Source organism: Nonomuraea sp. NPDC050790, assembly GCF_044456745.1.
Classification (GTDB): Bacteria; Actinomycetota; Actinomycetes; order Streptosporangiales; family Streptosporangiaceae; genus Nonomuraea.
This window is the reverse complement of sequence record NZ_JBITGF010000004.1, coordinates 620405-670940: the sequence shown is the minus strand read 5'-3', so window position 1 is coordinate 670940 and position 50536 is coordinate 620405. Positions and strand designations below refer to the sequence as shown.

The following is a 50536-nucleotide window of genomic DNA, read 5'->3' as shown; positions in this document are numbered from 1 at the left end:
CAACCTCCGCTCGACCGGCGTCACCTCCAACAGCGTCTCGCTCGCCTGGAACGCCTCGACCGACAACGTCGGCGTCACCGGCTACGAGGTCTACCGCGGCACCACGCTGGTCGCCACCGTGACCGGCACGTCGCACACCGACAGCGGCCTGACCGCCAGCACCAGCTACACCTACACGGTCCGCGCGCGCGACGCCGCGGGCAACCGCTCGGCCGCCAGCGCGGCGGTCACCGCGACCACCTCGGGCGGCGGCGGCGACACGCAGGCGCCGACGGTGCCGGGCAACCTCCGCTCGACCGGCGTCACCTCCAACAGCGTCTCGCTCGCCTGGAACGCCTCGACCGACAACGTCGGCGTCACCGGCTACGAGGTCTACCGTGACGGCTCGCTGGTCACGACCGTGACCGGAACCAGCCACACCGACAGCGGCCTGAGCTCCAGCACCACCTACAACTACACGGTCCGCGCGCGCGACGCCGCGGGCAACCGCTCGGGCAACAGCAACCAGGTCTCCGCCACCACGACCACCGGGCCCGGCGGCGGCGGCAACAAGGTTCTGGGCTACTTCGTGCAGTGGGGCGTCTACGCTCGCAACTACCACGTCAAGAACATCGACACCAGCGGCTCGGCGGCGAAGCTGACCCACATCAACTACGCCTTCGCCAACACCGCCGGCGGCCGGTGCTCCATCGGCGACTCCTTCGCCGACTACGAGAAGTCCTACACCGCCGACCAGAGCGTCGACGGCGTGGCCGACACGTGGGACCAGCCGCTGCGCGGCAACTTCAACCAGCTCCGCAAGCTCAAGAAGAAGTACCCGCACATCAAGATCCTCTTCTCGATCGGCGGCTGGACCTGGTCCGGCGGCTTCACCCAGGCCGCGGCCAACCCCACCGCGTTCGCCGAGTCCTGCTACCAGATGGTCGAGGACCCGCGCTGGGCCGACGTCTTCGACGGCATCGACATCGACTGGGAGTACCCGAACGCCTGCGGCCTGACCTGTGACACCAGCGGCTTCGCGTCCTTCAAGAACGTGATGCAGGCCGTGCGCGCCAGGTTCGGCCCGAACAACCTGGTCACCGCGGCCATCACCGCCGACGGCACCTCCGGCGGCAAGATCGACGCGGCCGACTACGGCGGCGCCTCGCAGTACGTCGACTGGTACAACGTCATGACGTACGACTTCTTCGGCGCCTGGGCGGCGCAGGGTCCGACGGCCCCGCACTCGCCGCTCACCTCCTACACCGGAATCCCGATCGCGGGCTTCTACTCCGACAACGCCATCCAGAAGCTGAAGAGCAAGAACGTGCCGGCGAGCAAGCTGCTGCTCGGCATCGGCTTCTACGGACGCGGCTGGACCGGCGTCACCCAGTCCGCCCCCGGCGGCACGGCGACGGGCCCGGCACAGGGCACGTATCCGGACGCACCGGGCGTGGACGACTACAAGGTCCTCAAGACCAAGTGCCCGGCCACGGCCACGATCGCCGGCACCGCCTACGGCCTCTGCGGCAACAACTGGTGGAGCTACGACACGCCGGCCACCATCGGCGGCAAGATGACCTACTCGAAGAACCAGGGCCTCGGCGGCGCGTTCTTCTGGGAGCTCAGTGGCGACACCACCAACGGTGAGCTGATCACCGCGCTCAAGAACGGTCTCGGCTAGAAGTCCGACCGTTGAGGGCCGGCCCCGTCGCGGGGCCGGCCCTCGATGCGTTTCACCGGCTCAGCTCGTAGACGTGGCCGGGGGTGACGACGCCGGTGACGGCCCGGCCGAGGACCGTGCTGGGCTCCTGGCCGTTGTCGGAGATGTCGGTGTTGAGCAGCATGACCAGCGTGGCCTGGTACTCGGGCAGGTAGATCGTCAGTGCCTGGTAGCCGGGCAGCGAGCCGTTGTGCCCGATCCAGCCGTGCACGTTGAAGACGCCGAGGCCGTACCCGGTGCCGGAGATCTGCGTCGTCCCGGTCTTCAGGCGTTCGGCCTGCGTGCGCGGGGTCAGCAGCGTGCCGGTCGCGAGGATCCGCGCCCACTTGCGCTGGTCCTCCAGGTCCGAGATCATCGCGCCCGCCGCCCAGCCCCAGGAGGGGTTCCAGTCCGTGGTGTCCTCGACCGCGCCCGTGGCGGTCTGGTTGGTGTAGCCGTGCGGGTGCGGGCTCGGGAAGGCGGCCCCGGTCGGGAAGATCGTCCGGTTCAGCCCGGCGGGCTTGAGGATGTTCTCGCCGACGAACTCGTGCAGCGGCCGCCCGCCGAGCTTCTCCACCACCAGGCCCAGCAGGATGAGGTTGGTGTTGCAGTAGGAGAACTCGGCGCCGGGCTCGAACAGCACGGGATGCCTGAAGGAGTAGTCCAGCAGCTCCTGCGGCGTGAAGGACCGGGCCGGGTCGGTGGTCAGCGCCTTGAAGAACCCCTCGTCCTCGCTGTAGTTGAACAGCCCGCTGCGCATGCCGGCGAGCTGGCGCAGCGTGATGCGCTCACCGTTGGGGACGCCCGCCACGTACTTGCCGATGGGATCGTCCAGACCGGCCTTGCCCTGGTCGACGAGCTGGAGCACGGCGGTCACGGTGAACGTCTTGGTGACGCTGCCGATGCGCGAGTACATGCCCGGCCGCATCGGCTCCCCCGTCGCCTTGTCGGCGACGCCGAAGGCCCGCACGTACGCGCCCTTGCCGGGCGCCGACAGGCCGACGATGACACCCGGCACCCCCGCTTCACGCATGGTCTCGCGTACGACGGAGTCCAGGCGCGCGGCCACGGCCGGGGTCAACTCGGGAAACTCCCGTACCTCGGCCACCGCGCCGGCCGGCGGCTGCAGGACCAGCAGCCCCGCCAGCACCACCATCGCGCGCATCCGTGAGCACCTCATGACGAGCCTCCCCCCGAGCCCCTCCTACCAGCGTAGATAACCCTCAGGCCATGATGTGAGCCCGGTCCGGCGGTACGGCGTGCCGCAACGCCTCCCCGCGGACCAGGCGGCGCAGCTCGTCCACGACCAGTTCGCCCATGCGGGCCCGCTCGCCGCCCAGGGCCCCGGCCACGTGCGCGGTCAGGACGACGTTGGGCAGCGTGAACAGCGGCGAGTCCGGCGGCGGGGGCTCCGGCCAGGTGACGTCGAGCACGGCGGTGAGGTCGCTCCGGCGGCGCAGGACGTCCACGAGGGAGGGCTCGTCCACCAGGGCGCCGCGGGCGGTGTTGATCAGGGTGGCGCCGGTTTCCAGGAGGCCGACCAAGTCGCCGGTCACGACTCCCCGCGTCTCGGGCAGCAGCGGCGCGTGCAGGCTGACGACCGAGCAGGCGGCGAACAGCTCGGGCAGCTCCACCATCCGCACCCCCAGCCCGGCGGGGTCGGCGACCGGGTCGCAGGCCAGCACCTCGACGTCGAAGCGGCGCAGGTGGGCGGCGACCAGGCGGCCGATCGCGCCGAGGCCGAACAGGCCGACGCGGGAGCGGTATCCACCGGCCACGGGCGGGTTGACGGGATAGGTCCTGCTTGCCCGGATCTCCCGGGCGATGCGGTGGGCCTGCTTCAGCGCCAGCAGGATCTGGGCCAGCGCGAACTCGGCCACCGGGATCGCGTTGGCGGAGGCGGCGGAGACGATCGGGATCTCGCGGGCCCAGAACTCCGGGGTGGTCAGCGGCCGGACCGAGCCCGCGGCGACCAGCACCGCGCGCAGCCTGGGCGCGTGGTCCAGCAGGTCCGCGTCGAGCCGGGGCGGGCCCCAGCCGGTCAGCAGGATCTCCACGTCCGCCAGCACGCCGGGGTCCTGGGCCAGCCGCTCGGCGGTGATCGGTGGAGCGCTCCAGCTGACCAGCTCGTCCAGGGCGTCCAGAACCTCGGGCGGGTAGACGTCGCCGCGGCGCCGTTCCTCCATGACGAGCAGGGCTGCGGGCCGGGAATCAAGATCGTCCATGAGCGCTCCAGAGTCATCGGGTCGGTGGTACCGCGCGGCTTGTTACGCATCGATTTCGGCCGGGAGTCATCGGACCATTGACCGTGCCAATGAGGCAACGCTAGCTTCTCGGAAAGCGTTATCCAAGTGACTGGGAGCCGTTCACATATGCGGACACATGCCAAATACAGGGTGAGTTGTCTCCTCGCTGCCGCGTTGGCCCTCACCGGGTGCGGCTCCGGTCCGGCCGGGGGCGACGTCGAGCAGGACGCCTCGGCCCCGCTCGAACTCTGGACCAGGACGACCCCGGGCGGCCCCGGCGAGCAGGGCACGATCAAGCTGGCCGCGGCGTTCGAGAAGGCCACCGGCCACAAGGTCAAGGTGACGGCCATCTTCGACGACTTCGAGACGAAGATGCAACAGCGTGCCGCCCAGAAGGACCTGCCGGACATCGTCATGAACGACGTCGCCCAGCTGGGAACGATGCAGAGCCAGGGCCTCCTGCGCGAGATCGACCTGGCCAAGGTCGCCGGCGCCAAGGACGTCAGCGAGCGGGCCCTGGGCGCGGGCAAGGGCGTCGACGGCAAGCAGTACGGCCTGCCGTACTCGGCACAGGCCACCGCGCTGCTCATCCGGAAGGACTGGCGCGAGAAGCTGGGCCTGGAGCCGCCGAAGAGCTGGGCGGACCTGGCGGCGATGGCCAAGGCGTTCACCGAGAAGGACCCCGACGGCAACGGCAAGGCCGACACCTACGGGCTGGCGGCGCCGCTGTCGACCAAGCGCGGCTACGCGTCCTGGTACTTCTCCAACTTCCTGTGGGCCGCGGGCGGCGACTTCGTGGCCGACGCGGGCGGCGGCAAGTACAGGCCGGCCATGTCCACCCCCGAGTCCACGGCCGCGATGCAGTGGTTCCGCGACCTGGGCTGCAAGGACAAGGTGATCCAGCCGGGCGCGGTCACCATGGACACGCCGCCGGCCAACGAGACGTTCGAGGCGGGCCGGGCCGGTCTCTACGTCGTGGGCCCGTACCTGCTGCCCCGCTTCGACAAGGCCCTGGGCAAGGACAAGTACGAGGTCATCGCCATGCCCAAGGGCGCCAAGAGCGCCGAGGTGCTGGCCGAGGGCGGCGCCGTCTACCTCTGGCCGGCTCGCCCAATCGGGCCGCGCAGGACGCCTTCGCCGCCTTCGCGGTCTCCGCCGAAGGCCAGAAGATCGGCATGGAGGGCGAGGCGGCGTACATCGTGCAGTTGCCCGTCAACACCACGGTCGACATCGCCCAGGTGCGGCCCGACCCGCGCTGGAAGACCTTCGCCGAGGCCTACCAGACCTCCGGCAGGTACGCCCCGTCGCTGCCCAACTGGACCCCGGTCCGCCAGACGTCGGCCGAGACCGTCAACGCGCTCGTCGCCGACTGCGGACTCGACCTCAAGGCCGAACTGGCCAAGCTCGACACCAAGCTCGCCGCCATCCTCGCCGAACAGGGCATCGCCGCCTCATGAGCGTCGAGCAACTGAGCCCCGTCGCCGCCCCGGCGGCGGCCGGCGCCCCCGTCCCCCGCCCCAGGAGCGGGGGCCGGGGCGGCCGGTGGTGGATCCCGTGGCTGTTCCTGGCTCCGGCGATCGTCCTGTTCGCGCTGTTCAAGTTCATCCCGATGGGCAGCGCGCTGGTCATGTCCTTCCAGGACGTCCAGCCGTTCCTCGGCAACCGGTGGGTCGGCGCCTCCAACTACGCCACAATGCTCGCCTCCGAGGGCTTCCACCAGGCGGCCTGGCACACGCTCGTGCTGGCCGTGGGGCAAACGGCCGGCTCGATGGCGCTCGGGTTCGCGCTGGCGCTGCTGATGGAGGGGCAGAGCCGCAAGCTCGGGTTCATCCGGTCCGCCGCGTTCCTGCCGGTCGTGGTGCCGATGGCGGTGGTCGCGGAGCTGTGGCGAATCATGTACCACCCGACCGGCGACGGCATGATCAACTCGATCATCGGGCTGGTGGGGCTGGGGCCGTCCGGGTTCATCAACGACCCGGACGCCTCGATGGCCTCGGTGATCATGACGGGGATCTGGCGGGGCGCGCCGTACGACATGATGATCTTCATGGCGGGGCTCGCGGGCGTCAACCGCGACCTGTACGAGGCCGCCACCGTCGACGGCGCCTCCAGGTGGCGCCGGATCCTGCACGTGACGCTGCCCGGCCTGCGCTCGGTCTTCACGATCCTGTTCGTGCTGGCCGCCATCCGCGGGCTGCGGGTCTTCACCGAGGTGTTCCTGCTGACGAACGGCGGGCCGAACGGCTCCACCGAGGTGGTCATGACCCTGATCTACAAGCTCGGCCTGGAGCAGAACCGGCTGGGCGTCGGCGCGGCGGGAGCGGTGCTGCTGTTCGTCGCGACGCTCGTGCTGACCGTCTGCGTCTACCTGCTCAGAAGGAAGGAGAACCGGTGAGCGAGACGGCTCTCGGTCTCAAGGAGAGCACCACCGCCGCGGGCCGCGCGACGAAGCTGGTGATCTACTCGCTGGTGCTGGTGGTGTTCGCGGGGCCGCTGCTGGCCCTGCTGGTCAGCGCCTTCAACCGCGTCTCCGACCCGACCCAGCTCAGCCTGGTGCCCACCAGCCCCACGCTGGACAACTTCGCCGTCGCCGTGGACCAGGGCGTGCTGAAGTACCTGCTCAACTCCTTCCTCGTCGTGGGGTTCGGGCTCCTGCTCCAGGTGACGGTCTCGGTCCTGGCCTCGTACGCGCTGGCGCGCAAGCGGTTCCGGTTCATGTCGCTGGTGTTCGTGGCCATTCTCGCCACGCTCATGCTGCCCGAGGAGATCCTGGCCATCCCGCTGTCGATCATCCTCGCCGACGTGCCGGTCATCCACGTGAACCTCATCGGGACGCTGGCCGGCATGATCGTGCCGCTCGGCGCCTGGGCGTTCTCCATCCTGGTCATGACCGAGTTCATGAAGGACGTGCCGCGCGAGCTGGAAGAGGCGGCGCGCATCGACGGCGCGGGCGAGCTGCGGATCTTCGCCCAGATCATCCTGCCGATGTGCAAGCCCGCGCTCGGGGTCATCGGGGTGTTCGGCTTCACCATGATCTGGGACCAGTACCTGCTGCCGCTGCTCGTGGCGCAGGACTCCTCCTCCTACACGCTGCCGCTGGCGCTGCGCACCCTGCGCATCGACCCGATCGTGACGCCGGGCGTGGTCATGGCGGCCTCGCTGCTGGCCCTGCTGCCCTCGGTGATCGTGTTCCTGTTCTTCCAGCGTTCGTTCGTCCATGGCCTGTCCTCCGGCGCCCTCAAGGGATGATTTTTCATGACGTGGTTCACCCATGACAGATTCGGGATGTTCGTCCATTGGGGCCTGTACGCGCTCCCGGCCCGGCACGAGTGGGTCAAGACCCGCGAGAAGATGACCGACGAGCAGTACCAGGTCTACTTCGACCACTTCTCCCCCGACCGCTACGACCCGGCCGCCTGGGCGCGCACCGCCAAGGCCGCCGGGATGCGCTACGTGGTGCTGACGACCAAGCACCACGACGGGTTCTGCCTGTGGGACAGCGATCTGACCGACTACAAGGCGACCCGCACGCCGTACGGGAAGGATCTGGTCGGGCCCTTCGTCGAGGCCTGCAGGGCCGAGGGGCTGAAGGTCGGCTTCTACCACTCGCTGATCGACTGGCACCACCCGGCCTTCCCCGTCGACGGCACCCACCCGCGCCGCGACGACGTGGACGGCGTGGGCGGCGGCGACATCGCCGAGTACCGGCGCTACCTGCACGGGCAGGTCCGCGAGCTGCTCACCCGCTACGGGAAGGTCGACTACCTGTTCTTCGACTTCTCCTACGCCGGCAGGAAGGACTGGTGGGGCGGCAAGGGCGCCGAGGACTGGGGCTCGGCCGAACTGCTGGAGATGGTCCGCGAGCTGCAGCCGGGCATCCTCGTCAACGACCGCACCGGCCTGCCGGGCGACTTCGTCACGCCCGAGCAGTACCAGCCCTCCGGGCCGCTGGCCGAGGTGTGGGAGGCGTGCCAGACGCTCAACGGGAGCTGGGGCTACGACCGCGACAACCTCGACTACAAGAGCCCCGACCTGCTCATCCGCATGCTGGTCGACGGCGTCTCCAAGGGCGGCAACCTGCTGCTCAACGTCGGCCCGACCGGCCGGGGCGAGATCGACCCGAGGGCGCTGGGCATCCTGGCCGAGATCGGCGCGTGGATGGACCGCCACGAGCGCTCGATCCGCGGCTGCGGGCCCTCCGCGTTCACCCCGCCGGCCGACTGCCGCTACACCCAGAACGGCGACCGCCTCTACCTGCACCTGTTCGGCTGGCCGCTGCGCCACGTCCACCTGCCGGGACTCGCGGGCAAGGTCCGCTACGCGCAGTTGCTCGACGACGCCTCGGAGATCGGGATGGTCGTCACCGAGCCCGGCGAGGTGGCCCAGAACACGAAGATGGGCGGGCAGCCGGAGGGCACCCTGACGCTGCGGCTGCCGGTCCAGCGTCCCCAGGTCGCGGTCCCGGTGATCGAGCTCTTCCTCGCCTGAGGGTCATGACTTGCGTGACGGTTGCGCCCGCTGACGGGCTGTCAGCGGTGGCGTCATGGCCCGCGGCCGCCGCGCGAGCCGACAGTGAGGGACATGAGCCCATCTGCCATGACCGCGGACCTCCTGCGGCAGGAGATCGACCTCGACGCGCTCGTCGAAGCACTCGGCGAGCGCGCGCCCCAGCTCCGTTCCGCCATCGAGTCACGCGTGTCGGCCGCGATCAACGCGCGCACGACCTCGGAGCTGCTCACGCTGACCGTCACCGAAGGCGGTCGCACCAGGACGGTGAGCCCGTCCCCCACCCCCGACTTCGCCAAGTCGCTCTTCCACTACGTCAAGGGCACCGGCGGCGCGACCATCTCCTGCCGGATCGAGGAGGTCGTCGAGGCCGCCGTCGTCGCGGCCACCACCGAGTTCTACCAGTCGGAGGAGACGATGTCCGCGCTGGCGGCGGTCCTGGGCCGCCAGCTCGTGGAGAACTCCGCCATCCACCGCATCCTGGAGGAGGAGTTCCGCGACCTCGCCGCGCACGTGCGGCGGGAGATGAAGGACGCGGTCGTCCTGTCCACCCACACCACCGTCGGCGAGCAGGCCGCCGACACGGCGCTGGCCGGCGCCACCCACGCCATGCACACCACGCTCGGCGCCACGGTCGCCGCCCTGCTCGCCAAGGCGCTCGCGCTGCCCATGGTGAAGGTCGCGGTGGCCAAGGCCGTGGGCGCGGTGCTGGCCAGCGCGGCGTTCCAGAAGGTCCTGATCATCCTGCTCAAGAAGATCGGGGTGGCGCTGGTCCTGAAGATGCTGCTGGTCAAGTTGTTCGGCGCGGGCGCGGGCGCGCTGGTCGGCTTCATCGTCGTCCCGCTGATCGTCGCCTTCCTGGTGTACGAGTGGAACGTCTTCCCCAGGAAGATCGCCGAAAAGATGTCGGGGCAGGTGGCGGGCAAGCTCGTCGACCAGAGCGCCGACCTCAACCGCCAGGTCGCCGCCTCCTTCCTGGCCGCCGCTCTCGACGAGGTGCTCGGCAGGCTGCACGACGACCTCCTCTCCCCGGTCGACTGACGATCCGCGAATGCCAGGGGCTGCCCGCATATCGGTCTGCCGATGCGGGCACCCGTCCCTGTACAGGCTTGAATCTGCGAAGGGTAACCTAGGGGTTTGTGACGACGTTTCGTATCAGTGAAGCCGCCGCGCTGCTCGGAGTCAGCGCGGACACCGTCCGGCGGTGGGTGGACGCGGGCCGCCTCGGGGCCGGGCGTGACGAGCACGGCCACCGGCGGGTGGACGGCGCCGAACTGGCCGCGTTCGCGCGGGCCCAGGTCGAGGAGGTCGAGGGCGGCCGGTCCTCGGCGCGCAACCGCATGCGCGGCATCGTGACCGAGGTGCTCCGGGACTCGGTGATGGCGCAGGTGGAGATCGCGGCGGGGCCGTTCCGTGTGGTGTCGCTGATGAGCCGCCAGGCGGCCGACGAACTCGGCCTGGAGGTGGGGGTGGTGGCGGTCGCCGTGATCAAGTCCACCAACGTCGTCGTCGAGATCCCCGCTCACGAGCGCGTGGCGGGTGCGGCGTGAGGGGCCCGGCGAAGGGGTCGTGGGCTGCCGGGCTGCTCCTGCTGGCGGCGTTGACCGGGTGCGGCAGCGGGGAACCCGCCGCCTCCTCCGCTTCCCCCTCGGGCGGGGCCAAGGATGTGACGGTGTTCGCGGCGGCCTCGCTGACGGGGACGTTCACCGAACTCGGCAAGACCTTCGAGGCCGCGAACCCGGGCACGAAGGTGACGTTCAACTTCGGCTCCAGCGCGACGCTGGCGCAGCAGATCGTCCAGGGCGCCCCCGCGGACGTGTTCGCCGCCGCGAGCCCGGCCACGATGAAGACCGTCACCGACGCGTCGCTGGCCGGAGCGCCCGCCACGTTCGTGCGCAACAAGCTGCGGATCGCCGTCCCGGCCGCCAACCCGGCCAAGGTGGACGAGCTCAAGGACCTGTCCGACCCCAAGGTCAAGGTCGCCCTGTGCGCCGAGCAGGTGCCGTGCGGGGCGGCGGCGGTCAAGGCGCTGGCCGCGGCCGGGGTCAAGGTCACCCCGGTCACGCTGGAGCAGGACGTCAAGGCCACGCTGACCAAGGTCGAACTCGGCGAGGTGGACGCGGCGCTGGTCTACGCCACCGACGTGCTCGCCGCCCAGGGCAAGGTGACCGGGATCTCCTTCCCCGAGGCCGACCAGGCGATCAACGACTACCCGATCGCCACCCTGACCAAGGCGCCCGCCGGTGACCTGGCCAAGCGGTTCGTGGACCTGGTGCTGTCGCAGCAGGGCAAGGACGTGCTGACCAAGGCCGGGTTCGAGGCTCCCTGAGTCCGATGAGCACTTCCGCACGGGAACGGGCGGGGCGGCTGCCGTGGATGCTGGTCCTGCCCGCCGTCGTGGGCCTGGTGTTCCTGGTGCTGCCCCTGGCCGGGCTGCTGATCCGGGCCCCCTGGTCCACGCTGGGCCCGAGGCTGGCCGAGCCGCACGTGCTGGAGGCGCTGCGGCTGTCGGTCGTGAGCGCCTCCGCGGCCACGCTCATCTGCCTGGTGCTCGGCGTGCCGCTGGCCTGGCTGCTGGCCCGGGTGACGTTTCCGGGGCGGCGGCTGGTGCGGGCGCTGGTGACCGTGCCGCTGGTGCTGCCGCCGGTGGTCGGCGGCGTCGCGCTGCTGCTGGTGCTGGGGCGGCGGGGGGTGGTCGGGCAGTGGCTGGAGTCGGCGTTCGGGATCACGCTGCCGTTCACCACGGCGGGTGTGATCCTCGCGGAGGCGTTCGTGGCGATGCCGTTCCTGGTGATCAGCGTGGAGGGGGCGCTGCGCGGGGCCGACCGGCGCTTCGAGGAGGCGGCGGCCACGCTGGGCGCCTCACGCTGGACCGTGTTCCGGCGGGTCACGCTGCCGATGATCATGCCGGGGGTGGTGGCGGGGGCGGTGCTGTGCTGGGCGCGGGCGCTGGGCGAGTTCGGGGCGACCATCACCTTCGCCGGGAACTTCCCCGGCACCACCCGGACCATGCCCTTGGCGGTCTACCTGGCGCTGGAGACCGAGCCGGAGGCGGCGATCGTGCTCAGCCTGGTGCTGCTCGCGGTCTCGGTGATCATCCTGGCCAGCCTGCGCGACCGGTGGGTGACCAGCCCATGAGCCTTCGTGCCCGGTGGGTGGCCGGCCCAAGCCTTGATGCCCGGTGGGTGAGGCGCCCATGAGCCTTGACGCGCGGTTGCGGGTCGTGCGGTCCGCGTTCACGCTCGACATCTCGCTCGACGTCGCCGCCGGGGAGGTGGTGGCGCTGCTCGGGCCCAACGGGGCGGGCAAGACCACCGCGTTGCGCGCTCTGGCCGGGCTCACCGGCATGTCCGGTGGCCGGATCAGTCTGCGTGGCCGAGATCTGGACGCCCTGCCCGCCGAGAGCCGGCCGATCGGCATGGTCTTTCAGGACTATCTGCTGTTCCCGCACCTGTCGGCGCTGGAGAACGTGGCGTTCGGGCCGCGCTGCCGGGGGGTGGGCAAGGCGGAGGCCCGCCGTACCGCCGCCGAGTTGCTGGAACGGGTCGGGCTGGCCGAGCGGGCGGGCGACCGGCCGCGGCAGTTGTCCGGCGGGCAGGCGCAGCGGGTGGCGCTGGCGCGGGCGCTGGCCGTGCGGCCTGAGCTGCTGCTACTCGACGAGCCGCTGGCCGCGCTCGACGCGCACACCCGGCTGGAGATCCGGTCGCAGCTGCGCCGCCACCTCGACGACTTCGACGGCGCCACCGTCCTGGTCACCCATGATCCGCTCGACGCGATGGTGCTGGCCGACCGGCTGATCGTCGTCGAGGGTGGGAGCGTGGTCCAGCAGGGCGTACCGGCGGAGATCGCGCGGCGTCCCCGGACCGACTACGTGGCCAGGCTGGTCGGGCTCAACCTGTACCGGGGGGTGGCGGCCGGGGGCGGGGTCAAGGTGGGTGAGCTGCTGCTGCACACGACCGAGCGGCTCGACGGGCCGGCGTTCGTGGCCTTTCCGCCCGCCGCCGTGGCCCTGTACCGCTCCCGGCCGGACGGCAGCCCGCGCAACCTGTGGCAGGCCCGCATCGACGGCATCGAACGGCACGGCGACAACGTCCGCGTGCACCTCGGCGGGCCCGTCTCGGCGTTCGCCGACATCACCCCGGCGGCGGTGGCCGAACTCGACCTGACCCCGGGCCAGCTCATCTGGGCCTCGGTCAAGGCCACCGAGACCCACGCCTACCCGGCCTGACCCTCCCTCCGCACAGAAAAGCCCACGGAGACGCCCACCGGACGAGGACGCTGGTGGGTGCTTGGCCCCGGGGAAAGGGGACGCGGGAACCGGGTGGGTGCTGGACCGTGGAAGGGGCGCGGAAACCGGAGGCGGCCTGCGGAGGTGCCCGTCAGGACGTGGCAAGCGGGCGAGAACCCGGGTGGGTGCTGGGCCTGTGGAAGGGGCGCGGACACTGGAGGCGGGCTGCGGAGGTGCCCGTCAGGACGTGGCAGGCGGACGGGGTGATCTGCGGGGGCACCCTGGCGGCGGGGCGGGAAAACGATGGTGTAGGAAGAGTTGGGAAGGCGGGGTGATCTGTCGTGATCGTTGTCGGTGTGGATGGTTCGCGGGCAGGGCTGGAGGCGGTCGGCTGGGCGGCCAGGGAAGCGGCGCTGCGCAAGCTGCCGCTCATGGTCGTGCACGCGATGCCGGCCTGGGCCCACGACTCGGGCCCGAACGACCGTTACGCCGGGGTGGCGCAGTGGATGCGGGACGGCGCCGCCACCGTGCTGGCCGCCGCCGCGGAGCGGGCCGAGCAGGAGGCGCCGGGGCTGGCCGTCGAGCGGCGGGCCGTACCCGGTGACGCGCGCGCGGCGCTGCTGGAACTGTCGAAGGACGCCGACCTGCTCGTGATGGGCAGCCACGGCATGGGCGGCTTCCGCGGGCTGCTGCTCGGATCGGTCGCCTTCGGGGTCACCGGGCACGCCGCGTGCGACGTCGTCATCATCAGGGAGCCGTCGGCGGCCACTCCCCCGCGCGGCGAGGTGGTCGTGGGCGTGGACGGCACCGAGGCCAGCCAGCGCGTGCTCGCCTACGCCTTCGAGCACGCCGACCGGCACGGTCTCGAGCTGCGGGCGGTGCACGCCTGGAACCGGCTCGACCTCGACGGCGTCCTGGCGTCGGCCTCGGAGGAGGACGACGAGCTGCGGCTGCTGAAGGAGGCGGTGGCGGGGTATCGCGACCTCCACCCGGACGTGCGGGTCCTGTGGGAGGTCGTGCACGACCACCCCGCCCACGCGCTCAAGAACGCCTCGGAGGGCGCCGACCTGCTGGTCGTGGGCACGCACGGGCAGGGCGCGCTGTCCGGGCTGATCCTGGGTTCGGTGAGCCAGGCGATGCTGCACTACGCCAAATGCCCGCTCGCGGTGGTCCGCAACGTGCCGGAGACGCGCTAGGAGCCCTTCAGGGCAGGTGGGCGAGGTCGGCGGTCATGTGGGCGGCGGCCGCGGCGAGTTCGGGCAGGATGCGCTCCACCAGGGTCTCGGCGCTGGCCCGGCTGGCGTGGGTGGCGACGTTGACGGCGGCGACCACGTTGCCGTCGCCGTCGTGCAACGGCACCGCGATCGAGCGGACGCCGTCCTCGAGTTCCTGGTCGACCAGGGCGTAGCCGTCCTTGGCCGCCTGCCGTACCGCGGCGGCCAGAAGGGCGGGGTCGGTGACGGTGCGGCGGGTCAGCGGCTTGAGTTCCAGCGCGGCCAGGCGCCGCGCGGGCTCGGCGGCCAGGAGCACGCGGCCCATGGAGGTGGCGTGCGCGGGGAAGCGGGTGCCGAGCGTGATGTCCACGCTCATGATGCTGGCCGTCGGCACGCGGGCGACATAGACCACGTCGTCCCCGGACAGCACGGCGACGGACGCGGACTCGCCCACGCGTGCGGCGAGCGCCGCCAGGTGCGGCTGGACGACCTCGGCGAGGGTCAGCGCCGACAGGCGCGCGTACCCCAGTTCGAGGACGCGCGGCAGGGGCACGAAGCGGGTGCGCCGCGCGCTCACGTAGCCGAACCGCTCCATCGTCTGTACGGCCCGCCGCACCGTGGCCCGTGCCAGCCCCGTGACCTGGGCCGCCTCGGCCAGCGTGAGCCCGCCGGGAGCGGCGCCGAGCGCGACGAGCACCCCGAGGCCGCGGGCCAGCGACTGCAGGTAGGCGGCGCCCATCTCGTCCTTGGGCACGCGTGACAGGTCCGCGCCGGGCACGAGCCGGCGCGGCGCTTCCCGGCGGAGCGCGGCCTCCATGGCGGCGACGGCCCGCCGCAGGTGTGGAAGGGCGTGTTCGCGCAGGCCCTCGGCGGTGTGCCGGCTGGTGTGGCTGATGACGCTGACCGCGCAGACGGCCTCGCCGTCGGGGTCGTGGACCGGCATGGCGACCGCGACCAGGCCGGGCTCGACGAGCTGGTCGTCCACGGCCCACGGTACGGCCGAGCCGAGCAGCACGAACCCGGCAGCGCACCGCTCGGCCGGCAGCACGTCGCCGACGCGCAGGGCGACGGTCATGGTGCGCCTCCTGGTGTAGCGGGCGACGAAGCGCACGGAGCCGCCGTCGGGCACGGCGAGGGAGACCGACTCGTCCAGGTCCTCCGCCAGGGCCTCGGCGTGCGGGCCGAGCGTGGCGGGCAGGCCGCTCGCGGCGAGGTAGGCGGCCCCGAGTTCGAGCAGCCGGGGGGCGAGCACGACGTCGCGGCCGTCGGCCCGCAGGTAGCCGAGGGTGACGAGCGTGGCCAGGACGCGGTCGACCGTGGCGCGGGCCAGCGCGGTGGCCTGCACCAGGTCGGTGGCCCGCCAGCGGCGTCCGGGCTCGGCGGTCATCACCCGCAGCACCGTCAGCCCGCGCTCCAGCGCTCCGCTCGGCTCCATGAGCCCCTCCTTTGACAGCCCGGCGGGTCAGTCACCATACTCGAAACCGGCTCATAGTGAACTTTAGTTCACTCTGCGAACGCTTGGAGCGGCAATGGACAAAGTGGTCGGCTCCGCCGCGGAGGCACTGCGAGGTGTGCACGACGGCGCCTCCTTCGCGGTCGGCGGCTTCGGCCTGAGCGGCATCCCCTCCGTGCTGATCGAGGCGCTGCTGGACAGCGGCGTCACCGGCATCGGCGTGGTCTCCAACAACTGCGGCACCGACGGCGGCGGGCTCGGGCTGCTGCTGGCGGCCGGGCGCATCGCCCGCGTCACCGCCTCCTACATCGGGGAGAACAAGGAGTTCGGCCGGCGCTACTTGGCGGGCGAGGTCGAGGTCGAGCTGACCCCGCAGGGCAGCCTGGCGGAACGGCTGCGCGCCGGCGGCTGCGGCATCCCCGCCTTCTACACGCCCGCCGGGGTCGGCACCCCGATCACCGAGACCGGACTGCCCCTGCGCCACCATCGCGACGGCTCGGTCGCGGTGAACGCGCCGCCGAAGGAGGTGCGGGAGTTCGACGGCCTGCCGTACGTGCTCGAACACGCGATCACCACCGACTTCGCGCTGGTCCGGGCGGCGCGCGGCGACCGGCACGGGAACCTGTCCTTCCGCAAGGCGGCGCGCAACTTCAACCCCCTCGCCGCGATGGCGGGGCGGATCACGATCGCCGAGGTCGAGGAGCTGACCGACCTCGACCCCGACGAGGTGCACCTGCCGGGCGTGTTCGTGCAGCGGGTGCTGCCGCTGACGCCGGAGCAGGCCGCGGACAAGGGCGTCGAGCATCGCACGGTGCGCGCATGAGCTGGAGCCGCGACGAGATGTGCGCCAGGGCGGCGGCGGAACTGCGCGACGGCGACTACGTCAACCTCGGGATCGGGCTGCCGACCCGCATCCCGTCCTTCCTGCCGCCGGGCGTCCGGGTCACGCTGCACTCGGAGAACGGCGTGCTCGGCGTCGGCCCCTACCCGGCCGAGGACGAGGTGGACCCCGATCTGATCAACGCGGGCAAGGAGACCGTCACCGTCGTGCCGGGAGCGGCGTTCTTCGACTCGGCGCTGTCGTTCGGCATGATCCGCGGCGGGCACATCGACGTGGCGGTGCTCGGCGCGATGCAGGTCTCCGCGGGCGGCGACCTGGCCAACTGGATGGTTCCCGGACGCCTGGTCAAGGGCATGGGTGGAGCCATGGACCTGGTGCACGGCGCGCGGCGGGTGCTCGTCGTCACCGAGCACACCGCCAAGGACGGCAGCCCCAAGCTGGTGCGCGAGTGCACGCTGCCGCTCACCGGGCGCGCCTGCGTGCATCGGGTGATCACCGACCTGGGCGTCCTGGACGTCACCCCCGAGGGCTTCGCGCTGGTCGAGACCGCGCCCGGCGTGAGCGTGGACGAACTGCGCGGCCGTACAGGAGCAGTGATCGGATGAGAGCCGTCTACATCGCCGACGCCGTGCGCACCCCCATCGGCCGGTACGGCGGGGCGCTGGCCGAGACCCGTCCCGACGACCTGGCGGCGCACGTGGTCAGGGCGCTGGCCGAGCGCACCGGGCGCGAGCACGTGGACGAGGTGCTGCTGGGCAACGCCAACGGCGCGGGCGAGGACAACCGCAACGTCGCCCGCATGGCAGTGCTGCTGGCGGGGCTGCCGGTGAGCACGCCGGGCGCGACCGTCAACCGGCTGTGCGGTTCGGGCATGGAGGCGGTCATCCAGGGCTACCGGGCCATCGCGACGGGCGACGCCTCGGCGATCATCGCGGGCGGCGTGGAGTCGATGACGCGCGCGCCCTGGGTGCTGCCCAAGCCGTCGCGCGCCTTCCCTGCGACGGGGGCGGAGCTGGTGTCGACCACGCTCGGGTGGCGGCTGGTCAACCCGAGGATGCCGGCCGAGCACACGGTGCCGCTGGGCGAGGGCGCGGAGCTGATCGCCGACCGGTACGGCCTGGCCAGGGAGACCCAGGATGAGTTCGCGCTGAGCAGCCACCAAAAGGCCGCGAAAGCCGATTTTTCCCGAGAAGTTGTGCCGGTCGGGGATTTTTCGGCTGATGAGGGTATTCGCCGGGACTCCTCGCTGGAGGCGCTGGCCAAGCTCAAACCCGCCTTCCGCGCCGGCGGGACGGTCACCGCGGGCAACTCCTCCCCCCTCAACGACGGCGCCGCCGCCCTCCTGCTCACCGACGAGGACGGGCTCGGCGGCCGAGAACCCCTGGCCAGAATCGTCGCCACCGGCGTCAGCGCCCTCGAACCCGCCTACTTCGGGCTCGGCCCCGTCGAGGCGAGCCGCAGGGCCATGGCCAAGGCCGGGAAGAGCTTCGGCGACCTGGCCGTCGCCGAGCTGAACGAGGCCTTCGCCGCCCAGGTCCTCGGCTGCCTGGCCGAGCTGCCCGAGCTCGATCCGGGCATCGTCAACCCGCGCGGCGGCGCGATCGCCCTCGGGCACCCCCTGGGCATGTCCGGCGCCCGCATCACCGCCGGCCTGGCCCACCAGCTCGCGGACGCCGGATCGGGCACCGGCCTGGCCTCCCTCTGCATCGGCGTCGGCCAGGGCCTGGCCGTCGTGCTGGAAAGGTGACCCGCATGCTCACGCAGGCCGACATCGACCGCGAGATCGCCGAATGGCCGCGGCCGCCCGTGCCGTCCGGCCACCCGAGGCGCGACTTCGCCCCCTACCGCAGCAGTGTGCTGCGCCACCCCAAGCAGCCCCTGGTCCCCGTCAAGGACCCGGACGCCGCAGAACTGCACGGCCCGGTCTTCGGCGTCACCGACGTCACCACCCTGGACGCCGACCTGACCAGGCAGCACTCGGGCGAGCCGCTGGGCGAGCGGATCACCGTCGAGGGCCGGGTCACCGACCGGCGGGGCCGTCCGGTCCGCGGCCAGCTCGTCGAGATCTGGCAGGCCAACGCCTCGGGCCGCTACCCCCACCGGCGCGACGACCACCCCGCGCCGCACGACCCGAACTTCTCCGGCGTCGGCCGCTGCCTGACCGGCGAGGACGGCTCCTACCGGTTCACCACGATCAGGCCGGGCGCCTACCCCTGGCGCAACCACCGCAACGCCTGGCGACCGGCGCACATCCACTTCTCCGTCTTCGGTGAAGCCTTCACCCAGCGGCTGGTGACGCAGATGTACTTCCCCGGCGACCCCCTCTTCCCCTACGACCCGGTCCTGCGCTCGGTGACCGACGCCGCCGCCAGGCAGCGCCTGGTCGCCGCCTACGACCACGAGCTGTCGCAGCCGGAGTGGTCGCTCGGCTACCGCTGGGACATCGTGCTCGACGGCCCCGCCGCCACCTGGACGGAGTCATGACCCTGCCGCCCACCCCCTCCCAGACCGTCGGTCCCTTCTACGGCTACGCCCTGCCGTTCCCCGGCGGCGGCGACCTGGCCGGCGACGGGATCACCTTGCGCGGCCAGGTTTTCGACGGCGCGGGCGAGCCGGTGCCGGACGCGCTGCTGGAGTTCTGGCAGGCCGACTCGGCCGGCTCACTGCGCGGGGCTCCTGGCAGCCTGCGGCGCGATCCGGTCACCGGGGCGGTCGTCGGGCGGCACGGCGCGGACTTCACCGGGTTCGGCCGCGTCTCGACCGACGCCGACGGGCACTGGATGCTGCGTACCGTCACGCCCGGCAACGGGTACATCAGCGTGTGCGTGTTCGCGCGCGGGCTGCTGCATCACCTGTTCACGCGGATCTACCTGCGGCCCGAGCCGTTCCTCGAGTCCGTGGAGCGGGGCGGGACGCTGCTGGCCGTACCGGAACGAGAGGGTGTGTACCGCTGGGACCTGTGGTTGCAGGGCGAGAAGGAGACGGTCTTCCTTGAGTTCGGCTGATCTGGGGTTGCTGTCGCCCATGCGGGGGGCGGGCGAGGCCACCGGCGACCGGGCGGTGCTGCGGGCGATGCTGGAGGCCGAGGTCGCGCTGGCCAGGATCCAGGCCCCGGCCGAGGCGGTCGCGGCGGTCGAGCGGGCGTGCGCCGAGCTGGACGTGGGCGTGGCCGAGCTGGCCGAGCTGGCGCGTTCCGGCGGCAATCCGGTCATCCCGCTGGTGGAACGGCTGCGCGGCGCGGCGGGTGAGCACGCGCGGTGGGTTCACGCGGGCGCCACCAGCCAGGACATCCTGGACACCGCGCTCATGCTCGTCGCCCGGCGCGTGCTCGGCCAGATCCTCGCCGACCTCGACATCGTGATCGCCGGGCTGACCCGGCTGGCCCGCGCGCACCGCGACACCCCGATGGCCGCGCGCACGCTCACCCAGCAGGCCGTGCCCACCACGTTCGGGCTGAAGGCCGTCGGATGGCGCGAGCTCGCGATCGGCGCGCGCCGCCGGCTGGCGGCGCTCGACCCGCCCGCCCAACTCGGCGGGCCCGCGGGCACGCTCGACCCCGCGCTGTGCGCCGCCTTCGCCCGCGAGCTCGGGCTCGCCGTGCCGCTCCTGCCCTGGCACGTCCTGCGCGCCCCGGTCGCCGACCTGGCGGGCGCGCTGGCGTTCACCTGCGGGGCACTCGGCAAGCTCGCCGCGGACGTGCTCGTCCTGTCCCGCGGCGAGATCGGCGAGCTGTCGGAGGGCGCCGGCGGCGGCTCGTCGTCGATGCCGCACAAGCACAACCCCGTCCGCGCCGTCATGATCGCCGCCGCCGCGCGGCAGCTCCCCGCGCTGGCCGCCATCCTGTACGGCTCGCTCGCCGCCGAGGACGAACGGCCGCCCGGCGCCTGGCACGCCGAGTGGCAACCGCTGCGCGAGGCGCTGCGCCTGGGAGCCGGAGCCGCCAGGGACGCCGCCGAGCTGGTGTCGGACCTGCGCGTACACCCCGGCCGGATGCGCGGCAACCTGTCCGTCCCCGGCTCCACCGGCGCCGCGGCCGACCTGGTCACCCGAGCGCTGGAGGAGACGCCATGAGGCACCGGATCGACGGACCGGCCGGCGGCGAGCCGCTCCTGCTGGGCCCGTCCGTCGGCACCACGGCACGGCTGTGGGAGCCCCAGGTGCCCGCGCTCGCGCGCCGCTTCCTGGTCGTCCGCTACGAGCTGCCCGCGCTCGACTCCGTGGACAAGATGGCCGAGGCGGTCATCGGGCTGGCGGACACGCTGGGGATCGGCGCGTTCCACCACGCGGGCGTCTCGCTCGGCGGCGCGATCGGGGCCCAGCTCGCGCTGGCGCACCCGGGGCGGGTGCGGTCGCTGGCCATGATCTGCTCGTCGGCCCGCTTCGGCGAGCCGGAGGGCTGGCACGAGCGGGCCCGGCTGGTGCGCGCCCACGGCACCGGCCCGCTGCTCGACGCCGCCGCCCGGCGCTGGTTCGCCGCCGGAGCGGACACGCCGCTGGCCCGCGGGCTGCTGGAGGACCTGGCCGTCTTCGACGCCGAGACGTACGCCGCGTGCTGCTCGGCGCTGGCCGCGTACGACCTGCGTGGCTCGCTCGGCGCGATCGCGGCGCCCACGCTCGTCGTCGCCGGTCGCGAGGACCCGGCGACGCCGCCCGCGCACGCCCGGCTGCTGGCCGACGGCATTCCCGGGGCGAGCCTGGTGGAGATCTCCGGGGCCGCCCACCTCGCCACCGCCGACCGTCCCGAGCAGGTCACCGCCGCGCTGCTCGCCCATCTGCCCGCGGCCGACGGCATGCGGGTGCGGCGCGAGGTCCTCGGCGACGCGCACGTGGACCGGGCCAACGCGCGCACCACCGCCTTCACCCGCGACTTCCAGGACTTCATCACCCGGTACGCCTGGGGTGAGATCTGGACGCGTCCCGGGCTCGACCGGCGTACCAGAAGCTGCGTCACGCTGACCGCGCTCGTCGCCAGGGGCCACCTGGAGGAGCTGGCCCTGCACGCCCGCGCCGCGCTCCGCAACGGCCTGTCGCCCGAGGAGATCGGCGAGGTGCTGCTGCAGAGCGCGGTCTACTGCGGGGTCCCGGCGGCCAACGCGGCCTTCGCCGTCGTCCAGCGCGTGCTGGAGGAGGAGTCAGGAGCGTGAGGGCAGCGCGTCCAGGTTCGGCAGGGTGAACGCGGACCTGGCGGCGGGCTGGGCGGCGCCGCACAGGGCGGTGAGGATGTGCCGCACGTGCGCGGCCTCGCCCGGCTCCGCCGGCGGGTGCCAGGTGAGGTTGACGCCGGTCGAGACCTGCCGGTCGAGGTTCTCGGTGGTCAGCGAGTTGGTGGCCATGCCGATCACGCCGCCGTCGTGGCCCCACGCCTTGCCGCCGCAGGGCAGGTCGAGCGTGAAGATGCCCAGCCCGTAGTCGGTCGCCGCCGGCGCCCCCTCGCCCGGCAGCACCGGCACGGTCTGCTTCATCTGCGCCAGCGAGGACGGGCTGACCAGCTTGCCGCCGAGCAGCGCCCGATAGAACCGGTTGAGGTCGGACATCGTGGACACGATCCCCCCGGCGGTCGAGGCCCACGACATGTTGAACACGGTGTAGTCACGCGGCGGGTCGTAGTACCCGAACGCCGACGTGTAGGCCCGGGCGTGCGGGCGCGGCAGGTACGGCGTGCGCGGGAAGGACGTGTCTTCCAGCCCCGCGGCACGGATCACGGACCGGGTGATGTGCTCCTCGGCCTCCTCGCCGGTGACCTTGGTGATCAGCAGCGCGAGGACGATGTAGTTCGTGTTGGAGTACACGCCGGGCACCTGGCCGGGCTCGCCGGTCTTGCCGACGCCGAGCCCGAGCGTGATCAGCTCCCGCTTGGTGAACTGGCGCACGCGCAACGCGTCCAGGTCCTCCGGCTTGGTGATCAGCGCCTCGTCGTAGTCGCCGATGTGGCTGGTGTGGTTGAGCAGCATGCGCACGGTGACGCGGGCGTCGGGCAGCAGGCCCGGCAGATAGGTCTCCACCGGCGTGTCGAGCCCGATCCTGCCCCGCTCGACCAGGCGCATCACGGCGGTGGCGGTGAAGGTCTTGGTGATGCTGCCCACGCGGTGCCGCATGTCCGGCCGCGTCGGCCGCCCGGTGCTCACGTCGGCCTGACCGGCCGCGCCGCGCCAGCTCTGGCGCCGGTGCTGGACGGCGGAGTAGATCCCGTACACCCCGCCCTTGGGGACCTCCGCCAGCGTCTCCCGCAGCGCGCGCCGGTCGAGGTCCTGGCCGGTGGCGGGGGTGGCGGAGGCGGGGGTGGTGGTGACGGTCGCGGCGGCCAGGATCGCCGACCCGGCCACGACTGCGGTCAACAGCTTCCTCGCGAGCATGATGAGCCCTTTCACGGAAGTACTCGGGACACCTCCGACCCTTCCAGCTCTAAGATCATCCCGCTTCGGGCCCAGAGCCGAACCCCGCCTCCTTCTTCAGACGGATCGACAACCCACCGAAGATCGGGTAGACACCCCAGAAGTTCCTTCGGTCCCTAGCGGCACAGGGCCGGGCTGCGGAATGATCGAAGGCATGTCGACGGTGGTGTTCGCCTCGGGCACGGACTATCCGGTCTTCCGCATCCCCGCGATCGTCCGCGCGCAGGACGGGACGCTGGTGGCGTTCGCGGAAGGGCGGCAGGCGGTCGGCGACACCGGCAACATCGACGTGGTGTGCCGCCGCTCCACCGACCAGGGCCAGAGCTGGGGCCCGCTCCAGGTGGTCACCAGCCATGGCGGCGACACCGCGGGCAACCCCGCCCCCGTGGTCCTGCCGTCGGGCCGGATCCTGCTGCTGACCTGCCGCAACGCGGGCGCGGCCACCGAGCACGAGATCATGCGCGGCACCGCCGCCCCCCGCCGCGTCTACCTGCAGCGCTCCGACGACGCCGGGGCCACGTGGAGCGCGCCGGCCGAGATCAGCGCCGCCGTCAGGCAACCGTCCTGGCGCTGGTACGCCACCGGTCCCGGCCACGGCATCGTCACCTCCTCCGGCCGGATCGTCATCGGCGCCAACCACTCCCGCCCGCCCGCCGCGGGCGACACCGGCTCCGAGCCCAAGCACTACGGCGGCCACTGCGTCTACTCCGACGACCAGGGCGAGAGCTGGCGGATCGGCTTCACCTCCTCCAACCCCAACGGCTACGTCAACGAGAACGAGACCACCGTGGCCGAGCTGCCCGACGGCCGCCTCTACTTCAACTGCCGCGACCGCGGCGGCACCGGCCCCGGCAACCGCGCCGACGCCTACAGCCGTGACGGCGGCCAGACGCTCGAGGTCTCCTACCGCGCCCAGGCCACGATCGTCACGGCCGACGTCCAGGCCAGCGTGCTGACGTTGCCGGACGGGCGGCTGTTGTTCTCCGCGCCCGCCCACCTGGCCGACCGGGCCGCGATGGGGCTGCGGGTCAGCTCGGACGCGGGGCAGACGTGGCAGTTCGTCCGCCACCTGTCGGGGTTGCCCGCCGCCTACTCCGACCTGGTGCCGCTCGGCGACGCGGGGGCCGGAGTCCTGTACGAGACGGGGAACTGGTCGCCGTACGACCGCATCACGTTCACCGCCCTGCCCGGCGTCTGAGGCGGAAGGCCGCCGGTCAGGCGGGCGTCTCGGCGGTGGCGGTCAGGACCGCGCGGCCGAGGACATGGCCGGCGATGGTGAAGCCGAGGTAGGCCGGGGTGCCCTCGGCCGGGACGCCGATGGTCTCGACGTCCAGCGCGTGCACCACGACGACGTAGCGGTGCGGGCCGTGCCCGGCCGGCGGGGCCGCGCCGAGGTAGCGGGGCAGTCGGGCGTCGTTGGGGAGCTGGTACGCGCCGCCGGGAAGACCGGAGCCGCTCTCGTCCCCGGCGCCCTCGGGCAGGCCGGTGACGGCGGCGGGGATGTCGGCCACCGCCCAGTGCCAGAACCCGGATCCGGTAGGCGCGTCCGGGTCGTACACGGTCACGGCATAGCTCCTGGTCCCCTCGGGGGCGCCGGTCCAGGAGAGCTGCGGGGAGACGTCCTTGCCGCCCGGGACTCCGGCCGACCACTGCGCGGCGGGCATGGGGCCGCCGTCGGTCAGCGTGGTGCTGGTGACGGTGAAGGACGGCACCTCGGGCAGGCGGGCGAAGGGGTTGTTGGCGTTCGTCGGCATGGTTCCTCTTCCAGATCGCTGATCGGACATAATCGACAGTAACACAGATAATCGATTATCAACTCAATCGTCTATGCTTGGCGGCATGACGGCCGACACCAAGCAGATGCTCTCCGAGCAGGTCCACGCCCGGCTCAGGGACGCGATCATGAGGGGCGAGTTCGCCCCGGGCGAAGCGCTCAAACCACAGGAACTCGCCCGGCGGCACGAGGTCAGCCTGGCCGTCGTCCGCGAGGCGCTGGTGCGGATCGTCGGCGACGGCATCGCGGTACGCCTGCCGAACCGGGGGTTCGCCGTCCCGGACTTCTCCGACCGGCGCTGGGAGGAGATCGCCGAGGCCCGCCGTACCGTCGAGCCCGTCATGCTGCGCCTGGCGATCGCCCGCGGCGACCTCGACTGGGAGGCGCGGGTACGGGCGGCCCACCACCGGCTGACCCGCACCCAGGTGTTCGTGCCCGAGGAGGGCGAGTACTACAGCGGCGCCTGGTCGGAGGCCCACCGGGTCTTCCACCGCACGCTGCTGGAGGCCTGCGACAACGCCGTGCTGCTGGACACGTTCGACCGGCTGTGGACGGCCGGCGAACTGGCCCGCCGCTGGTCGGCCCAGCGCACCCCGGAGCGCGACGGCGTCGCGGAACACCGCCTCCTGGAGGAGACGACGCTGGCCCGCGACGCCGACGCCGCGGCCGACGCGCTGACCAGGCACCTCACGCTGACGGTCGCCGGGCTCGCCGGCGCCTGAGCCGCCGCCTTCAGGCGTGGAGGGCGGCGTAGGGGCCGCCCGCGGCCAGGAGTTCCTCGTGGGTGCCGCGCTCGGCGACGGCGCCGTCGTCCAGCATCAGGATCACGTCGGCCTGGCGGATCGTGCTGAGCCGGTGGGCGATGACGAAGCAGGTGCGGTCGCGGCGGGCCCGGGTCAGCGCCCGCTGGATGAGGAGTTCGGTGCGGCTGTCGACCGAGCTCGTGGCCTCGTCCAGGACGAGGATGACGGGGTCGGCGAGGATGGCCCTGGCGATGGTGATCAACTGGCGTTCGCCCGCGCTCAGGGCGCCGCCGTCCTGGTCGATGACGGTGTCGTAGCCGCGCGACAGGGTGCGGACGAAGTGGTCGGCGTGGGCGGCCCTGGCGGCGGCCTCGACCTCGGCGGCGGTGGCGCCGGCGCGGCCGTAGGCGATGTTGTCGCGGATGGTGCCGTGGAACAGCCAGTTGTCCTGGGGGACCATGCCGGTGGCGGCGCGCAGCGCGTCGCGGCTCATGTCGCGCAGGTCCACCCCGTCGACGGTGATCCGGCCGGCCGTCACGTCGTAGAACCGCATCAGGAGGTTGACCAGCGTGGTCTTGCCCGCGCCCGTGGGGCCGACGACGGCCACGGTGGTGCCCGGCTCTACGACCAGGGAGAGGTCGCGGATGACGGGGGCGGCTTCGCCGTACGCGAAGGAGACCTCGTCGAAGACGACGCGGCCCCGCACCGGCGCGGCGGCCCCGGGCGGGTCGGCGGGCTCCTCCGGCTCGTCGAGGAGCTCCAGGACCCGCGCGCCGGACGCCACCCCGGACTGGATCACCCCGGCGAGGCCGGCGAGCGCCGTCAGCGGCCCGCCGAACTCGCGCGAGTACTGGATGAACGCCTGCACGGCCCCCACCGTCAGCGCCCCGGCGGCCAGTTGGAAGCCGCCCGCGACGGCGACGAGCACGTAGCCGAGGTTGCCCGCGAGGCCGGTCGCCGGGCCGATGACGCCGCTGACGAACTGGGCGCGGGCCGACGAACGGCACAGGCGGGCGTTGTGGTCGCGGAAGGCCGCGGCGGACTCCCGGCGGCGGCCGTAGGCGGTGATCACGGTGTGGCCGGTGTAGGCCTCCTCGACGTGCGCGTTCAGCTCGCCGGTGGCCTGCCACTGCAGGGCGTGCTCCGCCTGCGCCCGCCGCCCCGCCACCCGCGTGAGCAGGACCGACACCGGCACGGTCACCAGCGCCACCACCGCCAGCAGCGGCGAGATCCAGAACATCATCCCCAGCGTGCCCGCGAGCAGGAACGCGGTGTTGGTGATCTGGCCGAGGCACTGCTGCAGGCTCTGCGCGAGGTTGTCGACGTCATTGGTGGTACGGCTGAGCACCTCCCCCCTCGGCTGCCGGTCGAAGTAGGGCACGGGCAGCCGCCCGAGCTTCTCCGCGACCTCCCGCCGCAGGTGGAACACCGCCCGCTGGACGAGCCGGGTGATGAAACGCCGCTGCAGTATCCAGAACGCCGCGGAACCGGCGTAGACCCCCGCCGCGCCCAGCAGCGTCGCCGCCAGCGCCCGGCCGTCGATCCCCTGCTCGGGCCGGGTGAGCGCGCCGGTGACGACCAGGTCGGTGGCGCGGCCGAGCAGCAGCGGCCCGGTGACGTTCAGGACGATGCTGGCCAGGCCGAGCACCGCCACGCCCCACAGCCCGCGCAGCGGGCGCAGGAGCGTGAGCAGGCGCCAGGCCGTCCGCCCGAAGCTCATCCGACCAGTTCCTCGCCGAGCTGGGATCGGACGATCTCCCGGTAGACGGGGCTGTCGCGCAGGAGCGTGTCGTGGGTGCCCGCGCCGGCGACCCTGCCCTCGTCGAGGACGACCACGTGGTCGGCGTCCTGGACGGCGCGGACGCGCTGGGCCACGAGGATGACGGTGGCGCCTGCCGTCGCGGTGGCGAGGGCCTGCCGTACCCGGGACTCCGTGGTGTGGTCGAGGGCGGAGAACGGGTCGTCCAGCAGGTACACCGGCGCGCGGCGGACCAGCGCGCGGGCCAGCGCGAGCCGCTGGCGCTGGCCGCCGGAGAGGTTGGCGCCGCCCTGGGCGACCCGGGCGTCGAGGGTGGTCACGAAGTCGCGGGCCTGGGCGAGGCCGAGGGCGTGCCAGAGCTCGTCGTCGGCGGCGTCGGGGCGGCCCAGGCGGAGGTTGGTGGCGACGGTGCCGGAGAACAGATGCGGACGCTGTTCGACCAGGCTCAGCGACTCGGCGAGGAGCCCGGGGTCGAGCGCGGTGGCGGCTTCGCCGCCCAGGAGCACCGTGCCCTCGGTGGGGTCGCACAGACGGCAGATGAGGCTGAGCAGCGTGCTCTTGCCGCTGCCCGTGGAGCCGACGATCGCCGTCGTCGTGCCGGGCGCCACCACCAGGTCGACACCGTGGAGCACGTCGTCCTGCGCGCCCGGGTAGCGGAAGCGCACGCCGCGCAGCTCGACCCGGCCGGGCTCGCGCATGCGGCGGACCGGGCGCGCGGGCGGCGCCAGGCCGGGCTCGGTGTCCAGCACCTCGGCGACGCGGGCGGCGCAGACCTCGGCTCTGGGCAGGTTCATGACGACGAAGGCGGCGGCGAGCACGGCCGCCTGGATCATGGCCAGGTAGGTGAGGAACGCGGTCAGCTCACCGACCCCCAGCCCGTCGCCGACCCGCCACGCGCCCGCCCACACCACGACGACGCCGCAGACGTTGACCAGGTTCACAACCAGCGGCATCAGCGCGGCCGTGGAGTGGCCGAGGCGGGTGGAGGCGCCGGTCAGCTCCTCGCTGGCCCGGTGGAAGCGCCCGCTCTCCGCGTCCTGCCTGACGAACGCGCGGGTCACCCTGACGCCCGCGATCTGTTCCCTGAGCACCCGGTTCACGCCGTCGATGCGCTCCTGTACGGCCCGCGACCACGGCCGCATCCTGCCCACCAGCACCGCGGTGACGACACCCAGGACCGGCACGAGCGCCACCAGCGGCCACGACAGCGCGACGTCCTGGGCGAAGGCCATGACGATCCCGCCCACCGCCATGACCGGGGCGGCGACGATCGCCGTCAGCAGCGACATCGTGAGCGTCTGGATCTGCTGGACGTCGTTGGTGGTGCGGGTCACCAGCGACGGTACGCCGAGCCCGCCCACCTGCTGCGTGGACAGGCGCTGCACGTGCAGGAACACCGCCTCCCGCAGGTCACGGCCGACCTCCGTGGCGATGCGCGCGCTCAGGTGGACGGCGGCGAGCGTGGCGCCGCCCTGCGCCAGCGACACCGCCGCCATGACCGCGCCCAGGCGCAGGATCAGCCCGGTGTCGCCGGTGAACACGCCGTCGTCGATGATCCCGGCGTTGAGCGCGGGCAGGTAGAGCAGGGCCGCGGTCTGCGCCGCCTGCATGAGGACGACGGCGGCGACGGCGCGGCGACGCGGGCGAAGATGCCTGGCCAGCAGCCGCCACAGTGCCACGTCGCGCCCCCTTTCCCGATCGACTGTAGGCAGGCGCCGTGCGGGGCGGGAAGCGGTTCCGCCCCGGGCGTAGCGGCCCGCCGATGGGGCTCGGCGAGCCGCCCTGACCAGCGGTACTCGCTGGTCAGGGCGGCGCCCAGACGATCAGCCGCACCCGCTGGACGGCGCACGGACGATCGGCCGCGCTCAGATGGCCAGCCGGCTCCCCGACAGCGGACGCATGGCCAGCCGCAGGAGGGCCACCGCGTTGTCGTCGCCGGCGATCCGGTTGGCGCTGAGCCGGCCGCACCGGCGGCACTCGTGGATCAGCAGCCACTCGCCGTCCTCGCGCGCGGTGACGCCCAGCGCCGCCATCCGCCCGCCGCACCCGGCGTCACGGTCGCCGGGCACCCGCCGGTCCAGGTGCAGGCTGGCGAGACAGGACGGGCAGTGGTTGCGGTGCGCCGTGCCCGGCGCGCGCATGGACACGTCCATCCGGCACTCGGCGCAGCGGAACGTCGCCGCCCGCGGCTCCTTGCGCCGCTGCGGCCGCCTGGTACGCCCGCGCATCACAGCCTCCCGAACAGCTCGAACGGGAACGGCGGCGACGCCAGCGGGCGTACCGCCAGGCGCATGAGGATGAGGACGTTGTCGTCACCGCGCGCGGGCGAGGAGACGAGCTGACCACACAGCTCGCACCGGTGCACGACCACCCACTCGCCTTCGGCGGGCACCGCGACCGCGATGGGCGCCATGCGGGCCCCGTCGGTCTGGTGCACGGCCGTCAGGCACTCGGGACAGTGGTCGCGCCGGTCGTCCGAGGTGATCCCGCACCCCGGACAGGAGAAGTATTCGGACACGTTGAAGGTGCTCCTTGCCGAGAAACCACGTGGAACGACAGCAAGGAAGCGCCGAGCGGCCTAGCTCAGCATGCGATGCGGCAGCCCCGGGACAGCATGAAGGCCCGAGACACGGTAGGCGCGCTCGGCGCGGACCGGGGCATACATCACTGCTTCCTGGGGCTCGGGGGCCCGGGTTGGTTCACCATCACGGACACCGCGACGCTACCAGCGCCCCCACCCACCCGACCAGAGGTTTTCCACCTCAAGCCAACCGAACCCCCTCCTCCCCCGTCCTCTCTTCCGCCTCACCTACCCCGAGGGGGTCACCATGCGCGTCCATCTGCTCGTTCCCGCCGCCGCGCTGCTCGCCGTCTCCTCCGGCGTCCCCATGGGCGGCGCCGATGCCGGGGTGATGACCTACGCCTGCGAGACCAAGGCCACCGGGCAGATCCAGGAGATCCGGGTGAACGTGGAGCTGACCGTGCCGCCCACGGCGAAGGTGGGCGAGCAACTGACGATCGGCTGGCTGGGCTCGTACGCGGGTGGCGGCGAGCTGATCGCGCCCTCGGCCGAGCTCAAGCTGTACGCCTATGCGGGCATCAGCAAGATCAAGAGTCTGACCTCCGCCACCGGGGTCGCGACGCTGCCCTCGGTCACGGCCGGACAGCCGATCGTGTTACCCCAGACCGTGGTCGAGCTGAAGACGACCCCGAGGGAGCCGGGCAGCGGCTTTGTTCGCCCGGCCGCCATCAATTTCGGCCCCACGGCCACCGACCCGGTGATCGAGTGTGAGGTAGGCGATCGCGGGACCGGCTCGGTCTACCCGCTCACCGTCGAAGGAACGACATCCACGGAGAGCGAGCGGCCCACGGAAGACGAGCAGCCCACCGGCACCGGGCAGCCCGAGGAAACCGGGTCGCCGCGGGAGCCGGAGAACGACGAGCCCGTGGACGAGGTCAAGACGCCGATCGGCGGGGCGGACACGGGTGGCGGGGGCGACGCGGGGCCGGACGGCAGGATCGTCGCGCTGGCCGGGCTGGTGGTGCTGGCAGGGGCCGGGGCGGGACTGGCGCGGGTGGCGGCTGGACGACGCTAGCCGCGGCGGTTGCGGCGGTCCAGGATGAACCACCAGGCGAGACAGACCAGCCCGAGCACGCACAGGCAGGCGACCAGCAGCGGCGAGTCGACCACGAAGGCCAGGACGATCGCGATGACCGCGATGATGATCGGCAGCGTCGGGGTGTCGGTCATGTGCTGATTATCGGGCTGAGCGGATGGCGTCGGCGACTCGGGTGGCCAGGGCCATGACGGTGAGGGACGGGTTGACGGACAGGGAGGTGGGGATCAGGGAGGCGTCGCCGACGTACAGGCCGGAGACGGCGTGTGCGGCGCCGTCGAGTGAGACGGGGCCGCCCATCGGGACGCTGCCCTGGACGTGTGAGGTGCTCAGGCCGGTCCACACGACCCGCCGCGCCCCCGCGGCGGCCAGCGCCTCGACGGCGAAGGCGAGGCCGTCGGCCAGGCGGCGGCGTTCCACGGGGGCGAGGCGTTTGCGGAAGGTGTCGCCGGGCGCGACGGTCGCGGTGTTGAGGTCGTTGGCCATGACGAGGAGTCCGGCCCAGTGGCGGTAGGAGCGGAGGGTCTGGGTCAGGGGGTCGCCCCACAGAGGGTGGCCGTCGGTGTCGACGAGGCTGGTGGCGAAGGCTACCGGGTCCTGGATGGTGGTGCCCTCGATGACGAAGTCCTCCTGGTAGTCGAGGCAGTGCGCGGTGATCGGGTAGACCATGTGGCAGTCCTGGGGCTCGTCGAACAGGCCGTAGACGAGCCTGGCCGGGTGCAGGCCGAGCGTGCCGGGCAGGGCGGGGAAGCCGGGGCTGCGCTGGAGGATCTGCGGGGTGTTGAGGGCCCCGGCGGCCAGGACGACGACGGGGGCGCGGGCGACGCCGCCCGCGTGGACGACGCCCTTGACCTGGCCGTCCTCGATGAGGACCCGCTCGACCTCGGCCCCGGTGGCCAGCCGGATCTCGCCACGGGCCAGGGCGGGGGCGAGCCAGGTGTTGAGGGTGTTGCGTCCGGCGTTGGTCGGGCAGCCCTGCAGGCAGGAGCCGCACCGGCTGCAGTTGTAGTCGGTGTAGGACTCGACGGGGGTCAGGTCGGCGCCGAGTGCCTGGAAGCCGGGCCGTACCCGGTGGACGCTGGGCGGCCAGTCGGCGCGGACCCGCACGCCGAGCGCGGCCTCCACCCGCTCGTAGTAGGGCGTCAGGTCGAACGGAAGCTCGGCGGCGGGCGCCCGCAGCGCGACCTTGGTGTTGATCACGGTGGTGCCGCCGACGCAGCGTCCGGACAGCAGCGCGAGCGGGCGCTCGCCCTCGATGTCGGCGAAGCGCGGCGGCCACCACAGCCGGTGGTTGGCGCGCAGCTCGAAGCGGGTGTGGTCGGCCGCGCCGCGCAGCTCTCCGGCCTCCAGCACCAGCACGTCCAGCCCGGCGCGGCCGAGCTCGGCCGCGATCAGCCCGCCGCCCGCGCCTGACCCGACGATGATGACGTCCGCCGTGTCGTCCCCCCGGTACGGCTCGCGCCGCTCGTCCAGGAAGTCCCATTCCTTACGCAACCGCGCACCCTGCGGCGGCCGGAACCCGATCGCCTCGTGCCCGGTCGGCCCGGTGTGCCCGGGTGCGGCGTAGTCCCCGTAGTACGCCTCGATCGCGACCGCCCGCACCAGGTCGAAGGCGGGGCTGCCGACCTGTTCCTCAAGGGGCGCGCCGCCGAGCGACTCCAGCGCGGCGCCCAGCCCGGGAGGAGCGGCCCGCTCGGCGTACTCGGTGACGCCGATGCCGGCCGATCCGGGCACGAGCCGGTCGAAGACGTTCACAGGAAGGCCGCCCCTCCGTCGAGGTTGAGGGTCTGCCCGGTGAGGAACCCGCTGGCCGGATCGCACACATAGAGCAAGGTCGAGAGGAGATCGCCGGGTTCCTCCACCCGCGGCACCCGCTGGGTGGCCGCCACGCGCTCGAAGCCGCCGTCCGCCCCGGTGCTGCGCGCCGCCGTCTCGGTCCTGGTCAGGCCGGGTGCGATGACGTTGACGGTGATGTTCTCCGGCCCGAGCAGCGTGGCCAGCGAACGGGTCAGCCCGATGAGCGCGGCCTTGGAGGCGGTGTAGGCGGCGAGGTCGGGCGGGCCGACGAAGACGGCGCCCGAGGCGATGTTGACCACCCGCCCCCAACCGGCCGCGCGCAGGTACGGCAGCGCCGCCTGCGTGACCACGAACGGCCCCTCGACGTTGACCTGGAGGATGCGCCGCAGGTCGTCCAGCGTCGTCTTCTCGAATGGTATGGGCGGATAGATCCCGGCGTTGTTGACCACGATGTGCGGCCCGCCCGCCTCGGCCGCGACCAGCGACATCGCCCGCGCCACCTGCGAGGGCTGCGTCACGTCCACGGTGACGGGCAGGAACGCGTCGCCGATCCGGGCGGCGGTCGCGCTCTGTCCCGCGACGTCGAACCCGGCGACCCGCGCCCCCGCTCCGGCCAGCGCGACGGCGAACTCGGCGCCGAGCCCGCCGGCCGAGCCGGTCACCACCGCGGTACGTCCTGCCAGACGGTCACTCACTGTCGGCTCCATGGGCGAGGTGGAGGATCTCGTGGTCGGTGAGCCGCTGTCCGGCCAGTTCGGCGGCGACGCGGCCCTTGCGGAAGACCAGCACCCGGTCGCAGACCTGGGCCAGCTCGGCCGGGTCGGTGGAGGTGAGCAGCACGATCCTGCCCTCGGCGGCCAGTTCGCGGACGATGGCGTGCATCTCGGCCTTCGCGGCGACGTCGACGCCGCGGGTGGGATCGTCGAGCAGGACGACGCCGGGCGCGGCCTCCAGCCACTTGGCGAAGACGACCTTCTGCTGGTTGCCGCCGGACAGCCGCCCGGCGAGCTGGTCGGGCCCGCTCGCGCGGATCCGCAGCCGCTCGGTGGCCGCGACCGCGCGCTCGCGCAGGCCCTTCGCGCGCACCCACGATCCGGTAAGGCCCAGCGCGACGGTCCGTACCTGGGCGATGTTCTCCCAGAGGGGTTTGTCCAGCATGAGGCCGAGCCTCCTTCGGTCGCTGGGCACGACGGCGACGCCCGCCCTGATGGCCTGGCGCAGGTCACGCGGTCGTGGACCGCCTCCGGGGTAGGCGAGGGTGCCCGCCGAGGGGGTGAGCAGACCGCAGACGACCTCCAGGACGGCCGTCTGGCCCGCGCCCGCGATCCCGGCCAGGCCGACGATCTCGCCCGGCCGCGCCTCCAGATCGACGCCGTCGAGGTGACCGGGCACGTGGACGCCTTCCAGCCGCAGCCCCGCCGTACCCGCGACCTGCGCCGCACCGGCACGCGCGTCGGCGGTGGGGGTCGTGGGGCGGTCGCCGACCATCGCGCGCACGATCTTCTCGATCGTCAGCCCGGCCATCGGGACGGCGCTCAGCGCGTTGCGCCCGTCCCGCAGCACCGTGACCTCGTCGCACAACCGCACCACCTCCTCCAGCACATGCGAGACGTAGGCCACCGCGACCTGCCGCGAGCGCAGGGCGGCGAGGATGCGCAGCAGCCGGGCGGCGGCGTCGGCCTGCAGCGCGGAGGTCGGCTCGTCCAGGATGAGCACCGCCGGATCCTCCAGCAGCGCCCGCGCGATCTCGACGAGCTGGCGCTCGGCCAGGGTGAGCTCGCCGACCCGGGTGGCGGGCGGGCGGGTGAACTCCAGCTCCTCCAGCACCGGCCCCGCCTTGCGCGCCATGGCCTTCCTGTCCAGCAGGAAACCGGCCCGGCGCAGGTCGCAGGCGGGGAAGAGGTTGGCCAGCACGTCCAGGTCGGGGAAGAGGCTGAGCTCCTGGGAGACGACGGCGACGCCGCGCCGTACCGCGTCACGGGTGGTGGAGAAGCGCACGGGCGCACCGTCCAGCAGGAGCTCGCCCTCGTCGGGAGGCAGGGCTCCGGCCAGGATCTTCACCAGCGTGGACTTGCCGGCGCCGTTCTCGCCGAGGAGCGCGTGGACGCTGCCGGGCCGCAGCTCGATGTGGGCGCCGTCGAGGGCGCGTACGCCGCCGAAGCGCTTGCCGATGCCCGTGGCGTGGTACATGGGCTATTTCGCCTCGCTCATCGGCCGCAACCTGCTTTGGATACCGGTGAAGAACTCGTCCGCCCGGCTCTTCAGCCAGTCGCGTTTGGCCTGGTCGGAGGCTTGCCTGGCGGTGATCTCGTCGACGTTGGCCTTGGTGACGAGCAGGTGCCCGGGGTCCACCCAGCCCTCGGGCAGCGGCTTGCCCGCCTTGGCGGCCTCGGCCAGCATGCGGATCGCGACGTAGCCCTTGAAGTAGTGCTCGGGCGACATGGCGGCGAAGCTGGTGCCGTCCTTGACCGCGGCCAGCGTCTTGGGGTCGAGGTCGAAGGCGGCCACCAGGTACGAGCCTCCGGCGGTCTGCTTGGCCTTGGCCAGGTTGTAGGCGTCCTGGTCACCGGTGCCGAGGAAGGCCAGCGCCTTCGGGTGGGCCTTGACCAGGCCGTTCCAGATCTCGAAGTTGGCCGCCGGGTCGTTCTTGGTCTCGAACGGGCCGAGCACCTTCACCCCGGGCAGCTTCTCGGCGAACGCCTCCTTCATGCCGTTGGCCCGCTCGTCCAGGACGGGCACGCCCGGGTTCGGCGTCCCGAGCACCACCTCACCGGAGGCGTCCGGCGGCAGGAGCTTGATCGCTTCGAGCGCGAGCTGCCTGCCCGCGCCGCGGTTGTCGTTGCCGACGTAGAGCCCGACGTTGCTGCCGGGGGCGGGCACGGTGTCCACGCCGACCAGCCGGATCTTCCGCGCGGCCAGGTCGGCCAGTGGCCGGACGAACAGCTCGGGCGCCAGATCCTCGATCGCGATGCCGTCGGGCGCGGTGCGGCCGAGGTCGCCGAAGAGCTTGACCTGGGCCGGAGGGTCGACCGAGTTCGGGGCGCTGATCTGCAGCTCGACCCCGCCGACCGCGTCGGCGCCGAACTTCCCGCCCGCCGCCATCTCCTGTGCGAAGTCGGCGTCGGTGGTGGCCAGCGAGAACCCGATCTTCGGGGCGCCGGATGAGGTGGGGCCGCCGCCGGAGCAGGCCGCGGTCAGGACGAGGACGGCGATGAGGACGCGTTTCACAGTGCCTCCCTAGAGCTGGCGGAGCCGCGGCGGCGCAGGAGCGCGTCGAGCGCGACGGCGAGGAGGATGACGATGCCCGTGGCGAACAGGCTCCAGTTGATGGGGACGCCGAAGTACACCAGGCCGCTGGCCACCGTCCCGAGGATCACGGTGCCGAGGACGGAGCCCCAGACCGTGCCGGAGCCGCCGCGCAGCGGGGTGCCGCCGATGATCGCGGCGGCGATGGCCTGCAGCTCGTAGCCCTGCCCGATGGTGGGCTGGCCGGAGGCGAAGAAGCCGAGCGTCAGCACGCCCGCCACCCCGGCCAGCGCGCCGGACAGCACCAGCACCTGGAGGCGGACGCGCGGAATGGAGATGCCGGAGAAGCGCGCGGCGTCCGGGTTCGAGCCGATCGCGCGCACCCGGTAGCCGAACGGCGTCGCCTTGAAGACCACCGTCAGGAGTACGGCTACCGCCGCCAGCACCCAGATCGAGGTGGGCAACCCGAGCAGGTCGCCGCCGACCACGGTGAAGAAGGCGTCCTCGCGCGGCAGCCCGGCCACCTGGCGGCCCTCGCTCAGCGCCAGGGCCAGGCCGCGGAAGACGGACAGGGTGCCCAGCGTCGCGATGATCGACGGGATGCCGAGCGTGTTGCACAGTGCGCCGTTGACCAGGCCGAGCACGGCGCCGACGGCCACGGCGGCCACCGCGGCCAGCCACGGGTTCACGCCCGAGCGCATCATCATGCTGCCCGCGATGAGGCTGAGGGCGTAGGTGGATCCGACCGAGAGGTCCAGTTCGCGCATGGCCAGCAGGTACGTCATGCCGCAGGCCAGCACGCCGATGAACGACGCCTGCCGTACCACGTCGACGAGTTGCGCGCGGTCGAGGAAGGCGGGATGGAACAGTCCGATGGCCACCACGAGCACGACGAGCACCACGACGACGCCGAACTCGTCCACACCGAAGACACGCTTCACGCCGTCCCCCTAGAACGGGTAGGTCTCGATGGGGCCCTGGACGGTGATCCAGCGGGTCTCTGTGAACGCCTCGACGTTGGCCGCCGCGCCGCCGAAGCGCGAACCGGTGCCCGAGTGGGCCACACCGCCGAACGGCGCGACCGCCTCGTCGTCCACGGTCTGGTCGTTGACGTGCGCGATCCCGGTGGGGATGCGTTCGGCCAGGTCGAGGCCGCGCATGACGTCGCGGGTGAGGACGGACAGCGACAGCCCGTACTCGCTGCCGGTGGCGAGCGAGACCGCCTCCTCCTCGTCGCGGAAGGTGAGCACGGGCGCCACGGGGCCGAAGACCTCCTGGGCGTAGGCGGGGCTGTCCCTGGTGAGGCCGGTCAGGACGGTCGGGCGGTAGAACAGGCCGTCGTAGGTGCCGCCGGTGACCACCTCGCCGCCCGCCGCGACGAGCGCGTGGACCTTGTCGCGCTGGCCCGCGTCGATGAGCGGGCCGAGCGCGACGTCCTGGGTGAAGGGGTCGCCGACGGGCAGCGCGGCGGCCTTGGCGGCCAGCCGTTCGACGTACTCGGCGGCGACGTCCGCGTGGACGAGGTGGCGGCCCGCGGTCATGCAGATCTGGCCCTGGTGGAAGTAGGAGCCCCAGGCACCGGCGGAGACGGCGCGGTCGAGGTCGGCGTCGTCCAGCACGATCAGCGCCGAGTTGCCGCCCAGTTCCAGGTGCGCCCGCTTGAGGTGGCGGGCGGCCGCCTCGCCGACCTTCCTGCCCGCGGCGGTGGAACCGGTGAAGGAGATCACCCTGACGTCGGAGTCGGCGACCAGGGCCGCGCCCACGTCCGGGCCGCCGGGCAGCACGTGCAGCAGTCCCTCGGGCAGGCCCGCCTCCTCGAAGACGCGGGCGATCGCGACGCCGCCGCACACCGCGGTGCGCGGGTCCGGCTTGAGCACGACCGCGTTGCCCAGGGCCAGGGCGGGCGCGACCGAGCGGATGGCCAGGATGAGCGGGGCGTTGAACGGCGCGATCACCCCGACCACGCCCGACGGCACCCGCCTGGCCAGGCTGAGCCGCCGCTTGGCCGTGGGCAGGATCTCGCCGAGCGGCCGCGAGGCCAGCGCGGCGGCCTCGTGGCACTCCTGGGCGGCGATGTGGGTCTCGAAGCCCGCCTTGCCGCGGATGGAGCCGGACTCGCGCATGATCCACTCGTGGAGTTCCGCCGCGTGCTGCTCGAAGGCCAGTCCCGCGCGGCGCAGCACGGCCGCGCGCTCCTCGAAGTTCGTCCGTGCCCATTCCGGCTGTACGGCCCTGCCGCGCCTCGCGGCGGCGGAGACGTCGTCAGGGGTGGCCAGGCCGATGGTGCCGAGGTCGGCGCCGGTGGCGGGTTCGGTGACGGGGGCGGTGGCGGCGGCCTGGGTCCAGGAGCCGCCGAACAGGCGTCCGGTCCAGGTGGACGGGTCGAGCAGGGTCATGGGGGCGTGCCTCCTGCTTGGTGCGGCCTTTCGCGGGGTGTCATGGGTGGTCATGGGTGGTCAGGGGTGTCACGGGTGAAAGTCGGTGTCCGGGGCTACGGCGATGTCGAGCAGCAGTGGCTGGGTACGGTCCAGGAGGCTGGGGATGACGCCGTCGAGGACGTCCAGCAGTTCGTCGTGGCCGGTGATGCGGCGGGCCGGGCAGCCGAACGCGGTGGCCAGGCCGCTCAGGCTGACCTCCTCGAAGGGCGGCCACGGGGGCTTGCCGGAGTCGGCCGCCTCGGCCAGGCGGTCCATGACGGCGTACCTGCCGTTGGCCAGCACCACGAACAGCGCGCCCACCCGGTAGCGGGCGGCGCTCCAGAGTGCCTGGATGCCGTAAATGGCCGAACCGTCGCCGACCACCGCCACCACCGGGCGATCCGGTACGGCCATGCGCAACCCCACCGCGGCGGGCAGCGCGAAGCCCAGCCCGCCCATGGCCGCTGAGACGAACCCGAGGGGGCGCCTGGCGGGGAGCAGCCGGTGCAGCTCCGGCCTGGACGACGGGGTCTCCTCGACCACGATCGTCTCGGGCGCCAGCCGTACCGCGAGGGCGGCGAGCACATGAGCGGCCCGCAGCGGCTCACCCACCCCAGGATCAACCAGCCCACCCACCCCAACCCCAGGATCACCCAGACCACGCGCACCAACCCCGGAGGCGGCCGGGCCGCTATCGACCGAGCCGCGCACGTCGCCGCCACGGTCGGCCAACCCACGCGCGTCCGCGCCGCGCACGTCAGCGCCGCGATCGGCCGACCCATGCGTGTCCGCGCCGCGCGCGTCAGCGCCGCGATCGGCCGGGCCGCGCGTGTGGGTTGAGTCGCGCGTGCCGGTGCCGGGGGCGGCCGGGTCGGGCGCGTCGGATCCCGGCTCGGCCGGGTTGGAGGTGGCTTGGTCGGGTCCGGGGTGGCCGGGGGTTGCCCAGTGTGGTTCCCAGGGCGGCTCGGCGGGTTCGTGCGTGGCCCAGTGGCCGCCGCTGCTCCAGGGCTCGGCTCTGGGCTCCTGGTGTTCCGGTGTGGTGTGCCCTTCCCGGGGGTGGAGGTGGGTGGGGAGGTGTTCGCAGATGGTGGAGGGTGAGGCGAGGATGGCCAGGTCGGCGGGGGCGCGGTGGGCCTCGGACGGGTCGTCGGTGATGACCGCGATCCGGGTGCCGGGGGTGACGAGGTGGCCCGGCTGGTAGGGGTAGTGGCGGAAGACCGGGGCGCCGACCGCCAGCACGAGATCGTGGCCCGACAGGATCGCGCGCTGCTGGGCGCGGCCCGCGGGCAGGACCCCCGCGTACTGCGGATGGTGCTGCGGGAACCCGGCCCTGGCGCCGAAGGACTCCTGCCACACCGGGCAGGCCAGCCGCTCCGCCAGCGTGACCAGGGCGGCCCAGGTACGCGGGTGGTCGGCGCCCGCCCCGGCGACGATCACCGGGGAGGCGGACTCGTTCAGCAGGGCGGCCAGTTCGATGACGGCGTCGAGGGCGGTCGCGCTGGGCCGTAGCAGCGTGCGGGGGGCGGCGACCACCTGGTCGGGCGGCATGACGCTGAGCCAGTCGTCCATCGGCACCACGACCAGGGCGGGCCCTCGGCCGGTGCGCGCCTCGTGCCACGCGCGAGCCACCGCACCCGGCACGTCCTGGGCCCGCGCCGGCTGCGACCGCCACACCGGATAGTCGCCGGCGAGGCCGTCCAGGCTGCCGGTCAGGAACGGCTCCAGCGCCAGGTGCCTGCGGTCCTGCTGGCCGACGATCACGACGAGCGGCGCGCGGTTGACGCGGGCGGTGGCCAGGGCGCCGACGGCGTTGCCGAGCCCGGCGGTGGTGTGCAGGAGTGCCAGCGCCGGGCGGTCGGTGGCGATGGCGTGGCCGGTCGCCATCCCCACCACGGAACCCTCGTGCAGCGCCAGGACGAACGCCAGATCGTCGGGCAGCCCGGTGAGCAGGGGCACCTCGGTCGAACCCGGGTTGGCGAAAAGGGTGGTCATGGCATAGCGGCGGAGCACGTCGAAGGTTGCGTCACGGACCGTCTGCATCATCGCCTCGATGTTCGTATGCCGCACAATCGTTCGCACAGTGCGCGTTTCCGTGGACGCTAGGCGGTGATCGGGGTCACGTCAATGCATTCGCGTTCGCTGACCATACGAATGTACGGATGGCGAACACGCTCTATAGTTACCTCATGGTAAGTAGGGACACCACAGAAAACCGTGCGCCCGAACACGTGCAATCGCTGGCCAGAGGCCTGTCGGTGATCCGCGCGTTCGACTCCGAGCACCCCGCGCTGACGCTCGCCGAGGTCGCCAGGGCCACCGGGCTGACCCGGGCGGCGGCCCGCAGGTTCCTGCTGACGCTGGCCGACCTCGGGTACGTGCGCAGCGACGGGCGCTTCTTCACGCTCACGCCGCGGGTTTTGGAGCTGGGGTACGCGTACCTGTCGAGCATGTCGCTTCCCGAGGTCGCGCAGCCGCACCTGGAGCGGCTGGTGGCGGAGGTGCACGAGTCCGCGTCCGTGGCGGTGCTCGACCAGGAGGACGTGGTCTACGTGGCGCGGGTGGCGACCTCGCGGATCATGCGGGTGACCATCAACATCGGCACCCGCTTCCCCGCCCACGTCACCTCGATGGGCCGGGTGCTGCTGGCCTGGCTGACCCCCGCCGACCTCGACGCCTTCTTCGGCCGCGCCGAGCTGCGGCGCCACACCTCACGCACGCTCACCTCGCCGATCCAGTTGCGCGCCGAGCTCGATCGGGTACGCGCGCAGGGGTGGGCCATGGTGGACCAGGAACTGGAGGAGGGGCTGCGGTCGCTGGCCGCCCCCATCCGCGACCCGGCCGGTCAGGTGGTGGCGGCGGTCAACGTCTCCACCCACGCCAGCCGGACGACCCCGGACTCGGCCCGCCGCGACCTGCTGCCCTCGTTGCTGGCGACGGCGGCCCGCATCGAAGCCGACCTCCACGCCACCGGCACCCCCCGCTTCCACGGCCGCCTCCCCTCCTAACCTCACCCCCCTCCTAACCCCACCCCCCTCCGAGACCACCCACCCTCCCCAGACCACCCACCGCCCCCAGACCACCCAACCCGTGCCGCCTTCCCAGGTCAGCCGGACCCGTGCCCCGGAAAGCGGGACGCCGGTGCCCCCCATGGCGTGCCCAGCGAGGGGAGGCGGAGCAGCCCGCCCTCCCGGGGTTGGGCCGCGCCCCCGCATGACAGGGGAACGCAACGGCGGAGGGCAGCGCGGCGGAACCCGCGAAGGTGCGGGGGCAGAGGCGGACCCCTGCAGCGCCGGGGCCCGCGGCCAGGCCCGGGAGCCTGGGCAGGCCCGGGAGCCTGGGGCGGGGGTGGGCGGAGGCGGGGGCGGGGGTGTGGGCTGAGGCAGGGGTGTAGGTGTGGGCGGGGGTGTGGGCGGGGGTGGGTTAGGTGAGGGGGAAGCGGGGGGTGGTGGGGGTTAGGAGGGCGGAGGCAGGGGTGGTGTGCCAGGTGGTGGTCAGTTCGTCGCTTAGGGCCTGGACCAGTTTGGCCACGTCCACCGATGCCGTCCCGTGCACCGCCTCCGCCACGATCAGCACCGAGGACGTCCCAGGACGCACCGCCGAGTACCCGCTCTGCCGGTTGGTCCACCGCCGCGCGTGCGCCCGTCCCGCCGAATCGGCGAAGACGACCTCTCCCGGCTCCGGGTTCTCCACCTCGCCGGAGAACGTCTCGTAGGTCTCGTCGCCCTCCGCATGGCGTACCGTCAGGTCGCCCGTCACCCGCTCCAGGTCGATCGCGGCCACCGGCACCGCGAAGGCCAGCGAGATCGCGTTGCACAGGTCGATGAGCGGGTGGATGCGCGGCAGTTCCCCCTCTTTCCTGAAGCGCCGCAGCAACGCCTCCGACGCGCACCGGTACTGGGTCGGCTTGAGGCCCATCGCGGCGAACGTGCGCCGCCAGGCCTGGATCTCCGGCAGGTCGGACTCGGTCCGCCCGGTCAGCCGTTCCGCGGCGATCGCGCCGAACCTGGCCACCTGCTCGCCGACCTCGGCCATGGCGCTCACGCCCTCGGCGCGGACGACGCCGGCGACCAGGCCGGGGTGTGCCGCCCACATGGCGGTGGAGTGCTGGAAGTACATGGCAGATCAGCCTGCCGGGCCCGCGCCGCGATCGGCAAGGCCAATCACGAGCGCGTGAGCCGTACCAACAGCTTGAGCCGTAAGAACAGCGTGAGCCGTGCCGTCAGGCGGTCACAGCAGGCCCGCGGCGGCGAGGAGTTTGCCGATACGGCCGGTCTCGTCCGCGTTGAGGGGGATCTGGGGCGGGGCCGTGGTGGGGTGGTCGATGATGCCGCGCAGGCAGAGCGCGGCCTTGAAGGCGCCGAGCCCGGCGGAGCTGCCGCCCATGCGCGCGCCGCCGACGCGCACGATCGCGAACAGCCGCACCAGCCGCTCCTGCTCCTCCCTGGCCGCCGCCGCGTCGCCGCGCGCCGCGGCGGCGGTCAGCCGGACGTAGCCGTGCGGGTCGACGTTCCCCAGTCCCGGTACGACGCCGTCGGCCCCCATGGCGAGGGCGGAGTCCACGGTGATCTCGGAGCCGGTGAGCACGCTGAAGCCGGCCGACCGGCCCAGGATGACCTGCCGCATGGCCCCGTCGTCACCGCTGGAGTCCTTGACCCCGGCCAGCGCGCCCTCGGCGGCCAGGTCGAGCAGCAGGTCGGCGGTGAGCTTGGTGTGGACGGAGACGGGCAGGTCGTAGGCGTAGAGGGGCAGACCGGCGCGCTCGGCGAGGATGCGGAAGTGGGTGCGGATCTCGGCGGGATGGGTGCGGGTGTAGAAGGGCGCGGTGGCGACGAGGGCGTCGGCCCCGGCCGTACGGGCGGCGCGGGCGTGCTCCAGGACCCGCGGCGTGGTCATGTCGATCACCCCGGCCAGCACCGGAACCCGCCCCGCCACGTGGCCCACGACCGTCTCCAGGACGAGCGCGCGCTGGGCGTCGGTCAGGTAGGCCACCTCGGAGGAGGAGCCGAGCACGAACAGCCCGTCCACGCCCCCGTCCAGCAGATGGTCGACCAGCCGGACGAGCGAGGCGGTGTCCACCTCGTGCTCCGGCGTCATCGGGGTACACACCGGCGGAATCACACCGGTCAGCATCATGCGCGCTCCTGGATCAGGTCGAGGTCTGTCGCCCCCGCGGTCACGGGGTGGTGGCAGTGGTAGAGGTGGCGGTCCTCATACCGAACAGCCGGCATCTCCGCCGCGCAGGCGTCGTCGGCCCGCCAGCACCGGGTGCGGAACGGGCAGCCGCTCGGCGGCCTGGTCGCCGACGGCACCGCGCCGACCAGCGGGATCGGGTTGATCGGCGAGATCAGCCCGGGAGTGGCGGAGAACAGCGCCCGCGTGTACGGATGCCGCGCCCCGCCGGGCACGTCGGCGGCCGGAGCCTGCTCGACGATCCTGCCGAGGTACATGGTCACCACCCGGTCGCTCATCCGCCTCACGGTCTGAATGTCATGCGAGACGAACACGAGCGCCAGCCCCAGCCTGGCTTTGAGGTCGAGCAGCAGGTTGAGGATCTGGGCCCGTACCGAGACGTCGAGCGCGCTGGTCGGCTCGTCGGCGACGACCAGTCCGGGCTCCAGCGCGAGCGCCCTGGCCACGGCGACCCGCTGCCGCTGCCCGCCGGACAACTGGCCGGGCAGTGCGTCGGCGGCGCTCTGGGGCAGTCCGACGAGGTCGAGCAGTTCGCGTACGCGCTCGTCGCGCTGGCGCGGGGTGCCGCGGCGGTGCACGTTGAGCGGGTCGCGCAGGACCTGGGCGACGGGCAGGCGGCGGTTGAGCGCGGTGGACGGGTCCTGGAAGATCATGCCGACGCCGGTGCCGATGAGCTCGCGCCGCTCGGACTCCTTCGTGGCCCACAGGTCGCGGCCCTGGACGCGGACGGTGCCCTCGGTGGGCCGCTGGAGCCCGACCAGCACCCTGGCCAGCGTGGACTTGCCGCACCCCGACTCGCCGACGACGCCGACGGTCTCGCCGGGCGCGACGGCCAGGTCGGCGGCGGTCAGGGCGTAGACGCGGTCGCGCGAGAACAGCCCGCCCGAGCGGGCCTTGTGCACGACGTGGACGCCGCTGACCTCGGCCACGGCGCCCGTGGCGGCGGCGGGTTCAGGCATGCTCTTCTCCTCCGACTCCGGCCGGGGTCAGTGCGGGGTGGTGGCAGGCCACGGCGTGGGCGTGCGCGTCGCCCTCCAGCACCGGCCGCGCGGTGTGGCAGAGGTCGTCGGCCATCGGGCAGCGGTCGGCGAAGCGGCATCCCGCGGGGAAGGCCGCCGGTGAGGGCACGACGCCGGGGATCTGGGTGAGGCGCTCGGCTCCCGACTCCAGTGACAGGACCGAGCCGAGCAGGCCGCGGGCGTAGTGGTGGGCGGGCGCCCCGACCAGCGTGGCGGTGGCGCCGGTCTCGACGATCTGCCCGCCGTACATGACGACCACGCGGTCGGTGACGTCGGCGACCAGCGCGAGGTCGTGCGAGACGAGGATGAGCGCGAACCCGAGCTCCTCCCGCAGCCGCAGCAGCAGCTCGATGACCTGAGCCTGCACGGTGACATCGAGCGCGGTGGTGGGCTCGTCGGCGACGATCAGCTTGGGCTCGCGCGAGAGCGCCATGGCGATGAGCACCCGCTGCCGCTGCCCGCCCGACAGCTCGTGCGGGTAGGCGGAGAGCGTGCGGGCGGCGTCGAGGCCGACCATGGCCAGCAGTTGGGCGGGCGGACGCCGGCCGCCGCGCCGGGTGAGCTGCTTGAGCTGGGCGCGGATGGTCATGGCGGGGTTCAGCGAGGACAGCGCGTCCTGGTAGATCATGGCCACCTCGTGGCCGAGCAGCCGCCTGCGGGCGCGGCGCGGCAGAGCGATCAGCTCGCGCTGGTCGAAGCGGATGTGGCCGCGGACCCTGGCCTCGCGCGGCTGCAGTCCCATGACGGTCAGCGCGGTCAGCGACTTGCCGCAGCCCGACTCGCCGACCAGGCCGAGCACCTCGCCCGGCCGCACGTCGAAGGAGATGCCGTCCACGATGTCGACGCCGCCGTGACGCTGGTCGAAGCCGATCGCGAGGTTCTCCACGGCCAGGATCGGCGGCCCCGTGGGCAGCGGGCGGGCACGCTCGGCCAGGCGACGCGCCGCCTCCTCCAGGCCGGGCAGCTCGGTGACCTTGCCGGAGCCGGGCACGGCGCGCTCGAAGGCGTCCTCGTCGCGGGCGGGCGGCGCGGTGCGGGCGGCGGGCGCGGCCCAGGCGTCGGAGATGCCCTCGGACAGGATGTTGAGCGCGAGCACGGTGAGCAGGATCAGCAGGCCGGGGAAGACCGTGGCCCACCAGCCGCCGAGCAGCACCATGTTCTTGCCGTCGGCGATGACGCTGCCCCAGGAGGGGTTCGGCGGGCGTACCCCGGCGCCGATGAACGACAGCGACGCCTCGAACACGATCGCGTCGGCGACCATCACCGTGCAGAAGACCAGCACGGGCGCGGCGGTGTTCACCGCCACATGCCTGATCACGATGTACGGCGTGCGCGCTCCGATGACCCGTTCCGCGGCGACGTAGTCCTCCCCGTACTGGGCCAGCACGTTGGCCCGCACGACACGGGCCACGGACGGCATGTACAGGAACGCCATGGCCATGACCAGCACCGGGACGCTGCCGCCGAAGACGGCCACGAGCACCGCGGCCAGCGCGATGCCGGGGAAGGCCATGACCACGTCGAGCAGGCGCATCAGCGTCTCGTCGACGGCCTTGCGCGAGGTGGCGGCGATCGCGCCCACGACCGCCCCGGCCAGCAGGGCCAGGCCGGTGGCGCCGAGGCCGATGAGCAGCGACCAGCGCGCGCCGTACAGCAGCCTGGACAGGATGTCGCGGTTGGCGCTGTCGAGCCCCATCCAGTGCGCGGCCGACGGGCCGCCGCCCGCGACCTCCTGGAAGTACGGCGAGTGCGGCGCCAGCAGCGGCGCGAACAACGCGGCGAGCACGACCAGCGCGATCACCGCGACGGCCGCCCACGACAGCGGCGGCAGGCGACGGAATCCGATGCCGGGCCGGGCCAGCCGCCCGGCGAGTCCTCGTCTCATGCGGCGCTCCTGAGGCGGGGGTTGACCAGCAGGTACAGGACGTCGACGACCAGGTTCACCAGCATGAAGCCGACCGCGATGGTCAGCACCACGCCCTGCACCACGGCCGGGTCTCCATCGCGAACCGCGTTGATCATGAGCTGGCCCATGCCGGGCAGGCCGTAGATCTGCTCGATCACCACCGCGCCGCCGATGAGGTAGCCGATGCGCAGGCCGAGCACGGTCAGCGGGTTGATCAGGGCGTTGCGCAGCACGTTGCGGCCGACCACGACGACCGGCGGCAGGCCGCTGCCGATGGCGGTGCGGACGTAGTCGCGGTCGAGCTCCTCGACCATCGAGGTGCGGACGATGCGGATGAGCTGGGCGGCGACGGGCAGCGACAGCGACAGGGCGGGCAGCGTCATCGAGCGCAGCCAGCCGGAGGTGGAGTCGGCGGGGTTGATGTAGCCGCCGGTCGGGAAGAGCCCCTCCCCCACGGCCAGCCATTGGATCATCAGCAGGGCCAGCCAGAACGCGGGCGCGGCGACCCCGACCAGCGACACCAGCCGGATCACCTGGTCGGGCCAGCGGTCGCGGAACAGCGCGGCGGTGACGCCGAACACCAGCGCCAGCACCGTCGCGACGGCCAGCCCGAGCAGGGTGAGTTGGAGCGTCAGCGGCAGCGCGGTGAGCACGGAGTCCAGGACCGGCTTCTTGGTGAGCACGCTGGTGCCCATGTCGCCGGTGGCCAGTTCGCCGACGAAGCGTACGTAGCGCACCGGCAGCGGGTCGAGCAGGCCGTTCTCGAGCTGGAACCGCCGGATCTGCTCGGCGGTCGGGTTGGCGCCCTGGAAGTAGGCGTACTCGGGCTTGCTGGAGGAGAAGCGCATCACGACGAAGACGAACGCGATGACGCCCAGCAGCAGCGGGACGAGGATCAGGACGCGGCGCACCAGCATCCGGGCGACGAGGATCATGTCCTCTTGGCCTGCAGGAGGTTGATGCCGGGGTACGCCTGGGCGCGCACGCCGGACAGCTTCTTCGGGTCCCAGGCGGTCATGAGCTCGGTGTGGACGACCGGGTAGAGGACGGCCTGCTCAGCGATCACATCCAGATATTTCTGGACCAGGGCGGTCTTCTGGGCCTTGTCCGGCTCCCGGGTGGCCTCGTCCATCATGCGGAACAGGTCCTTGGCGTCCTTGCTCGCCTCCCAGTGCGAGTACTTCATCCACAGGCCGTCGGGCACGTAGTTGTAGTGCAGGATCAGGTCGGCGTCCATGCCGAACTGGTTGGGGTTGGAGGCCGCCGCGACCACCTGGTAGTCCTGCATCTGGTCCATCTTGGCGAACAGCGCGGCGGTGTCCTGCGGCTCCAGCGTGGTCTTCACCCCGATCGCCTCCCACGAGGCGGCGATCGTGGGCAGGCAGTCGGCCAGCCAGCTCACGTTGACCGCCATGAGGTTGACCGTCAGGTTGGTGACGCCCGCCTCCTTGAGCAGCGCCTTGGCCTTGTCCGGGTCGAAGTCGTAGACGACCGCGGCGCGTTTGTGGTCGGGGTGGCCCTCGTTGAGGAAGGAGCTGGAGGCCGTGCCGTGGCCCTTGAGCGCCACGTCGATCATCTTCCCGCGGTCGATGGCGTAGTGCAGCGCCTGCCGTACGCGCACGTCGTCGAAGGGCTTGGCCTGGGTGTTGAACATGAGGAACAGGTGGTTCATGCCCTTGCCGCCCTCGACGTTCAGCCCCTGCTGCTTGAGGCGGTCGATGTTGGCGTAGGGGATGTTGTCGGCGATCTGGGCCTCGGCGCCGCCGCCGGAGATCTTGGCCACGCGGGCGGCGGCGTCCACGATCGTCAGCCAGTTCATGCGCTTGGCGGTGGCCGGGCGCGGCCCGTTGTAGCCGGCGAAGGCCTCGAAGGAGGTGTTCGACTTGGGGTTGTGCGCGGTCATCCGGTACGGCCCGGAGCCGACCGCCTTGCCGCCCTTGGCCGCGTCCCAGCCTCCGGCGGCGCCGAAGACGTGCATGGGCATGATCTTGGCGATGGTCAGGCGTGGCGCCGCGTCGGGGAAGGGGAAGTTGAAGACCAGCTCGACGCTGCGCTCGCCGGTCTTCCTGACCTCCTTGAGCCACGCCTTGAAGAAGTTGCCGACCAGCACGTTGGCCGCCGGGTCCAGGACCCGCTCGAAGGTGAAGACCACGTCGTCGGCGGTCACGGGCTGCCCGTCGTGCCACTTGGCGCCCTCGCGGAGCGTGAAAGTCCAGCTCGTCGCGTTGAGGTCGGCCGGCAGCGCCGTCGCCAGCGCGGGGTACGGCTCGCGCGTGATCGGATCGGTGTCGAGCAGTCCTTCGTAGATGTGGGTGATGCCGGCCATGGCGAAGGCCGACGCCGTCTGGGTGGGGTCCCAGCTCTGGTCGTTGCCGTAGCCGATGACGGCGGTGATGAGGTCCTTGTCCGATCCGGCGCCGACGGAGCCGGTCGAGGCGGGGCCGCCGCTGCAGGCAGCGACGGAGGCGACGACGAACGCCGAGGCGCTGGTGTAGCGCAGGAAGTCGCGGCGGCTGAACTCAGAGCTCACGGATGCCTCCTGGGGGTAGGTGCGTTCCGCAACTGGCCGGATGTGGCCAGGGGTAGAACGTGGGACATCCCATGTCCTATCTTGTGCGTAACGTGGACGCTAAGCCGGGAGACGGCTTGCGGTCAACGGATGGTTTCCGGAATGTTACGCAGTGATCGCACAGAAGGGGCACTACATGCGTTCACGACCCAGCCGTGCCGTCGAGGCCCAGGAGGCCGTCAAGGAGATGATCCTCGGGCGCGGGCTGGCGGCCGGTGACCCTCTGCCGACCGAGTCCGAGCTCATGGAGGAGCTCGGGATCAGCCGCAACTCGGTCAGGGAGGCGCTCAAGGCGCTCCAGGCGGTCGGGATCGTGGACATCCGTCACGGCTTCGGCATGTTCGTCGGCCGGATGTCGCTGGCCGGGCTCGTGGACGAGCTGACCTTCCACAGCCGCATCACCCTCCAGGACGGCCGCAGCCACATCGCCCACCTGGTCGAGATCCGCGAGATGCTGGAGACCGGGCTGGTCCAGAAGCTCATCGACCTCGGCGCGGAGGCCGACCTGTCGGCCGCCGCCGCGGCCATGGACAGGATGGAGGACGAGGCGGAGCGCGGCGGGGTCTCCCCCGAGATCGACCGGCTCTTCCACGACGTGCTCTACCGCCCGCTCGGCAACCCCCTGGTCAGCCAGTTGCTCGGCGCGTTCTGGGACGTCTACCACCAGTTGCGCGACGAGATCGGCGTCCCCGACGAGACGCCCGCCGACGTCGCGCGCCGCCACCGAGACATCTACGCCGCGGTGACGGCCCGCGACAAGGCCGCCGCGGTGGCCGCCGTCCACGCCCACTTCGAGGGGGTGCGCAACCGGGTCGCCCGGCTAGGCTCCGTGGGATGAGCTTCGATCTGGCCGTGTGGTTCGAGGACGAGCCGATCACGCCGCTGCGCGCCACGGCCAAGTTCCTCGACTGGTGCGAGGCGCCCGGCGAGGACTCCCCGCCGGGCGCAAGGGCCGAGGTGGCGGCCTTCGTCGACGACCTGACCGCCCGCTACCCCGACCTGACCGCGGACAACTACGCCGGCTCGCCCTGGGCCGAGCCGCTGACCGTGGCCGAGGACATCGTGCTGGCCAGCGCGGTGTTCCCGCGCGCCGCCGAGGTGTGCAGGACCGTGTTCGAGCTGGCCGGGCGGCACGGGCTGGTCGTCTTCGACCCCCAGTCGGGCAGTGTGCACGCGCCTCAGAGGTAGACGCGGGGGTCGGCGCGCAGGCCGCGCGTCAGCCGTACCTTGATGAACTCGTTGTCGTCGGCCGCGCCCGCGGTGCGGCCGGAGGAGAACGGGAAGTTGTTGTCGTTCAGGATGCCCAGCGTGCGGTCGTCGAGGATGATGACGTCCTCGATGGTCTGGAACGGGAAGGTGAAGGTGCCGCCGCCGGGCGCCGCGAGGTCGAGCAGGTCGGCGACCTGGGTCTTGTCGAGGGCGCCGTCGCCGTCCCTGTCGCGGGTGTCGGCCAGGTAGACGCGCTTGAAGCGGGCCTCGGCACCCTGGAGGTTGTCCCGCTCGATGATCAGGAAGCGGTGGCGGTCCACGGCGATGGCGTCGCCGATCGCGTGGGAGGGGTCCTCCAGGCGGTAGGTCCAGCGGCGCTCGCCGTACGCGCGCCTGCGCAGGTCGAACTCGTACATGCGCAGCGAGCCCGCGGGGTCGCCGGTCACGGTGCCCTCCAGCAGCGGGTACAGGCGACGCCCGTCCACGGACCTGGCCATGCCCTCGAAGCCCTTGCTGCGGCCGAGGTTCGGCTGGCCGCCGCCGAGGTCGGGGTTCTCCGGGGCCTTGACGCCGGGCAGCGGCACCGGCGCGTCGAGCAGTTCGCCGCGCGCGTTGGTGTGGAGCAGGAACGGGCCGAACTCGTCGCCGAACCAGTAGGTGCCGTCCAGCGAGCGCACGATCGACTCGACGTCGAAGTCGGCGCCGGTCAGCTTGCGGTCGGGGCGGGTG

48 protein-coding genes and 1 pseudogene (1 of these 49 only partly in view) are annotated in these 50536 nt (G+C 72.5%); 25 read left to right on the top strand and 24 right to left on the bottom strand.

The window, feature by feature from the left end; translation table 11 throughout:
- A partial coding sequence (locus tag ACIBEJ_RS23445) for a glycosyl hydrolase family 18 protein (RefSeq protein ID WP_397184909.1) occupies positions 1 to 1663 on the top strand: 1663 nt, incomplete at its 5' end.
- A 52-nt stretch (positions 1664 to 1715) separates the two neighbouring features.
- On the opposite strand, the gene ACIBEJ_RS23440 is transcribed toward ACIBEJ_RS23445, so the two are convergent.
- Together ACIBEJ_RS23440 and ACIBEJ_RS23435 are read right to left on the bottom strand one after the other, a co-directional pair.
- Positions 1716 to 2846: a serine hydrolase domain-containing protein gene (locus tag ACIBEJ_RS23440; RefSeq protein WP_397184908.1), complete on the bottom strand. Its 1131-nt coding sequence runs from the start codon at positions 2844 to 2846 to the stop codon at positions 1716 to 1718.
- A 58-nt stretch (positions 2847 to 2904) separates the two neighbouring features.
- Positions 2905 to 3906: a hydroxyacid dehydrogenase gene (locus tag ACIBEJ_RS23435; RefSeq protein ID WP_397184907.1), complete on the bottom strand. Its 1002-nt coding sequence runs from the start codon at positions 3904 to 3906 to the stop codon at positions 2905 to 2907.
- Between the two features lie 147 nt (positions 3907 to 4053).
- Here ACIBEJ_RS23435 and ACIBEJ_RS23430 point away from each other — a divergent pair.
- The 11 genes and pseudogenes from ACIBEJ_RS23430 to ACIBEJ_RS23380 form a co-directional block, all read left to right on the top strand.
- Positions 4054 to 4950: pseudogene (locus ACIBEJ_RS23430) on the top strand (ABC transporter substrate-binding protein); the annotation flags it as partial.
- Between the two features lie 152 nt (positions 4951 to 5102).
- The gene (locus tag ACIBEJ_RS23425; protein ID WP_397184906.1) at positions 5103 to 5384 is read left to right on the top strand and encodes a hypothetical protein; all 282 of its coding nucleotides are present in this window, start codon (positions 5103 to 5105) and stop codon (positions 5382 to 5384) included.
- Positions 5381 to 6322 carry a carbohydrate ABC transporter permease gene (locus ACIBEJ_RS23420; RefSeq protein WP_397184905.1) on the top strand — a complete coding sequence of 314 codons (942 nt, stop codon included), beginning with the start codon at positions 5381 to 5383 and terminating at the stop codon, positions 6320 to 6322. The genes ACIBEJ_RS23425 and ACIBEJ_RS23420 overlap by 4 nt, the downstream gene beginning before the upstream one ends.
- Positions 6319 to 7176 (top strand): carbohydrate ABC transporter permease, encoded by an 858-nt coding sequence (locus tag ACIBEJ_RS23415; protein WP_397185283.1) that lies wholly within the window; start codon positions 6319 to 6321, stop codon positions 7174 to 7176. The genes ACIBEJ_RS23420 and ACIBEJ_RS23415 overlap by 4 nt, the downstream gene beginning before the upstream one ends.
- 6 nt (positions 7177 to 7182) lie before the next feature.
- Positions 7183 to 8415 carry an alpha-L-fucosidase gene (locus ACIBEJ_RS23410; protein ID WP_397184904.1) on the top strand — a complete coding sequence of 411 codons (1233 nt, stop codon included), beginning with the start codon at positions 7183 to 7185 and terminating at the stop codon, positions 8413 to 8415.
- A 93-nt stretch (positions 8416 to 8508) separates the two neighbouring features.
- The gene (locus ACIBEJ_RS23405) at positions 8509 to 9474 is read left to right on the top strand and encodes a hypothetical protein (RefSeq protein ID WP_397184903.1); all 966 of its coding nucleotides are present in this window, start codon (positions 8509 to 8511) and stop codon (positions 9472 to 9474) included.
- A 98-nt stretch (positions 9475 to 9572) separates the two neighbouring features.
- Entirely contained in the window at positions 9573 to 9983 is a 411-nt protein-coding gene (locus ACIBEJ_RS23400) for a molybdopterin-binding protein (RefSeq protein WP_397184902.1), read from the top strand.
- Complete coding sequence (gene modA / locus ACIBEJ_RS23395) at positions 9980 to 10762, top strand: molybdate ABC transporter substrate-binding protein (RefSeq protein ID WP_397184901.1); 783 nt, start codon at positions 9980 to 9982, stop codon at positions 10760 to 10762. The genes ACIBEJ_RS23400 and modA overlap by 4 nt, the downstream gene beginning before the upstream one ends.
- A 5-nt stretch (positions 10763 to 10767) precedes the next feature.
- A complete protein-coding gene (locus ACIBEJ_RS23390; protein WP_397184900.1) occupies positions 10768 to 11571 on the top strand; it encodes an ABC transporter permease in 804 nt (267 codons plus the stop codon).
- Positions 11572 to 11629: 58 nt separating this feature from the next.
- On the top strand, positions 11630 to 12661 hold the full coding sequence (locus tag ACIBEJ_RS23385; protein WP_397184899.1) for an ABC transporter ATP-binding protein: 1032 nt from the start codon (positions 11630 to 11632) through the stop codon (positions 12659 to 12661).
- 341 nt (positions 12662 to 13002) lie between these two features.
- Complete coding sequence (locus ACIBEJ_RS23380) at positions 13003 to 13857, top strand: universal stress protein (RefSeq protein WP_397184898.1); 855 nt, start codon at positions 13003 to 13005, stop codon at positions 13855 to 13857.
- Between the two features lie 7 nt (positions 13858 to 13864).
- Here the strand turns inward: ACIBEJ_RS23380 and ACIBEJ_RS23375 are convergent, their stop codons facing one another.
- On the bottom strand, positions 13865 to 15310 hold the full coding sequence (locus tag ACIBEJ_RS23375; protein WP_397184897.1) for an IclR family transcriptional regulator C-terminal domain-containing protein: 1446 nt from the start codon (positions 15308 to 15310) through the stop codon (positions 13865 to 13867).
- A 94-nt stretch (positions 15311 to 15404) separates the two neighbouring features.
- Here ACIBEJ_RS23375 and ACIBEJ_RS23370 point away from each other — a divergent pair, with 94 nt between their 5' ends.
- The 7 genes from ACIBEJ_RS23370 to pcaC are packed head-to-tail and all read left to right on the top strand — an operon-like array spanning position 15405 to position 21313.
- On the top strand, positions 15405 to 16151 hold the full coding sequence (locus ACIBEJ_RS23370; RefSeq protein WP_397184896.1) for a CoA transferase subunit A: 747 nt from the start codon (positions 15405 to 15407) through the stop codon (positions 16149 to 16151).
- Complete coding sequence (locus ACIBEJ_RS23365; protein ID WP_397184895.1) at positions 16148 to 16774, top strand: CoA transferase subunit B; 627 nt, start codon at positions 16148 to 16150, stop codon at positions 16772 to 16774. The genes ACIBEJ_RS23370 and ACIBEJ_RS23365 overlap by 4 nt, the downstream gene beginning before the upstream one ends.
- Positions 16771 to 17916, top strand: coding sequence for a thiolase family protein (locus tag ACIBEJ_RS23360; protein ID WP_397184894.1), 1146 nt, complete (start codon positions 16771 to 16773; stop codon positions 17914 to 17916). Before ACIBEJ_RS23365 ends, ACIBEJ_RS23360 begins: the two co-directional genes overlap by 4 nt.
- 5 nt (positions 17917 to 17921) lie before the next feature.
- A complete protein-coding gene (gene pcaH, locus ACIBEJ_RS23355) occupies positions 17922 to 18653 on the top strand; it encodes a protocatechuate 3,4-dioxygenase subunit beta (RefSeq protein ID WP_397184893.1) in 732 nt (243 codons plus the stop codon).
- Positions 18650 to 19174: a protocatechuate 3,4-dioxygenase subunit alpha gene (locus tag ACIBEJ_RS23350; protein ID WP_397184892.1), complete on the top strand. Its 525-nt coding sequence runs from the start codon at positions 18650 to 18652 to the stop codon at positions 19172 to 19174. Before pcaH ends, ACIBEJ_RS23350 begins: the two co-directional genes overlap by 4 nt.
- Positions 19161 to 20240 (top strand): lyase family protein, encoded by a 1080-nt coding sequence (locus ACIBEJ_RS23345; RefSeq protein WP_397184891.1) that lies wholly within the window; start codon positions 19161 to 19163, stop codon positions 20238 to 20240. Before ACIBEJ_RS23350 ends, ACIBEJ_RS23345 begins: the two co-directional genes overlap by 14 nt.
- Positions 20237 to 21313 carry a 4-carboxymuconolactone decarboxylase gene (pcaC, locus tag ACIBEJ_RS23340; RefSeq protein ID WP_397184890.1) on the top strand — a complete coding sequence of 359 codons (1077 nt, stop codon included), beginning with the start codon at positions 20237 to 20239 and terminating at the stop codon, positions 21311 to 21313. The genes ACIBEJ_RS23345 and pcaC overlap by 4 nt, the downstream gene beginning before the upstream one ends.
- On the opposite strand, the gene ACIBEJ_RS23335 is transcribed toward pcaC, so the two are convergent.
- Positions 21302 to 22522, bottom strand: coding sequence for a serine hydrolase domain-containing protein (locus tag ACIBEJ_RS23335; protein ID WP_397184889.1), 1221 nt, complete (start codon positions 22520 to 22522; stop codon positions 21302 to 21304). The two genes, pcaC and ACIBEJ_RS23335, sit on opposite strands and share 12 nt — an antisense overlap.
- 193 nt (positions 22523 to 22715) lie before the next feature.
- On the opposite strand from ACIBEJ_RS23335, the gene ACIBEJ_RS23330 reads away from it, so the two are divergent.
- A complete protein-coding gene (locus ACIBEJ_RS23330) occupies positions 22716 to 23759 on the top strand; it encodes an exo-alpha-sialidase (protein WP_397184888.1) in 1044 nt (347 codons plus the stop codon).
- Between the two features lie 16 nt (positions 23760 to 23775).
- On the opposite strand, the gene ACIBEJ_RS23325 is transcribed toward ACIBEJ_RS23330, so the two are convergent.
- Positions 23776 to 24315, bottom strand: a complete 540-nt coding sequence (locus ACIBEJ_RS23325; RefSeq protein WP_397184887.1) for a YbhB/YbcL family Raf kinase inhibitor-like protein — start codon at positions 24313 to 24315, stop codon at positions 23776 to 23778.
- An 85-nt stretch (positions 24316 to 24400) separates the two neighbouring features.
- On the opposite strand from ACIBEJ_RS23325, the gene ACIBEJ_RS23320 reads away from it, so the two are divergent.
- Entirely contained in the window at positions 24401 to 25057 is a 657-nt protein-coding gene (locus tag ACIBEJ_RS23320; RefSeq protein WP_397184886.1) for a GntR family transcriptional regulator, read from the top strand.
- Positions 25058 to 25067: 10 nt separating this feature from the next.
- Here the strand turns inward: ACIBEJ_RS23320 and ACIBEJ_RS23315 are convergent, their stop codons facing one another.
- From ACIBEJ_RS23315 to ACIBEJ_RS23300, 4 genes are all read right to left on the bottom strand, one after another.
- On the bottom strand, positions 25068 to 26798 hold the full coding sequence (locus ACIBEJ_RS23315; RefSeq protein ID WP_397184885.1) for an ABC transporter ATP-binding protein: 1731 nt from the start codon (positions 26796 to 26798) through the stop codon (positions 25068 to 25070).
- On the bottom strand, positions 26795 to 28516 hold the full coding sequence (locus ACIBEJ_RS23310) for an ABC transporter ATP-binding protein (protein ID WP_397184884.1): 1722 nt from the start codon (positions 28514 to 28516) through the stop codon (positions 26795 to 26797). The genes ACIBEJ_RS23315 and ACIBEJ_RS23310 overlap by 4 nt, the downstream gene beginning before the upstream one ends.
- 186 nt (positions 28517 to 28702) lie before the next feature.
- A complete protein-coding gene (locus tag ACIBEJ_RS23305) occupies positions 28703 to 29065 on the bottom strand; it encodes an RNHCP domain-containing protein (RefSeq protein ID WP_397184883.1) in 363 nt (120 codons plus the stop codon).
- Positions 29065 to 29355, bottom strand: a complete 291-nt coding sequence (locus ACIBEJ_RS23300) for an RNHCP domain-containing protein (protein ID WP_397184882.1) — start codon at positions 29353 to 29355, stop codon at positions 29065 to 29067. Before ACIBEJ_RS23300 ends, ACIBEJ_RS23305 begins: the two co-directional genes overlap by 1 nt.
- A 310-nt stretch (positions 29356 to 29665) precedes the next feature.
- Here ACIBEJ_RS23300 and ACIBEJ_RS23295 point away from each other — a divergent pair, with 310 nt between their 5' ends.
- Positions 29666 to 30433, top strand: a complete 768-nt coding sequence (locus ACIBEJ_RS23295; protein WP_397184881.1) for a hypothetical protein — start codon at positions 29666 to 29668, stop codon at positions 30431 to 30433.
- Here the strand turns inward: ACIBEJ_RS23295 and ACIBEJ_RS23290 are convergent.
- The 8 genes from ACIBEJ_RS23290 to ACIBEJ_RS23255 form a co-directional block, all read right to left on the bottom strand.
- Positions 30430 to 30588 carry a hypothetical protein gene (locus ACIBEJ_RS23290; protein WP_397184880.1) on the bottom strand — a complete coding sequence of 53 codons (159 nt, stop codon included), beginning with the start codon at positions 30586 to 30588 and terminating at the stop codon, positions 30430 to 30432. The genes ACIBEJ_RS23295 and ACIBEJ_RS23290 overlap by 4 nt on opposite strands.
- 7 nt (positions 30589 to 30595) lie before the next feature.
- Complete coding sequence (locus tag ACIBEJ_RS23285; RefSeq protein WP_397184879.1) at positions 30596 to 32209, bottom strand: GMC family oxidoreductase N-terminal domain-containing protein; 1614 nt, start codon at positions 32207 to 32209, stop codon at positions 30596 to 30598.
- Entirely contained in the window at positions 32206 to 32946 is a 741-nt protein-coding gene (locus ACIBEJ_RS23280; protein ID WP_397184878.1) for an SDR family NAD(P)-dependent oxidoreductase, read from the bottom strand. Before ACIBEJ_RS23280 ends, ACIBEJ_RS23285 begins: the two co-directional genes overlap by 4 nt.
- A complete protein-coding gene (locus tag ACIBEJ_RS23275) occupies positions 32939 to 34441 on the bottom strand; it encodes a sugar ABC transporter ATP-binding protein (protein ID WP_397184877.1) in 1503 nt (500 codons plus the stop codon). Before ACIBEJ_RS23275 ends, ACIBEJ_RS23280 begins: the two co-directional genes overlap by 8 nt.
- A gap of 3 nt (positions 34442 to 34444) precedes the next feature.
- Entirely contained in the window at positions 34445 to 35479 is a 1035-nt protein-coding gene (locus ACIBEJ_RS23270; RefSeq protein WP_397184876.1) for a sugar ABC transporter substrate-binding protein, read from the bottom strand.
- Positions 35476 to 36438 carry an ABC transporter permease gene (locus ACIBEJ_RS23265; RefSeq protein ID WP_397184875.1) on the bottom strand — a complete coding sequence of 321 codons (963 nt, stop codon included), beginning with the start codon at positions 36436 to 36438 and terminating at the stop codon, positions 35476 to 35478. Before ACIBEJ_RS23265 ends, ACIBEJ_RS23270 begins: the two co-directional genes overlap by 4 nt.
- A 9-nt stretch (positions 36439 to 36447) precedes the next feature.
- Entirely contained in the window at positions 36448 to 37893 is a 1446-nt protein-coding gene (locus ACIBEJ_RS23260) for a benzaldehyde dehydrogenase (protein WP_397184874.1), read from the bottom strand.
- Positions 37894 to 37962: 69 nt separating this feature from the next.
- Positions 37963 to 39957, bottom strand: a complete 1995-nt coding sequence (locus ACIBEJ_RS23255; protein ID WP_397184873.1) for a thiamine pyrophosphate-dependent enzyme — start codon at positions 39955 to 39957, stop codon at positions 37963 to 37965.
- Positions 39958 to 40100: 143 nt separating this feature from the next.
- Here ACIBEJ_RS23255 and ACIBEJ_RS23250 point away from each other — a divergent pair, with 143 nt between their 5' ends.
- Complete coding sequence (locus ACIBEJ_RS23250) at positions 40101 to 40919, top strand: IclR family transcriptional regulator (protein ID WP_397184872.1); 819 nt, start codon at positions 40101 to 40103, stop codon at positions 40917 to 40919.
- A gap of 415 nt (positions 40920 to 41334) precedes the next feature.
- On the opposite strand, the gene ACIBEJ_RS23245 is transcribed toward ACIBEJ_RS23250, so the two are convergent.
- The 6 genes from ACIBEJ_RS23245 to ACIBEJ_RS23220 form a co-directional block, all read right to left on the bottom strand.
- On the bottom strand, positions 41335 to 42030 hold the full coding sequence (locus ACIBEJ_RS23245; RefSeq protein WP_397184871.1) for a B3/4 domain-containing protein: 696 nt from the start codon (positions 42028 to 42030) through the stop codon (positions 41335 to 41337).
- A 111-nt stretch (positions 42031 to 42141) separates the two neighbouring features.
- Positions 42142 to 43047 (bottom strand): dihydrodipicolinate synthase family protein, encoded by a 906-nt coding sequence (locus tag ACIBEJ_RS23240; RefSeq protein ID WP_397184870.1) that lies wholly within the window; start codon positions 43045 to 43047, stop codon positions 42142 to 42144.
- On the bottom strand, positions 43044 to 44063 hold the full coding sequence (locus ACIBEJ_RS23235; protein ID WP_397184869.1) for an oligopeptide/dipeptide ABC transporter ATP-binding protein: 1020 nt from the start codon (positions 44061 to 44063) through the stop codon (positions 43044 to 43046). The genes ACIBEJ_RS23240 and ACIBEJ_RS23235 overlap by 4 nt, the downstream gene beginning before the upstream one ends.
- Positions 44056 to 46008, bottom strand: coding sequence for a dipeptide/oligopeptide/nickel ABC transporter permease/ATP-binding protein (locus tag ACIBEJ_RS23230; RefSeq protein WP_397184868.1), 1953 nt, complete (start codon positions 46006 to 46008; stop codon positions 44056 to 44058). The genes ACIBEJ_RS23235 and ACIBEJ_RS23230 overlap by 8 nt, the downstream gene beginning before the upstream one ends.
- Positions 46005 to 46964, bottom strand: a complete 960-nt coding sequence (locus tag ACIBEJ_RS23225; protein ID WP_397184867.1) for an ABC transporter permease — start codon at positions 46962 to 46964, stop codon at positions 46005 to 46007. The genes ACIBEJ_RS23230 and ACIBEJ_RS23225 overlap by 4 nt, the downstream gene beginning before the upstream one ends.
- Positions 46961 to 48559 (bottom strand): ABC transporter substrate-binding protein, encoded by a 1599-nt coding sequence (locus tag ACIBEJ_RS23220; protein WP_397184866.1) that lies wholly within the window; start codon positions 48557 to 48559, stop codon positions 46961 to 46963. Before ACIBEJ_RS23220 ends, ACIBEJ_RS23225 begins: the two co-directional genes overlap by 4 nt.
- Before the next feature lie 175 nt (positions 48560 to 48734).
- On the opposite strand from ACIBEJ_RS23220, the gene ACIBEJ_RS23215 reads away from it, so the two are divergent.
- A complete protein-coding gene (locus ACIBEJ_RS23215) occupies positions 48735 to 49436 on the top strand; it encodes a FadR/GntR family transcriptional regulator (RefSeq protein ID WP_397184865.1) in 702 nt (233 codons plus the stop codon).
- Complete coding sequence (locus ACIBEJ_RS23210) at positions 49433 to 49786, top strand: hypothetical protein (RefSeq protein ID WP_397184864.1); 354 nt, start codon at positions 49433 to 49435, stop codon at positions 49784 to 49786. The genes ACIBEJ_RS23215 and ACIBEJ_RS23210 overlap by 4 nt, the downstream gene beginning before the upstream one ends.
- On the opposite strand, the gene ACIBEJ_RS23205 is transcribed toward ACIBEJ_RS23210, so the two are convergent.
- Positions 49777 to 50536 carry the 3' portion of an esterase-like activity of phytase family protein gene (locus ACIBEJ_RS23205; RefSeq protein WP_397184863.1) on the bottom strand. The gene runs 422 nt beyond the window's last position, so only the last 760 of its 1182 coding nucleotides appear in the window; the start codon falls outside the window, past its right edge; its stop codon occupies positions 49777 to 49779. The two genes, ACIBEJ_RS23210 and ACIBEJ_RS23205, sit on opposite strands and share 10 nt — an antisense overlap.

Excerpts from the sequence above, each read along its gene's own strand:
- ACIBEJ_RS23225 (WP_397184867.1), bottom strand. The coding sequence starts at position 46,964 with ATGATCCTCGTCGCCCGGATGCTGGTGCGCCGCGTCCTGATCCTCGTC.
- ACIBEJ_RS23260 (WP_397184874.1), bottom strand. The coding sequence starts at position 37,893 with ATGACCCTGCTCGACCCGTCCACCTGGACCGGACGCCTGTTCGGCGGC.
- ACIBEJ_RS23275 (WP_397184877.1), bottom strand. The coding sequence starts at position 34,441 with ATGTACCACGCCACGGGCATCGGCAAGCGCTTCGGCGGCGTACGCGCC.
- ACIBEJ_RS23290 (WP_397184880.1), bottom strand. The coding sequence starts at position 30,588 with ATGACCGACACCCCGACGCTGCCGATCATCATCGCGGTCATCGCGATC.
- ACIBEJ_RS23385 (WP_397184899.1), top strand. The coding sequence starts at position 11,630 with ATGAGCCTTGACGCGCGGTTGCGGGTCGTGCGGTCCGCGTTCACGCTC.
- ACIBEJ_RS23405 (WP_397184903.1), top strand. The coding sequence starts at position 8,509 with ATGAGCCCATCTGCCATGACCGCGGACCTCCTGCGGCAGGAGATCGAC.
- pcaC (WP_397184890.1), top strand. The coding sequence starts at position 20,237 with ATGAGGCACCGGATCGACGGACCGGCCGGCGGCGAGCCGCTCCTGCTG.
- pcaH (WP_397184893.1), top strand. The coding sequence starts at position 17,922 with ATGCTCACGCAGGCCGACATCGACCGCGAGATCGCCGAATGGCCGCGG.
- ACIBEJ_RS23420 (WP_397184905.1), top strand. The coding sequence starts at position 5,381 with ATGAGCGTCGAGCAACTGAGCCCCGTCGCCGCCCCGGCGGCGGCCGGC.
- ACIBEJ_RS23295 (WP_397184881.1), top strand. The coding sequence starts at position 29,666 with ATGCGCGTCCATCTGCTCGTTCCCGCCGCCGCGCTGCTCGCCGTCTCC.
- ACIBEJ_RS23320 (WP_397184886.1), top strand. The coding sequence starts at position 24,401 with ATGACGGCCGACACCAAGCAGATGCTCTCCGAGCAGGTCCACGCCCGG.
- ACIBEJ_RS23360 (WP_397184894.1), top strand. The coding sequence starts at position 16,771 with ATGAGAGCCGTCTACATCGCCGACGCCGTGCGCACCCCCATCGGCCGG.
- ACIBEJ_RS23350 (WP_397184892.1), top strand. The coding sequence starts at position 18,650 with ATGACCCTGCCGCCCACCCCCTCCCAGACCGTCGGTCCCTTCTACGGC.
- ACIBEJ_RS23425 (WP_397184906.1), top strand. The coding sequence starts at position 5,103 with ATGGAGGGCGAGGCGGCGTACATCGTGCAGTTGCCCGTCAACACCACG.
- ACIBEJ_RS23375 (WP_397184897.1), bottom strand. The coding sequence starts at position 15,310 with ATGGAGCCGAGCGGAGCGCTGGAGCGCGGGCTGACGGTGCTGCGGGTG.
- ACIBEJ_RS23240 (WP_397184870.1), bottom strand. The coding sequence starts at position 43,047 with ATGATGCTGACCGGTGTGATTCCGCCGGTGTGTACCCCGATGACGCCG.
- ACIBEJ_RS23230 (WP_397184868.1), bottom strand. The coding sequence starts at position 46,008 with ATGAGACGAGGACTCGCCGGGCGGCTGGCCCGGCCCGGCATCGGATTC.
- ACIBEJ_RS23215 (WP_397184865.1), top strand. The coding sequence starts at position 48,735 with ATGCGTTCACGACCCAGCCGTGCCGTCGAGGCCCAGGAGGCCGTCAAG.
- ACIBEJ_RS23245 (WP_397184871.1), bottom strand. The coding sequence starts at position 42,030 with ATGTACTTCCAGCACTCCACCGCCATGTGGGCGGCACACCCCGGCCTG.
- ACIBEJ_RS23235 (WP_397184869.1), bottom strand. The coding sequence starts at position 44,063 with ATGCCTGAACCCGCCGCCGCCACGGGCGCCGTGGCCGAGGTCAGCGGC.
- ACIBEJ_RS23370 (WP_397184896.1), top strand. The coding sequence starts at position 15,405 with ATGGACAAAGTGGTCGGCTCCGCCGCGGAGGCACTGCGAGGTGTGCAC.
- ACIBEJ_RS23255 (WP_397184873.1), bottom strand. The coding sequence starts at position 39,957 with ATGATGCAGACGGTCCGTGACGCAACCTTCGACGTGCTCCGCCGCTAT.
- ACIBEJ_RS23210 (WP_397184864.1), top strand. The coding sequence starts at position 49,433 with ATGAGCTTCGATCTGGCCGTGTGGTTCGAGGACGAGCCGATCACGCCG.
- ACIBEJ_RS23365 (WP_397184895.1), top strand. The coding sequence starts at position 16,148 with ATGAGCTGGAGCCGCGACGAGATGTGCGCCAGGGCGGCGGCGGAACTG.
- ACIBEJ_RS23325 (WP_397184887.1), bottom strand. The coding sequence starts at position 24,315 with ATGCCGACGAACGCCAACAACCCCTTCGCCCGCCTGCCCGAGGTGCCG.
- ACIBEJ_RS23390 (WP_397184900.1), top strand. The coding sequence starts at position 10,768 with ATGAGCACTTCCGCACGGGAACGGGCGGGGCGGCTGCCGTGGATGCTG.
- ACIBEJ_RS23330 (WP_397184888.1), top strand. The coding sequence starts at position 22,716 with ATGTCGACGGTGGTGTTCGCCTCGGGCACGGACTATCCGGTCTTCCGC.
- ACIBEJ_RS23315 (WP_397184885.1), bottom strand. The coding sequence starts at position 26,798 with ATGAGCTTCGGGCGGACGGCCTGGCGCCTGCTCACGCTCCTGCGCCCG.
- ACIBEJ_RS23305 (WP_397184883.1), bottom strand. The coding sequence starts at position 29,065 with ATGCGCGGGCGTACCAGGCGGCCGCAGCGGCGCAAGGAGCCGCGGGCG.
- ACIBEJ_RS23410 (WP_397184904.1), top strand. The coding sequence starts at position 7,183 with ATGACGTGGTTCACCCATGACAGATTCGGGATGTTCGTCCATTGGGGC.
- ACIBEJ_RS23335 (WP_397184889.1), bottom strand. The coding sequence starts at position 22,522 with ATGCTCGCGAGGAAGCTGTTGACCGCAGTCGTGGCCGGGTCGGCGATC.
- ACIBEJ_RS23250 (WP_397184872.1), top strand. The coding sequence starts at position 40,101 with ATGGTAAGTAGGGACACCACAGAAAACCGTGCGCCCGAACACGTGCAA.
- ACIBEJ_RS23440 (WP_397184908.1), bottom strand. The coding sequence starts at position 2,846 with ATGCGCGCGATGGTGGTGCTGGCGGGGCTGCTGGTCCTGCAGCCGCCG.
- ACIBEJ_RS23435 (WP_397184907.1), bottom strand. The coding sequence starts at position 3,906 with ATGGACGATCTTGATTCCCGGCCCGCAGCCCTGCTCGTCATGGAGGAA.